Here is a 56,266-nt window from a genome sequence, read left to right as displayed (position 1 = left end):
CGGCGGGCATATTACTGGGGTTGGCTTAGTTATTTATTGACGGCGCAACCTCTGTGTATCGAATTGTTTCGGTCCCGTGTCCGTTACTGACGGATGCGGGACCGTTGCTATATAATCGCCTCCGCTCAAAATGATTGGAGATGTTATATATGAGTCAGGCAAGGCAAGACGGCATCACGCTCAAGCAGTGGCTCCCACTCGTCGGGCTCACCTGCTGTGCGTTCGTGTTCAACACGTCGGAGTTTATGCCCATTGGCCTTTTGACTGATATCGCCGCGTCGTTCTCGCTCACCGAGGCCCAGGCGGGCATCATGATCTCGGTCTATGCCTGGGGCGTCATGCTGCTGTCGCTGCCGCTCATGGTGTTCGCCTCGCGCTTTGAGTTCAAGCGGATGCTGCTGGGCGTGCTGGCCGTGTTCTCGCTCGGTCAGTTCCTGTCCGCCGTGGCGCCGACCTATCCCATCCTGGTCTGCGCGCGCCTGGTGGTCGCTTGCGCACATGCCGTGTTCTGGTCAGTCGCCTCGATTATGGCCTCGCGCCTGGTCGACACTCGCCACGGCGCGCTCGCCATCAGCATGATTGCTACGGGCTCGTCCATCGCGCAGATCTTTGGCCTGCCGCTCGGTCGCGCCATTGGCTTGGCCGTGGGCTGGCGCATGACGTTTGCCGTGGTCGGGGGCCTCTCAGCCATCGCGGTCGTCTACCAGGCAGCGGTGTTCCCGGCCATGCCGGCGGGTGAGCGCTTTACTGTCAAACAGCTGCCCGAGCTGCTCAAGAACCCGCTCCTCATCGCGCTCTACGCAGTCACGGTCTTCATGGCGACCGGCTATTACGCAAGCTACAGCTATATCGAGCCCTTCCTGGCGCAGGTCGCGCACGTCGATGCGGGCGCCATTACCATGACGCTGACGGCGTTTGGCTGCTCTGGTTTGCTCGGAAGCTGGCTGTTTGGCCGCCTGTTCGATGGGCATCGCTTCCCGTTCTTGGCTATCACGCTCTCCGGCGTGCCGGTGGCCCTGCTGCTCATGGGGCCGGCCGCATCGTCGCTCGTGACAGTGCTTGCCGTCTGCGCACTGTGGGGTTGCTGCGCCACGGCCTTTAACGTGGCGTTTCAGGCCGAGCTCATCAAGTGCACGTCGGCAGATTCGTCGGCCGTCGCCATGTCGATCTTCTCGGGCCTGTTTAACCTCGGTATTGGCACGGGCACCGCAATCGGCGGCGCCGTGGTTTCGGGTCCCGGTATCGCTTGGATCGGCTTCGCGGGCGGGGCGATTGCCGTCGTGGGCGTCATCCTCGCCATCACCGTGCTGTTCCCGGCCATACGCCGCGCAAGGCCCGTCGCCTAATCACGTCCCCTCATCAGTTGCGGTGGAATAGTTCCTGTTTAAGGCCTCTGAAGGCCCAGGCAGGAACTATTCCACCGCAACTTATTTTGGGGGAGAGGATACAAGCTGGACATACAATGGATGTCGTTATGTTGAGCTTACCGGGAGGTTGCTATGTGGGCATACGAGACGACGTTCTACCAGATTTATCCGCTGGGCTTTTGCGGAGCTCCGCGTGAGAATGCCGCACCCGTTGCCGAGGACGAACTCTCTCAAGCTGCCGGCACTGCACCCAGCCCCGATGCCCCCATCATGAAGATTGCCCAATGGGCCGACTACCTGCAGGAACTCGGCGTTGGCACTGTGCTCATCAACCCGCCGCTCGAGTCCGATAGCCACGGCTACGATACGCGCAGCCTGCGCCATATCGACCGCCGCCTGGGTGGGGATGTCGACTTTGCCGCCGTGTGCGACACACTGCATGCCCATGGCATCCGCGTGGTGCTCGATGCCGTCTTCAACCACGTCGGCCGCGGTTTTTGGGCCTTCCGCGATGTGCAGGAGCGTAAGTGGGACTCGCCCTACAAGGATTGGTTCCACATTAGCTTTGACGGCGACTCCTGCTACGGCGACGGCTTTTGGTACGAGGGTTGGGAAGGCCATTTTGAGCTTGTGAAACTCAACCTGCAAAACCCCGCCGTGGTCGATTACCTGCTTGAGTCCGTGCGTCGCTGGGCCGAGGTCTTTGGCATCGACGGCCTGCGCCTGGACGTCGCCTATATGCTCGATCGCGATTTTATGCGCCGCCTGCATACTTTTACCCGTGAGCTCAAGCCCGACTTTGTGCTGATCGGCGAGACGCTCCACGGCGACTACAACCAGATCGTCAACGACGAGATGCTCGACTCCTGCACCAACTACGAGTGTTACAAGGGCCTGTACTCCAGCTTTAACTCGGTCAACATGTTCGAGATTGCCCACTCGCTGCATCGCCAGTTTGGCGGTGACCCGTGGTGCATTTATCGTGGCAAGCATCTGCTGTCGTTTGTCGACAACCACGATGTGCCGCGCCTGGCGAGCATCCTTACCGACAAGTCCTGCCTGCGCCCCGCCTACGGCATGCTCTTTGGTATGCCGGGCATTCCGTGCCTCTACTACGGCAGCGAGTGGGGGATTGCCGGCGAAAAGGGCGGCCCCGATGGCGATTGGGCGCTGCGTCCTGCGCTCGATGAGCCTGCGCCCAACGAGCTGACGGCATTTGTCAAGCAGCTCGCGCACTTGCGCTCGACAGACGATGCGGCGGCGCGCGCCCTCAACTACGGTGCCTATCGCAACGTGGTGATCCAGAACAAGCAGCTGCTGTTCGAGCGCGCCTGCGACGACGCGACGGTGCTCGTGGCGGTGAACGCCGTGGGCGAGCCTTGCACCTTTGGCGCCGGCGAGCTCAACGGGTCCTTTGTCGACCTGCTTGCCGACGATGCGCCCACGGTCGAGCTGACGGGCACCCTTGAGCTTGCACCCTACGAGGTGCGCTATCTGTTGAGAGCCTAGACCATGGCCGTGTCTGACGAGGGCTATCAACATATTGAGCATGGGTTTGAACCCGTGTTTGACGAGCGCTCGCGCGTTTTGGTGCTGGGGTCGTTTCCCTCGGTGCTTTCGCGCGCCAATGCCTTTTATTACGGCAACCCTCAGAATCGCTTTTGGCGTGTGATGGCCACGTGCCTCGGTATGCCTGTGCCGCCCAACGAGGGCGATCCTTTGGCAAGCGGTGAGCCCGCGACGCTCGATGCCTCCATTGCCGCCAAGCGATCCATGCTGTTGAACGGTGGCGTGGCCCTGTGGGATGTGATTGAGAGCTGCGACATTAAGGGCTCGAGCGACGCAAGCATCCGCAACGTTGTGCCGGCACATATCGAGCGCATTACCGATGCCGCGCCGATCGAGGCCGTTGTCTGTAACGGCGGCACGGCAGGGCGACTCTACAAACGCTACTTGCAGGATCGGACGGGGCTGCCTGCCATCGTCCTGCCCTCGACAAGTCCCGCCAATGCGACATGGCGTCTGGAGCGGCTTGTTGAGCGGTGGAGCGGCGCCGCTGATTGGCAGGCTTTTTCGATTTAGCAGTTTGAGTGCTCGGCAAGATGCCTCATAACGGCGTGCCAGATCGGTGTGGGCAGTGCAGGCGTGGCGCGCACCATGCCGTCGGTGTCGACGCCACCCGTTGCGGCGCCGCCGAGCTTCTGCGCGTGTTCGACGGAACACCCCATACGAACGGCGCCCACGAGCTTGTCCATGGCCTCAGAAAACGGTCGGCGCAAGAGGCCCATACGTGGGGAATGGCGAAGCGCTGCGATGCCGCTGCCGGCGCAGATGGCAACGCCGCCACACCACAATTGGTCATGGCGCTCACATGCCTTGTGCAGGCGAACGGTGGTCCCACGCGCCTGCTCAGCGCCCCGTTGTGCGGCTCGAATCACGGCATAGACACGCGCTCCCGTACTGCCAAAGCGCTCAAGCGCCTGCTCGATAGCTGTCAACGTCTCATCGTCAGCCACGTCTTCAATGGCCAGCACGATGCCATCGGCAACGCTGCCGGCGTCATTTGCCTTCGAGCCGACTGGGCGGGGGAGTACAGTGCCGGAAAGCTGAGCATAGGCGGCGATGGCATCCTGCAGGTCCCAGAGCAAAAAATCAAGATCGGCGCTATTGGGAATGCTGATATACGCAATGGTCTGCAACGTTTTTGGTGCATCGCCGCGTGCGGTCGTCTCCATGCCGCCTCCTTTCCGGTTGGTTTCCGTTTAGGTTACACCGTCTGGCGGCGCCACGTCGCGCTATCCTAGTGCAACCCTTACGAAAGGAAAGCCATGCGACTGTCCATGAATACCTCGCTTGCCACACTCAAGCCCTCCGGTATCCGCCGGATCAACGCGCTCGCCGCCCAGCACCCGGGGTGCATCGCGCTTGCGCTTGGCGAGCCCGATTTTCCCACGCCCGATGTGATTAGTGCCGAGGTGACCGCCGCACTGGACCGCGGTGACACGCACTATCCGCCCAACAACGGTCGCCCCGCCCTGCGTGAGGCGTTATCTGCCTACATGGGGGACGCGGGCCTTACGTTTTCGGCTGACGAGGTCATCCTAACCGACGGCGCGACCGAGGCCCTGTCGGCAACATTCATGGCTATGCTCAACCCCGGCGACGAGGTCATCATCCCCACGCCGGCCTTTGGCCTGTACGAGAGCATCGTCGTGGCCAACCACGCCAAAGCGGTCTTTTTGGATACGGAGCCTGCGCAATTCCAGATTGATGAGGAGGCGCTTCGTGCCTGCGTGACGCCAGCGACCAAGGCCATCGTCATCTGCTCGCCCAACAATCCCACGGGTTGCATCCTCAACGCGGCGTCTCTCGACGCCGTGGCACACGTGGCAGAGCAGGCGGGCATCTACGTGGTCTGCGACGACGTATACAACCGCCTGGTCTATGTGGATGGCTACGAGCGCTTTGCCCAGTGCCACCCGGAGCTACGCGAGCAGACAGTAGTCATCGAGAGCTTCTCCAAACCCTGGGCCATGACCGGCTGGCGCTTGGGCTGGCTCGCAGCGGCAGCCCCCGTCATCGCCGAGATCGCAAAGGCCCACCAATACCTAGTATCGAGCGCCGTCTCCTTCGAGATGGACGCCGCAGCCCGAGCCCTCACCGTCGACCCAACCCCCATGCTCGAAGTCTACCGGGCCCGCCGCGAACGCGTACTCGCAGCCTTAGACGCCATGGGCCTCGACGTAGTAGAGCCCGCAGGAGCCTTCTACACTTTCCCGAGCATCAAAAAGTTCGGCCTAACCAGCGAGGGCTTCTGCATCAAAGCCATCAAAGAGGCCAACGTAGCCCTAGTCCCGGGCGACTGTTTCGGCACCGAAGGCCACATCCGCCTCAGCTACTGCGTCTCCGACCAAGATCTGGACGAAGGCCTAAATCGCCTGTCCACCTTCATTTCAACCTTATAGCCCAACGGGACGCAACGCATCAGCCCACCGACCCAAGCATTATGAGTGGTGGCGTCAGCCAACGAAAACCCGGGCTGCCCAAAGTCAACGCAGGCACGCGCCGCCGAAGGCCAGGCGCAAGGTTTCCGTAGATTCCGCACGAGCCGGAAAGCACTTAATGTGCTTTCCGAGCGAGCCCAGGACCTGACCGAGCGGAAACCTTGCGCCTGGCCTTCGGCGGAGCGTGCCGGATGGTGGAATTGTGTGCAGCCCGGTTTTCCGTTGACCGACGCCAGGGTCCCCGCCATAATACTTTCGGTTCACGCACGAATCCGCTGCCAGAGACAGCCGGCGCAAACGGGTCTTACCCGCGAGCTTAATGGGACTTCCCGCCAGCCGAGGTGGTCGAGTAGATATGTCTTCTCGCCCCCGTCGCTCATGCAGCGCGGGGGCTTTCTTTTTGGACATGCCCCCGTCACGTCCTTGTGGCGGACCGTGCCCGGAAAGAATTCGAGGAGGTGTAATTCATGCCCCAGCAGTACAAAATCGACAAGGTTGCAGAGATCGAGTCCCGTATCGCCGAGAACGCCGGTCTGTTCGTCGTCAACTACAACGGTCTGACGGTTAAGCAGGCTCAGGAGCTGCGTCATCAGCTTCGCGAGTGCGGCGCCGAGATGAAGGTCTACAAGAACAACCTGGTCAAGATCGCTCTCAAGAACCAGGAGCAGCCCGAGCTCGACGAGATCCTCGCCGGCCCCGTCGCTTATGTGTTCTACGAGTCCGAGCCGGTCGAGGCCGCTAAGGCCCTTAAGGACTTCTCCGCTAAGTCCAAGGGCGTCCTTGAGATCAAGGGCGGTATCTCCGACGGCAAGGCCGTTTCCGCTGATGATGTTAAGGCTATCGCCGAGCTGCCCACCAAGGATCAGCTTCTCGGCCAGATCGCCGGTCTCATCTCCGGTTTCGCTCGCGACATCGCTGTCTGCGTCAACGGCGTTTCCTCTGGTCTCGCTCGTTCGATCCAGCAGGTCTCCGAGCAGAAGGCAGCCTAGTTGCTGTTTTCACCCGCGGCGGCAACGCCGCACCCCTGGCGCATTCGCGCTGTGTTTTAACTGATCTCCGTGCACAGACACGGAAACCGAAAGGACTTAGAAATGGCTAAGCTTACCACCGATGAGATCATCGATGCTCTTAAGGAAATGACCCTTCTCGAGGCTTCCGAGCTCGTCAAGGCTATCGAGGACACCTTCGGCGTTTCCGCCGCTGCTCCTGCCGCTGTTGTCGCCGCTCCCGCTGCTGGCGCTGCTGAGGCCGAGGAGAAGACCGAGTTTGACGTCGTGCTCGAGGGCTTCGGCGACAACAAGATCCAGGTCATCAAGGCCGTCCGTGAGCTCACCAACCTTGGCCTGAAGGAGGCCAAGGAGGTCGTCGAGGGCGCTCCCAAGGCTGTTCTCGAGGGTGCCAAGAAGGAGGACGCCGAGGCTGCCAAGGAGAAGCTCGAGGCTGCTGGCGCTGCTGTCACCCTCAAGTAATCAGGCTTTCTCGCCAGATTTCTTTGCAGACGGGGTTCGCATTGCGAGCCCCGTCTTTTTTGTTTTTCGCTCCCTCGACATCGGTAGCTCAAACTGCCATGTTCTGTGATTTGCGTCGTATCGGGCACCCTGCCGTTGGGCAATAAAATTGCACCATTCGAGCAATAATTTGCGTTGACCTGCTGAAGAATTGTCTCTGCCTTGTAGCGACATATAGTTCCAGCGGTAAGATGCTTAGGTATCGCAATTTGGTCTGCGGCTGTGTGCCGCACGCATGGGGCGCTTTTGCGCCTGCGAAAGGATCTTTGAATAACATGAAGGCAATCATCCCCGCCGCCGGTCTTGGCACGCGTTTTCTGCCTGGCACCAAGTGCACGCCCAAAGAGATGCTGCCGGTGCTCGACAAGCCCGTCATTCAGTATGTCGTCGAGGAGGCGCTCGACCCCGAGGAGGTCGACGATGCCATCATCGTTACTTCTCCCGGCAAGCCCGAGCTGCTGAACTACTTCCAGCCCGATCGCTCGCTCGAGAACCTGCTGCGCGAGCGCGGCAAGAACGCCTATGCCGATGCCGTCGCCCACGCTGGCGGTATGCCGGTCGACTTCCGTTATCAGTACGAGCCCAAGGGCCTCGGCCATGCTATCCGCTCTGCTGCCGACGCCGTGGCAGGGGAGAACTTCCTGGTTCTTCTGGGCGACTACGTTGTGCCTAACCGCGACATCTGCGACAAGATGCTCGCCGTTTCCAAGGAGCACGGTGGCGCTTCGGTTATCGCCGTCGCTGCTTGCTCGCCCGAGGAAGTCAGCCGCTACGGCGTTATCGCCGGCGAGCGCGTCGGTTCGCTCGAGGGCGCCGAGGGCGTTGCCGATGCCGAGCCGGGCGCTGTCTGGCGCATCGGCGGTCTGGTCGAGAAGCCCGCTCCCGAGGCTGCTCCGTCCAACCTGTACATCGTCGGCCGCTATCTGCTGAGCCCGCTGGTCATGGACCTGCTGGCAGATCAGCAGGCCGGCAAGGGCGGCGAGATCCAGCTCACCGACGCAATGGCCCGTTCGCTCGATCGCGAGGCCATGTATGCCGTCGTCATCGACCCGCTGTCGGGCTACGACACCGGCACTCCCTCTGGCTGGATGGCCACCAACGCCCTCATGGCTGCAAGTGACCCCCGCTTTGCCAGTGCCTTCTGGGACGCCATCGACGAGCGCGGCGGATTGATGCGCAAGTAAGCCTTCGGGCATCGACATTTACGGGCGCGGACCTCGGTTCGCGCCCGTTTTTTATAAGAGCTGCGATTGCCGACTCTCTGTTCACAGAAAATATATGAACAGGTGTTCGATATACATGCATCTACCTGCGCATTTTCTGTCGAAAAACTTTGCTACTCCAAAAACTCAATCGCGTCAAGGCTTTTCTTGCCCAACGGTCGGTACCTGATAAACTATTAGGTTGCGATAACTGGCGAAGCTATGCCTCGCCAACCCACCGAGCATTTCCGTGAAGGAGGAAAAACCTGGTGACCTACGCATACACTGCCACTGAGCGCAAGCGCGTCAGCTTCGGGAAAATCCCGGAGGCCATGGAGCTCCCCAACCTTATCTCTGTTCAAAGGGAATCCTTTGAGCGTTTTAAGGACGAGGGCCTTCGTGAGGCGTTCAAGGAATCCAGCCCCATCCAGAGCCAGAACCATGTTCTCGAGGTTACCTTCGGCGAGCATCAGTTCGGCGACCCCGCGCACACCGTCGAGGAGTGCCGCGAGAAGGACATGACCTATCAGGCCCCGCTTCTGACCGACGTCCGTCTCACCAACAAGGAGACCGGCGAGATCAAGGAGCAGCTCGTCTTTATGGGCGACTTCCCCATGATGACCGATCAGGGCACCTTCATCATCAACGGTACCGAGCGTATCGTCGTCTCGCAGCTCGTCCGCTCCCCGGGCGTGTACTACAGCTCCGAGATGGATTCGGGCAAGCAAATCTACAAGGCCCAGATCATCCCGTCCCGCGGTGCCTGGCTTGAGTTTGAGGTCGACAAGCGCGACCAGCTCATGGTCTCCATCGACCGTAAGCGCAAGCAGAGCGCCACGATGTTCCTGCGCGCCCTTGGCATCGCCGTCACCAACGACGACATCATCGAGCTGCTCGGCAACTCCGATGTGATCAAGCGTACCCTGGAGCGCGACACCGCCCTCACTCGCGAGGACGCCCTCATCGAGATCTACCGTCGTCTGCGCCCGGGTGAGCCTCCCACCGTGGACGCTTCCCGCAGCCTGCTCGAGGGTCTGCTCTTTAACCCGCAGCGCTACGACCTGGCCCGCGTCGGTCGTTACAAGGTCAACAAGAAGCTCAACCTCACCACCGAGGAAGAGGTCACGGTGCTCACCGACGAGGATATCGTCGCGACGCTGCGCTACCTGCTGTCCCTCGCTGCCGGCGAGCAGGGCTTCAAGGTCGACGACATCGACCACTTTGGCAACCGCCGTATCCGCACCGTCGGCGAGCTCGTCGCCAACCAGTTCCGTATCGGCATGAGCCGTATGGAGCGCGTCGTCCGTGAGCGCATGAGCTCCCAGGACATTGACGAGATCACCCCGCAGTCGCTCATCAACATCCGCCCGATCGTGGCCTCCATCAAGGAGTTCTTCGGTTCCTCGCAGCTCTCGCAGTTCATGGACCAGGCGAACCCCCTGACCGGTCTGACCCACAAGCGCCGTCTGAGCGCACTCGGCCCTGGTGGTCTTGCCGGCCACAAGTCCGGCTCCAGCCGCCGCACCAACGTGCCGACGGCCGTCCGCGACGTTCACAACTCGCACTACAGCCGCATGTGCCCGATCGAGACCCCCGAAGGCCCCAACATCGGCCTGATCGGCTCGCTCGCCCTCTACGCCCGCGTCAACGAGTACGGCTTCATCGAGGCTCCGTTCCGTCGCGTCGAGAACGGCGTTGCCACCGACCAGATCGACTGGATGACCGCTGACGAGGAAGAGAAGCACGTCATCGCGCCGGCCAACACGCCGCTCGATCCCAAGACCAACGAGTTCATCACGACCGATGCCGAGGGCAAGCTTGTCCGCCCGCACACCGTGATCGCCCGTACCCGCGACTTCGACGGCTCCTTCGGCGCTCCCGCCGACGTGCCCGTCGAGGACGTTGACTATATGGACGTCTCGCCGCGTCAGATGCTCTCCGTCGCAGCCACGCTGATTCCGTTCCTCGAGCACGACGACGCAAAGCGTACGCTGATGGGCGCTAACATGCAGCGTCAGGCCGTGCCGCTGGTTCACCCCGCCGCTCCCTATGTCGGTACCGGCATGGAGCGCCGCGCCGCTCTGGACTCCGGCGAGGTCACCCTGGCCAAGAACGCCGGCGAGGTCATCTTTGCCGACGCCGCCAAGATCATCGTCAAGCATGCCGGCGGCATGGACGAGTATCACCTGGCCAAGTACCAGCGCTCCAACCAGTCCACCTGCATCAACCACCGTCCGCTCGTGCGCGTCGGTGACACCGTTGAGCAGGGCGAGCCCCTGGCTGACGGTCCTTCGACCGATCATGGCGAGCTCGCACTGGGTCAGAACCTCACCGTGGCATACATGCCGTGGGAAGGCTTTAACTACGAGGACGGTATCGTCGTGTCCGAGCGCCTGGTGGCCGAGGACCTGCTGACGACCATCAACATCACCCGTCACGAGATCGATGCCCGCGACACCAAGCTCGGCCCCGAGGAAATCACCCGCGAGATCCCGAACCTCTCCGAGGACATGCTTGCCAACCTCGACGAGGACGGCATCATCCGTATCGGCGCCGAGGTCGGCCCTGGCGACATTCTGGTCGGCAAGGTCACGCCTAAGGGCGAGAGCGCTCTGACCGCCGAGGAGCGCCTGCTGCGCGCCATCTTCGGTGCCAAGGCCCACGACGTCCGCGACACCTCCCTTAAGATGCCTCACGGCGCTTACGGCCGCGTCATCGACGTCGTCCGCTTTAGCCGCGAGAACGGCGACGACCTGGCCCCCGGCGTCAACGAGCAGGTGCGCGTCTACGTCGCCCAGCGTCGTAAGATCCAGCAGGGCGATAAGATCGCCGGCCGCCACGGCAACAAGGGTGTTATCTGTAACGTTCTGCCGGTCGAGGACATGCCCTACATGGCTGACGGTACCCCGATCGACGTTATCCTCAACCCGCTGGGCGTTCCTTCGCGTATGAACGTCGGCCAGCTGCTCGAGTGCCACCTTGGCTGGGCTGCTGCCTGCGGTTGGGATACCGAGCAGGCCGACTCCGACAAGTACGTCCCCGGTCCGTTCTTCACCGCCACGCCTGTCTTCGACGGCGCCAAGGAGGACGAGATCGCCGAGGTCATTCGTCGTGCCAACAAGAACATGCTCAACAAGGCCACCGCTGCCTTTGGCGATCACATGCGTCCCGAGTTCGTCACCCAGCTTGACGAGCGCGGCAAGACCCGTCTGTTCGACGGCCGCACCGGCGAGGAGTTCCGCGAGCCCATTACCGTGGGTACGTCCTACATCCTCAAGCTCGGCCACATGGTCGACGACAAGATTCACGCCCGTTCGACCGGCCCTTACAGCTTGGTTACCCAGCAGCCTCTGGGCGGCAAGGCCCAGTTCGGCGGCCAGCGCTTCGGCGAGATGGAAGTTTGGGCACTGTACGCGTACGGTGCGTCCAACGTCCTGCAGGAGATCCTGACCGTCAAGTCCGACGATACCGTGGGCCGCGTCAAGACCTACGAGTCCATCGTCAAGGGCGAGAACGTTCCTGTCCCGGGTATCCCCGAGTCTTTCAAGGTTCTCGTCAAGGAGATTCGCTCCCTCGCACTGGACATCGAGCCCATGCACGATGCCGACGAGGACGCCTCCGCCCCTGTGACCGCCGAGGAGACCTCTGCTCTCGACGACCTGGCTGCGCTCGCCGGCGTTGACGCCGACGTCGAGGCCCAGGATGCCGAGACCGCCGAGGCACCCGAGGCTGTCGCCGCCACGACCACTGATAAGGAGTAGTTGACTGTGGCAGATTTCGAAGCTACTGATTTTGACTCGGTAAAGATCTCCCTTGCCTCCGCCGACCAGATCCGTTCCTGGTCGCACGGTGAGGTCAAGAAGCCGGAGACCATCAATTACCGTACCCTCAAGCCCGAGAAGGACGGCCTGTTCTGCGAGAAGATCTTCGGTCCCGCCAAGGACTGGGAGTGCTCCTGCGGCAAGTACAAGGGCATCCGCTTTAAGGGCATCGTCTGCGAGCGCTGCGGCGTCGAGGTCACCTCGGCCAAGGTGCGTCGCGACCGCATGGGCCACATCGAGCTCGCCGCTCCCGTGTCCCACATCTGGTACTTCAAGAGCCCCACGAGCTTCCCGATGAGCCGTATGCTCGACATCAAGTCCAAGGACCTCGAGAAGGTTCTGTACTTTGCCAGCTACATCATCACCGAGGTTGACTACGAGGCTCGCGAGGCCGACGCCGACGACCTGCGCGAGGAACTCGCCGCCGATCTGGAAGAGATCGATGCCGAGTGCGCTCGCCAGATCGAGTCCCTCAAGGAGCAGGGCGACCCCGAGAACTTTGACGAGTTCTCCGACGAGGAGCCGCTGACCCCCGAGGAGATCGCCTCCGGCATCGTCGACATCGAGGAAGAGTGCAAGGACGAGAAGCAGCTCCGCACGGACGCCTTCAACGCCTTCATGAAGCTCACCGAGCGCGACCTCATCTCCGATGAGCCGCTGTTCCGCGAGATGACCCGTTACTACTCCATGTACTTCAAGGGTGGTATGGGTGCCGAGGCCGTCCGCGACCTGCTCGCTGCCATCGACCTCCCCTCCGAGGCCGAGAAGCTCAAGGCCATCATCGCCGACGAGGATTCCCAGAAGCAGAAGCGCGAGAAGGCCGTCAAGCGCCTTGAGGTCGTTGACGCCTTCCTGAAGGGCGGCAACAGCCCCGCGAACATGATCCTGGACGTCATCCCGGTCATTCCGCCCGATCTGCGCCCGATGGTCCAGCTCGACGGCGGCCGCTTCGCCGCGTCCGACCTCAACGACCTGTATCGTCGCGTGATCAACCGTAACAACCGACTCAAGCGCCTGCTCGACCTGGACGCCCCTGCGATCATCGTGAACAACGAGAAGCGCATGCTCCAGGAGTCCGTGGACGCCCTGTTCGACAACGGCCGTCGTGGTCGCCCGGTCTCTGGCCGTGGCGGTCGCCCGCTCAAGTCGCTCGCCGAGGCCCTCAAGGGCAAGCAGGGCCGTTTCCGTCAGAACCTGCTGGGTAAGCGTGTCGACTACTCCGGCCGTTCGGTTATCGTTACCGACCCCAAGCTGCTGCTGCACCAGTGCGGTCTGCCCAAGACCATGGCGCTGGAGCTTTTCAAGCCCTTCGTCATGAAGCGCCTGGTCGAGCTTGGCAAGGTCGAGAACATCAAGGGCGCCAAGCGCGCTATCGACCGCGGTGCCACCTTTGTGTGGGACATCCTCGAAGAGGTCATCGACGGCCGCGTCGTGCTGCTCAACCGTGCACCGACCCTGCACCGTCTGTCCATCCAGGCCTTTGAGCCGGTGCTGGTCGAGGGCAAGGCTATCCACCTGCATCCGCTGGTCTGCTCGCCCTTCAACGCCGACTTCGACGGCGACCAGATGTCTGTCCACGTGCCGCTGTCCAGCCAGGCTCAGGCCGAGGCTCGCGTGCTCATGCTCTCTGCGAACAACCTGCGCTCGCCGGCATCCGGCAAGCCGGTCAACATCCCCTCGCAGGACATGATCATCGGTGTGTACTACCTCACCCAGGTTCGCGAGGGTCTGCCGGGCGAGAACCACGTGTTCTCGAGCTTCGACGACGCGCTGCACGCCTATGACTGCCGCTCCGAGGTCGACATGCAGGCCAAGATCCAGGTCCGCGTGTCCGCTGCCGATGCCAACGTCATCAACGAGGACGGCACCCGTATCTTCCGCGTCAAGAACGGCAAGAACGAGTTTGTCGACTACGATGTCACCGGCAACAAGACCGCGCGCTTCGAGACGTCTATCGGCCGCATCATCTTCAACCGCCAGTGCCTGCCCGAAGACTATGAGTTCATGAACTACAAGATGGTCAAGGGCGACGTGGCTAAGCTGGTTGCCGACTGCTGCGATCGTTACCCCGAGGCCAAGGTCGGCCCGATCCTCGACGCCATCAAGTACTCCGGCTTCCACTACGCTACCCGCGCCGGCCTCACCATCTCGGTGTGGGACGCTCTCATCCCTGCCGAGAAGCAGGAGCTGCTCGATCGCGCCCAGGCCAACGTCGACCAGATCAACGAGTACTTCGAGGAGGGCTTCATCAACGAGACGGAGCGCCACATCGAAGTCGTTAACGAGTGGACCGATTGTACCGATAAGGTCGCAGCGCTCATGCTCGACATGTTCGACGAGGAGAACCCGCTCTACATGATGGCCGACTCCGGCGCCCGTGGTTCTAAGACCCAGCTGCGTCAGCTCGGCGGCATGCGTGGCCTGATGGCAGACATGTCCGGCGAGACGATCGACCTTCCCATTAAGGCGAACTTCCGCGAGGGCCTGCTGCCGCTCGAGTACTTCATTTCGACCTACGGCGCCCGTAAGGGCCTGGTCGATACCGCATCCCACACCTCGGACTCTGGTTATCTGACCCGTCGTCTGGTCGACGTGGCCCAGGACGTCATCGTCCGCGAGGAGGACTGCGGTACGCACGAGGGCGTTACCTACAACCTCATCATCCCCGGCACCACCGACCTCAACACCGACCTTGTCGGCCGTTGCTTCATCGAGGACGTCGTGGCTCCCGATGGCACCGTGCTCTTTGAGCAGGACGGCTACATCGAGAAGGTCGCTGACATCCAGAAGATGGTCGATGCCGGCCTCAAGAAGGTCAAGCTCCGCGCGCTGCTCACCTGCCGCTCCAAGTACGGCGTGTGCCAGAAGTGCTACGGCTGGGATCTTTCCACCCGTCGTCCGGTCGCCATCGGTACCGCGGTCGGCATTATTGCCGCCCAGTCCATCGGCGAGCCCGGTACGCAGCTTACGATGCGTACCATTCACTCCGGCGGCGTCGCTGGCGTCGACGATATTACGCAGGGTCTGCCTACGGTCAGCCGTATGTTCGATATCGTCGGCAACGTCAACGAGAAGATTCTGGGTCGCGAGGCCGAGCTGGCTCCGTACTCCGGCCACCTCTCGATTAAGCCCGAGAAGTCCGAGTACGTGCTGACGCTCACCGACTCCGAGGATCACACCCGTGTCCTCGACGAGCGTCGCGTCCCCGCTTCGGTGCGCTTTATGCCCGAGATCGAGGACGGCTGCGAGGTTCGCGCCGGCGACCAGATCACCAAGGGCTTCGTCAACTTCCGCAACCTGCGTAAGCTGACCGACATCGAGTCGACGATGCACACCTTCGTCGAGAGCGTCAAGGACGTCTACACCAGCCAGGGCGTCGACCTGAACGACAAGCACATCGAGGTGCTCGCACGTCAGATGCTGCGTCGCGTTCAGATCACCAACCCCGGCGATTCCAAGTACCTGCTTGGTCAGTACGTCGACCGCTACGAGTTCGCCGACGAGGTCGAGCGCGTTGCCCGTCTGGGCGGTCAGGCTCCTGTGGCCGAGCCCGTCATCCTGGGTACGCTCAAGGTCGCGTCCAACATCGACTCCTGGCTGTCGAGCGCTTCGTTCATCCGTACCGCCGGCGTCCTTACCGAGGCTGCCATCGAGGGCAAGGTCGACCACCTGCTCGACCTTAAGTCCAACGTCATCGTCGGTAAGAAGATCCCGGCCGGTACCGGCCTCAAGCCGTACGCCAACGCCAAGCTGACGTATCGCACGGCCGACGGCTACGTGGACATCGACGGCCCGGCTTCGCCCAACGCCAAGTCGCTGCCCGAGTGGGCTCCTGTGGAACTCAAGGACCTGGACGAGCAGCTCCCGCAGCAGCTCGACTGGGCCGGCTACGACGAGTTCGGTGGTGCTGACGGTTCGTTCACCCGCAACGGCCACACCATCTCCGCCGAGAAGGCTCGTCTGTACCTGTTCGACGACCTGGGCGTGTCACAGCGCTGGACCAACAAGTTCAGCGAGGTCGGCATCGAGACGGTTGGCGACCTGGTTGGCAAGTCCGAGGAGGATCTGCTGCGCATCGATGGCATCGGTGCCAAGGCGATCGAGGAGCTCCGTGACGGCCTCGAGGCCCACGATCTGCTCTACATCCTCGAGAACAACGACGACGTTGCCGACGAGGAAGACCTCTCGCAGCTGCTGCAGATGGTCTTTAGCCCCGACGGTCCGGACGATATCCTGCTGGGTACCTCCGCTCCGACGCATCACGCCGACGCCGACGAGGAGCTCCTGGGCGCCCCGATCGACGACAAGAAGGCTCCCGCCAACGGTGCCATCAACGAGGACATGGCTTCTCTCGATGAGCTGCTCAACCAGCTCGTGGACACCGACGACGCCGAAGAGGCCAAGGACAACGACGAGGAGTAATTTCCTAGTACGTTAACCGTCCTTCCAAAGACCCGCTTCCCAACAGGGGAGCGGGTCTTTTTTGTTGAAGAAAACCTGCCAAAAAGGGACAGGTTTATTTTGGTAGGTTATTCCTGCTTGAATTTGAAACATTTCGTTCGGTCAAAGCGTATCTATGGTGAGGGCCTCAGCAAGAATCATTAACGTCACCGGGAGGTGATTATGGAAGAACAAGCATTTAGACAGGCGGTCGAGGATCACCGTGATGTTGTGTTTCGAATCGCATTGACGTACCTGCGCGATCGTGCCGACGCCGACGATGTTGCCCAGGATGTCTTTCTTAAGCTGCTTAAAAGCGATGGACATTTTGAAAGTTGGGAACATCTTCGTCGATGGCTTATCCGGGTCACGATCAATGAATGTAAATCGCTCTTTCGAAAGCCATGGAGGCGTGTGGAGGATATTGAGAACCTGGCCGATTCGCTTTCGGCGGCGCAGGATGAGACCAAGGCGGTCCTGTCAGACGTTATGCGACTTCCGGAGCGATTCCGCGTTCCCATCGTGCTCTATTACTATCTGGGCTTTTCGACCTCAGAGATTGCCGAGTTGTTGCATGTACCAGCCGCGACCGTTCGAACGCGTTTGGCTCGCGGCAGGCCGAAGCTCAAGTTCATCCTAGAGGAGGGCGACCGTGAAATCCAATCAAATCAAGCAGGCCTTCGAGTCCATCCAAGCCGATAGCAATCTTGCAGATCGCGTCCTTAATACTGCTGCGGGTGAGCCGCTTCATCGAAAGGGCCACGCGAAGCCTCTCTATGTTGCCGTAATCGGGTGTCTTGTCGGAGTGTTGGCGACCGGAGGGGTCGCCTACGCAGTTATCAATTCCAGCTATTTTGCCTCAGCCTGGGGAAACCACGGCAATGGGGATTCCATTACCTGGACCAATGGCGGCTCATCGGGGGCTAAATACACCTACACCAGAGAGTTTGGTGACGGCATTGCGCCCCAAAGCCTGGAGGGCACAGTCCAGAAGGTTAATCTGTCCGTCGAGGGTAACGGCTATACGCTTGATATCCATGAGATGGCTATCGATAAAAACGGTTGCGGTGCCGTGACGTTTACGCTGTCCAATCCAGATGGCGTTAACTACTACAAGCCGGCAGCAGAGACGGGCGAACTTGTTCTCTATGGTGAAGAAGAACAAGGCATCGGCACGCCCAGCATGAACTTCGGCGAGGAATGGGCTGACACACGCTGCACCATTGATAAAGACACATCAAGCGACACGGTCATTAACGGCACGATGTACTTTGCATCTTGGAATCGCGATCGAGATTTACGACATGCGGTCAGCTGGAATATCTCGTGGACCGAGGGCGAAGGCGAGGACGCGAAGCCGTTCGAGGCATCGACGCCCGAGTTTAGCGTTGGAGCGTACGTCGATACAAAGGAACTCCGCTCCGATGACTTGCCTCTCGAGATCAGCCCGTTTTCCATCCAGACACACATCGATGATCTGGGCATTGACGCAGTCACGAAAAAGTTGACCGTTACCTACAAGGATGGATCGGAGCAGATTATCGAAGACGATGCTGCGGGCGCGTACAATTTCTATGTCTCGCTGACGCGCAATAGCGGAGAGAACATCTCGGTGCCGACAAAACTGATCAATGTCGATCAAGTGGTCTCGGTAACCCTTGAGGGCACGAGGTACACATCAACAGGAGAGACCGAAACAGAAGTACCCTTTACCATCGTTTATTCGTAAAGTCTGGGCCGCTTCCCAAGGGGGGGAAGCGGCCTTTTTAGCGTTATATGGACGAGTGGATTGGACGTTATTCGTCTGATTCTCGGAAGAACGTAGCAAATGGATACGAATCACCGTGAAGAGTGGCGTTTTCCCAGATAAAACCGACCAAAATAAACCTGTCCCTTTTTGGCAGGGAACGTTGCCCCGACGAGCACGTCGGATTCCCGGGCCGGGCGGCACAGGGGTTAAGTTTGTCGCGAGTTCCGCACGAGCCGGAGGCCACTTAATGTGGCCTCCGTGCGAGCCAGGACTGTAGAGCAGCAAACTTAACCCCTGTGCCGCCCGGCCCGGGAATCCGCCCACGCGCACAGAAGGGGATTCCTTTTGTGTAGGCTTTGCGGAAATGTGGGTATTTTAGGATACGCCCGGCGGCGTGGTCTGTTGACGACACAGCTAACGCCACGTATCCTATCGAACTGCGTGTTTCGTAGGGGGATGCTGACCCCTCGATTCAAGCCGTTGCACTTTACAGAAAGCTGGAATCATTCGAGAAGGAGTACGCTTTGCCTACTATTAACCAGCTGGTTCGCCAGGGCCGTCGTTCCGTGCCCAAGAAGTCCAAGAACGCTGCCCTGCAGCACAACTCCCAGAAGCGCGGCGTGTGCACCCGCGTCTTCACCACGAGCCCCAAGAAGCCGAACTCGGCTCTTCGTAAGGTTGCCCGTGTTCGCCTCGTCAACGGCATCGAAGTTACTGCTTACATCCCGGGTGAGGGCCACAACCTGCAGGAGCACTCCATCGTGCTCGTCCGCGGCGGTCGTGTCCGTGACCTCCCTGGTGTCCGTTATCACGTCATCCGTGGCGCCTACGACGCTGCTCCGGTCCAGAACCGTATGCAGGCCCGTTCCAAGTACGGTGCTAAGCGCCCCAAGGCTAAATAAGCCAGATAACGTTTTGATACTTTCGCCGTGTGCCGCCTAAGCGCCGCACGGTAGACACTTAAGGAGATTTCACATGCCGCGTCGTGCAGCAGCTAATCGTCGTGAGGTTCAGCCTGACGCCGTTTACAACAACCGCCTGGTGACTCAGCTCATCAACAAGGTCCTTCTTGACGGCAAGAAGGCCACCGCTGAGCGCATCGTTTACACCGCTTTCGAGATCGTTGCCGAGAAGTCCGAGGGTGGCGACGCTCTCGCTACCTTCAAGAAGGCTATGGACAACGTCAAGCCCACGCTCGAGGTTAAGCCCAAGCGTGTCGGTGGCGCTACCTATCAGGTCCCGATGGAGGTCAACTCCCGTCGTTCCACCGCTCTGGGTATCCGCTGGATCGTCAACTTCTCCCGCGCTCGTAAGGAGAAGACCATGGCCGAGCGTCTCGCCAACGAGATCCTCGACGCTTCCAACGGCCTGGGCGCTTCCGTCAAGAAGCGTGAGGACGTCTTCAAGATGGCCGAGGCCAACCGCGCGTTCTCTCACTATCGTTGGTAAGTTAAGGTAAGGAACTAACATGGCTAAGCCTAAGTACAAGCTTTCCGATACCCGTAACATCGGCATCATGGCCCACATCGATGCCGGTAAGACCACCACGACCGAGCGTATTCTTTACTACACCGGTAAGACCCACAAGATCGGTGAGGTCCATGAGGGCGCTGCCACCATGGACTGGATGGTTCAGGAGCAGGAGCGCGGCGTAACCATTACCTCCGCTGCTACCACGTGCTTCTGGAACAAGGACGGTAAGGACTACCGCATCCAGATCATCGACACCCCGGGCCACGTTGACTTCACCGCCGAGGTCGAGCGCTGCCTGCGCGTCCTCGATGGCGCTGTCGCCGTCTTCGACGCCGTTGCCGGCGTTCAGCCCCAGTCTGAGACCGTTTGGCGTCAGGCTTCTACCTTCAACGTCCCCCGCATCGCCTTCATCAACAAGTATGACCGCGTGGGCGCTGACTTCTTCAACGCTATCGAGACCATGAAGGATCGTCTCGACGCTAACGCCGTGGCCGCTCAGGTCCCGATGGGCGCCGAGGACAACTTCTGGGGCGTCATCGACCTGGTCACCATGACTGCATGGGACTTCAAGGCCGACGAGAAGGGCATGACCTACCCCGAGCCGATGGACGAGATCCCGGCTGAGTTTGCCGACATCGCTGCCACCAAGCGCGAGGAGCTCCTCGACGCTGCTGCCAGCTTTGACGACGAGCTCATGGAGAAGATTCTCATGGAGGAGGACTTCACCGTCGAGGAGCTCAAGGCTGCTCTGCGCAAGGGCGTTCTGGCCAACGAGCTCAACCTCGTCTTCGTGGGTTCCGCCTACAAGAACAAGGGCGTTCAGGAGCTGCTCGACGCTGTCGTCGACTACCTGCCCAGCCCGCTCGACGTCGAGGCCGTCACCGGTACCGATCCGGACACCGGCGAGGAGATTCAGCGTCATCCTTCCTTCGACGAGCCCTTCTCCGGCCTGGTCTTCAAGATCATGACCGACCCGTTCGTCGGTAAGCTCACCTATGTCCGCGTTTACTCCGGCCGCGCCGAGTCCGGCTCCTATGTGGTCAACGCTTCCAACGGTCAGCGCGAGCGCCTCGGCCGCATCCTCGAGATGAACGCCGCCGAGCGTATCGACCGTGACGACGCCGCCGCCGGCGACATCGTCGCTTGCGTCGGCTTCAAGAACTCCACCACCGGTGACACCCTGTGCGAAGAGGGCAAGGAAATCGTCCTCGAGAAGATCGAGTTCGCTAAGCCCGTTATCGACGTTGCCATCGAGCCCAAGACCAAGGCCGAGCAGGACAAGATGTCCCTGGCTCTGACCAAGCTCGCCGAGGAGGACCCGACCTTCCAGGTGTCCACCAACCACGAGACCGGCCAGACCATCATCGCCGGCATGGGCGAGCTGCACCTCGAGATCATCGTCGACCGTCTGCTCCGCGAGTTCAAGGTTGACGCTAACGTTGGTAAGCCCCAGGTTGCCTACCGCGAGACCGCTGGTCACGACGTCGAGAAGGCTGAGGGCAAGTTCGTCCGTCAGTCCGGCGGTCGCGGTCAGTATGGCCACGCCGTCATCAAGCTCGAGAAGATGGAGGAGGGCTTCGGCTACGAGTTCGTCAACGCTATCGTCGGCGGCGTCGTGCCCAAGGAGTACATCCCGTCCATCGACAAGGGCATCCAGGAGGCCCTGAACACCGGTGTTATCGCCGGCTTCCCGGTCCTCGACGTTAAGGTCACCCTGTTCGACGGTTCTTACCACGAGGTCGACTCCTCCGAGGCCGCCTTCAAGATCGCCGGTTCCATGGCTATCAAGGACGCCCTCAAGAAGTCCGATCCGCAGCTGCTCGAGCCGATCATGGCTGTCGAGGTCGAGACCCCTGAGCAGTACATGGGCGACGTTATGGGCAACCTCTCCGGTCGCCGTGGCAAGATCGAGGGCATGGAGGATCGCAAGAACAGCAAGCTCATCCGTGCCAAGGTGCCGCTGGGCGAGATGTTCGGTTACGCTACCGACCTTCGCTCCCAGACCCAGGGCCGTGCATCCTACACGATGCAGTTCGACTCTTATGAGCCCGCGCCCAAGTCCATCGTGGACGAGGTCATGAGCAAGAACGCCTAAGTTCGAGCTCCCTGTTACGTAATCCGCGAGAACATCTCTCGCACTCTTTGGAGGTTTAAGTTGGCTACCCAGAAGATCCGCATTCGCCTCAAGGGCTATGATCACGAGGTCGTCGATCAGTCCGCGAAGCTCATCGTCGAGACCGCTCAGAAGACGGGCGCTCGCGTTTCCGGTCCTGTCCCCCTGCCCACCGAGCGCAACCTGTACACGGTTATCCGCTCGCCGCACGTGAACAAGGACTCCCGTGAGCAGTTCGAGATGCGCACCCACAAGCGCCTCATCGACATCCTCGACCCCACCTCGGGCACCGTTGATTCGCTCATGCGTCTCGACCTCCCCGCTGGCGTCGACATCGACATCAAGCTCTAAGCGATATCGCTCATAGCTTATAGAGCCCCGCTGCCATCTTGGTAGCGGGGCTCTTTTGTTTTGAGTTTAGATTTTGGGATAGCGAATTCGTCTGCCGAGCTGATGGCTGCGGCGCCCTATTCGCTCAGGGGGCGCAAGGACGCTTCTTCGAAGTGGAAGACGCACAAGCCGCTCTCGGTCTCAATGCTTGCGCGGCCGCAATCGTCGACCGTTCTAAATATGCCGCGTGCCAGCTCGTCTCCAGCGGGGGAGCGGGCGATAACGTGCTCCCCAATCCAATTGAGGTGTGCGACATATTCGTCGTGGACGGGCGCGAGCGGTCCGGCGTTTTCTTCCATGGCGTTGAGGCGCTCTGCCCAGGTATCTACAGCGTCTATAACTGCGTGATAGACCTCATCGAGGAGCATGTCGAGGGCGGGAAAGCTCTCGTTGAGGTCCGCGAGGCCAATTGCCGCCAGGCCGCCATCGGGCACCTCTTGGGGCGTGTAGTTTACGTTGACACCAATGCCGCAGACGGCGAAAGGTTTGCCTTCGTTATCGCGTGCGGCCTCGACCAGAATGCCGCCGAGCTTGCGTCCTCGCGCGACCAGGTCGTTGGGCCACTTGAGGGCTATTTCGCTTGCAAGGCCTTGCTTTTCGAGTGCTTCGAGCACCGCTAGGCCGCTGACGGCGGCAAGACCAGAGTACTTTGCGGGATTAACGCATGGACGCAGGACAATCGAAAGCAATAGGTTGCCGGCGGTTGAATCCCACTTGTGGCCGCGCCGGCCGCGTCCTGCCGTTTGCGCGCGGGCGGCAAGTCCTGTGCCGTGCGGCGCTCCCTGTTTTCCTGCTTCGAGCAGGTCATCGTTGGTCGATCCGGTTACGTCGACTATCGTTAATTTGGCATCCAAAACGGCAGCTACCTCCTAAGTTAATAAGGCAATCGCGCAATGGTGTCGAGAGATAAACACAATGTGAAGCCTTTGTCGCATTTGGACAATTTAATGTTAACACATCAACAACGACAAAAATGCGTTATCCTCTCTTGGTCGATGTAAACACGTCAACAACTCAAAGGAGGTTAGTGATGGGTTTCACGATTCTTGGAACAGGCTCGGCGCTTCCTGAACGCAGTGTTTCCAATGACGAGCTGTCTGAGTTCCTCGATACCTCGGATGAGTGGATTTTTACCCGCACAGGTATCAAGAGCCGCCACGTCTGCACCACCGAGTCACTCGACGACCTTGCCGTAGCGGCGAGCGAGCGGGCACTCCAGGTGTCCGGAATCGACGCGAGCCAGCTGGATCTGATCGTCTGCTCGACGACGACGGGTGACCACCTTGTTCCCGCCGAGGCGTGTGCCGTTGCTGAGCGACTAGGCGCGACGTGCCCTGCCTTCGATGTCTCGGCGGCTTGTGCCGGCTTCGTATTTGCGCTCGATGTCGCCGAGGGCTATATCGCCCGCAGCCGTGCCGAGCGCGTGCTTGTTGTTGCTGCCGAGCAGATGACGCGCGCGCTCGAGTGGACCGACCGTGCCACGTGCGTGCTCTTTGGCGATGGGGCAGGCGCCGCAGTGATTGAAGCTGGGGGAGACAACCCCCTTGCCGTTGAGCTTTCGACGGCGCCCGACGTCGAGACGTTGCGCGTTCCCGGTCTGGTCGGTACCTCGCCGTTTAAGGCTTCCGCAGATAGCGCGAGCGTGCTATCCATGAATGGCCGCCGCGTGTTCAAGTTCGGCGTCAACGCCATCTGTGACACGGTCCATAAGCTTGCGATCGATGCGAGCATTTTGGTCGAAGACATCGATCATTTTGTATTCCATCAGGCTAACGAACGAATCCTGAGCCAGGCGGTCAAGCGTCTGGGCGTGCCGGACGAGCGTGTGGTTCGCACGTTGCGCGAGACCGGCAATATTTCGAGCGCATGCATTCCGCTTGCCCTCGACCGGCTGGCAAACGCCGGTGCACTTCACACGGGCGACACGATCGCCTTGGTTGGATTTGGCGCCGGTCTGGATATAGGTGGCTATCTGCTTCGTTGGAAGTAGTCGCACATAGGAAATAAAAACGCCCTAGGGCACAACCAAAGGAGAACTACCATGGCAGATCAGAAGACCTTCGAGCGCGTTTGCGACGTTATCCGCGAGACCGCTGGTCTTGACGACGTTGAGATGAAGCCCGAGTCCACGCTCGAGGAGATTGATCTCGACAGCCTGGGCACCGTCGAGATCCTCGTCGCCGTCGAGGACGAGTTTGGCATCCAGCTCGATACCGAGGAGAACCCCAAGACGGTCGGCGAGTTCGCCGATACGGTCGAGGCGGCATTGGAGAAGTAGAGATGCTCAAGACTCCTCTCTGCGATCTGCTCGGCATCGAAAAGCCCGTGTTCCAGGGCGGTATGGCCTGGATTGCCGATGCCTCGCTGGCGTCCGCAGTGTCCGAGGCGGGTGGCTTAGGCATCATTGCGGCCATGAACGCCGACGCCAACTGGCTGCGCGACCAGATTCACGAGCTGCGCGCCAGGACGGATAAGCCCTTTGGCGTCAACGTCATGCTCATGAGCCCGTTCGCCGACGAGGTTGCACAGGTCGTGATTGACGAGCGAGTGCCGGTCGTCGTGACGGGCGCCGGCAATCCCACCAAGTACATGAAGGCGTGGAACGAGGCGGGCATCAAGGTCATCCCGGTCGTTGCCTCGGTGGCGCTGGCGCGCCTCGTGGCACGTCGTGGAGCCACGGCGGTTGTTGCCGAGGGTACCGAATCGGGCGGCCATATTGGCGAGACCTCGACGATGGCACTGGTGCCGCAGGTCGTCGATGCGGTTGACATTCCCGTCGTGGCCGCCGGCGGTATTGCCGACGGCCGCGGCGTGGCGGCCGCCTTTATGCTGGGCGCCGAAGGCGTGCAAGTGGGTACGCGCTTTCTGGTCGCAGACGAGTGCACCGTCTCGGAGCAGTACAAAGAGATGGTCCTGAAGGCCAACGACACTTCAACGCGTGCGACCGGTCGCTCGACGGGACATCCAGTGCGCGCCCTCAAGAGCCCCTTCACCAACGCCTATGCCAAGAGCGAGGGTTCCGGCGCGAGTGCCGAGGAGCTCGGTGCTATGGGAACCGGTGCGCTGCGTAAGGCCGCCAAGGACGGCAACTACGAAGAGGGTTCGTTTTTGTGTGGACAGATTGCCGGCATGGTTAGCGAGCGCCAGAGCGCACGCGAAATCGTTGACGATCTGGTCGATGGCGCCGAGCGCGTCCTGAAGGGTGCGTCCGCATGGGTAGCGTAGCGTTTCTGTTTGCCGGCCAGGGTGCCCAACACCCCGCGATGGGCGTCGACCTGATCGAGACATCGCCGGCGGCCGCCGAGGTGTTCACCATTGCCGACGAGGTGCGCCCGGGGACGAGCGAGCAGTGCCGGAGCGCCTCCAAGGAGGAGCTCTCGCAGACCGAGAACACGCAGCCTTGCGTGTTCGTGCACGACTTGGCTGTCGCCGTCGCCCTGCGCGAGCGCGGCGTGGTGCCTGCCGCCTGTGCGGGATTCTCGCTGGGCGAGGTCGCTGCACTCAGCTTTGCGGGGGCATTCGATACGCGAGCGGGTTTTGAGCTCGTGTGTGAGCGCGCGGCATTGATGGCCACGGCGGCCGAGCGTCACCCTGGCGGCATGCGCGCCGTCATCAAACTTGATGCTGCGCAAGTCGAGAACCTGGCTGCGCAGGCCGGCGAGGACTGCTGGCCGGTCAACTACAACAGTCCCCAGCAGACGGTTGTGGCCGGAGCGCCCGATGCGCTGCAGACCCTCGACGTCCTAGTAAAAGAGGCTGGCGGCCGCGCCATGAAGGTCGCGGTGTCGGGTGCATTTCATAGCCCCTATATGGCCGAGGCGACCTGTGGCCTTGCCGCATATATTGAGGCCGGTCACGCGCCGTCCCCGTTGCTGATTCCTGTTATGGCAAATATGACAGCGGCGCCCTATCCGGCGGACCCCCAGACGGCATCGGATGTCTTGGCCAATCAGGTGAGCAATGCCGTGCGCTGGGTCGATACGCTGCATGCTCTGCAGGATCAAGGCATCGACACATTTATTGAGGTCGGCCCCGGCAAAACGCTGTCCGGCCTGATCAAGCGTACGTTGAGCGACGTTCGTGTGTATTCGTGCGAGACGGCCGAGCAGGTCGCAGCTATTGCCGACGAGCTCGCATAGTCCACAGGGCTGTAACCCGAAAGGAATGACATGGGCAACTTGAACAATGGCGCGCTCGAGCGCAACGACTCACGTCGCGTGGCACTGGTCACGGGCGGCTCGCGGGGTATCGGCCGCGCCTGCGCTATCGGTCTGGCGGAGGATGGCTACGATATCGCCGTCGTCTATGCCGGCAGCGTCGATGCGGCGCGCGAGACGTGCGACGCCTGCGAGGCGGCTGGCGCCACGGCGCGCTCATATCAATGTGACGTGGCCGACCCCGCTGCCGTCAACGCGTGCGTGGAAGCGGTCCTCAACGACTTTGGCTCCATTTGGGCGCTCGTCAACAACGCTGGCATCACCCGCGATGGCCTGCTCATGCGCATGGGCGATGACGCCTTCGATTGCGTGCTCGATGTCAATCTTAAAGGAACGTTTAACATGACGCGCGCGCTCACCAAGACCTTTATGCGCCAGCGCGGCGGTTGCGTCGTCAACATGAGCTCGGTCGTGGGCCTGATGGGCAATGCCGGGCAAGCCAACTATGCTGCCTCCAAGGCGGGCGTGATCGGTCTGACCAAGGCGGTGGCGCGCGAGCTTGCGCCCCGCGGCGTACGAGTGAACGCGGTCGCCCCCGGGTTTGTCGAGACCGATATGACGGCAAAGCTCTCTGAGAAGGTGCGTGCGGCCACCGAGGACCAGATTCCCCTTAAGCGTATGGCGCAACCCGAGGAAGTGGCCGGCGTGGTGCGCTTTTTAGCGAGCGATGCGGCTGCCTACATTACGGGCGAAGTCATACGCGTCGACGGCGGAATGGCGATGTAGAAATCAGGGCCGAAGAACGGCTTGGATGAGGAGACCATGATGGAACAGAGAGTTGCAATCACCGGTATCGGTGCCGTGTCGCCGCTCGGCAACACCGCGCTTGCCACCTGGGCGGCCATGTGCGCCGGCACGTGCGGCATCGGCCCGATCACGCACTTCGATACCGATGCGTTTGCCGTCAAGGTGGCAGCCGAGGTCAAGGGCTTTGACGGCAACGAGTACTTTGGCAAGCGTGATGCAAAGCATCTGGACCCCTGCGTTCAGTTTGCGATGGCGGCTTCGGACGAAGCCATGCGCGATGCGGGCTTTGATGTCGAAGGCGCCATCGATCGCGAGCGCCTGGGCGTCTACGTGGGCTCGGGCGTGGGCGGCATGACGACGCTCGTCGACAACGTCCATACGATTGCCGACCGTGGGCCCCGCCGCGCATCGCCCTATATGATCGCGATGATGATCCCCAACATGGCATCGGGCAATATCGCAATCCGCCACAAGGCAAAGGGCCCGACCCTGCCCGTGGTGACCGCGTGCGCAACCTCGGCCCATGCGGTGGGCGAGGCGTTCCGCGCCATCAAGCACGGCTATGCCGACGCGATCCTCGCGGGCGGCGCCGAGGCTGCAATTATCCCCGATGCCGTTGCGGGCTTTACGTCCTGCCGCGCATTGACCACCAACCCCGATCCCGCGACGGCCTGCCGTCCGTTCGATGCAGACCGCGACGGCTTTGTGATGGGCGAGGGCGCCTGCGTGCTCGTGCTCGAGAGCATGGAACATGCGCAGGCGCGCGGTGCGCACATTTATGCCGAGGTCGTGGGCTACGGCAACACCGATGATGCCTATCACATCACGAGTCCTGATCCCGAGGCTGCCGGCATTGCCCGCGCGATATCGCTGGCGGTGACCGAGGGCGACGTCAAGCCTTCCGAGGGTCTCTACATCAATGCCCACGGCACATCGACCAAGCTCAACGATTCGTCCGAGACGGCGGGCATTAAGCGTGCGCTCGGCGAGGACGCGGCGCGCGCCGCGCACGTCTCGTCGACTAAGTCGATGACCGGCCACATGATCGGTGCCACGGGCGCCATCGAGGTCATGGCCTGCGCCATGGCGCTCGAGCAGGGCGTGGTGCCGCCGACCATTAACTACCACACGCCCGATCCCGCCTGCGATCTTGACTACACGCCCAATCGCGCGGTTCGCGCCGACCTTACCTGGGCGCTTTCGACCAACCTGGGCTTTGGCGGACACAACGCCGCCATCGCGCTGCGTAGATATACGAGGAGCTAGAGCATGGATTCCAAAAGACTTGCCGAGATAGCCGATGTTATGGAGGACCGCGGCCTCACGCGCGTACGCGTTGAGGAGCCCGATGGCACCGCGGTCGAACTCGAGCGCGCGAGCGCCGTACAGCCGGTTGCCGTGCCCATGCCCATGCCGAGCGCTATGGCCGCTCCAGTTGCAGCTCCCACAGTCGCGCCTGCCGCACCGGAGCCCGCCGCGCAGACACCTGCCGCCGCACCGGAGCCCAAGGGCACCGAGGTGACCGCTCCCATGGTCGGCGTTTTCTATGCTGCCCCGGCGCCGGGCGACGAGCCGTTTGTGCACGTGGGCTCTAAGGTCAAGGCCGGCGAGACGCTCTGCATCATCGAGGCCATGAAGGTTCTCAACGAGGTGACGGCCGAGGCGGATGGCGAGGTGCTCGAGATCTGCGTGGCCGACGGCGACCTCGTGGAGTTTGGTAGCTGCCTCATGAGAATCGGATAGGTGATATCCATGAACAAAGAAGAGCTCAAGAAGCTGTTGCCGCATCGCGAGCCGATGCTTTTGCTTGACGAAGCCGAGCTGGTGGGCGACGAGGCCCACGGCAAGATCACGATTACGGGCGACGAGTACTTTTTGCAGGGGCATTTTCCGGGAAACCCGGTGGTCCCCGGCGTGATTCAGTGCGAGATGCTCGCCCAGAACTGCTGCGTGCTGCTGATGGGCGATGAGGAGGCGCGCGGCGCGACGCCGTTCTACACGAGTCTGGACAAGGTGCGCTTTAAGCGTCCGGTGCGCCCGGGCGACACGGTGGATCTGGTGTGCTCCATCACGCGTGCGCGCGGGCCGTTCCGCTTTGCGACAGGTACTGCGAGCGTTAACGGTGAGGTTTGCTGCCGCGCCGATATGTCTTTTGCACTCATGCACGAAAGTTAAGGAAGGCTTCATGTTCGACAAAGTGCTCATCGCCAACCGCGGCGAGGTCGCGATCCGTGTTATCCGCGCGTGCCGCGATATGGGCATCAAGACCGTCGCCGTTTATTCCACGGCCGATGCGGACGCGCTGCACGTACAGCTTGCCGATGAGGCATATTGCATCGGCGGCCCGCGTCTTGCCGAGAGCTACCTCAACGACGATGCCGTGCTCACCTGTGCCGTAAAGTCAGGAGCTAAGGCAATTCATCCCGGCTATGGCTTTTTCTCCGAGAAGGCGAGCTTCGTACGCGACTGCGACAAGTATGGCCTGGCGTTTGTCGGTCCCTCGGCCGAGGTGATCGACAGCATGGGCGACAAGGACGCCGCGCGTCGAACGGCTGCCGCGGCGGGCGTACCCATCGTGCCGGGCTGCGATTTGCTCAAAAGCCCCGAGGAGGCAACGGCCGAGGCCGAGCGCATTGGCTGCCCCGTGCTTATTAAGGCGCGTGCAGGTGGTGGCGGTCGCGGCATTCGCAAGGTCGAGCGCGTGGAAGACGCGGCAAAGGCCTTTATTGAAGCACGTGCCGAGGGTGAGGCCGTTTTTGGCGACGGCGAGTGCTACATGGAGAAGTTCGTCGCGCCGGCGCATCACGTTGAGGTACAGATTATGGCCGATAAGCAGGGCCATGTGTTTTCGCTCGGCGAGCGCGAGTGCTCGGTGCAGCGGCGCAACCAAAAGCTAATCGAGGAGAGCCCCGCGCCGTGCCTCGACGGACACGACGACATTCGTGCTCGCATGCACAAGGCAGCGCGTGACCTGGCTCGTGCCGTCGGCTACGAAGGAGCCGGTACCATCGAGTTCCTGTATTCGGACGACGGCAATTTCTACTTTATGGAAATGAACACGCGCTTGCAGGTGGAGCATCCGGTTACGGAGTTTGTGACCGATACCGACTTGGTCAAGTGGCAGCTGCGCGTGGCAGCCGGCCAGCCTCTGCCCTTTGAGCAGGAGGACATGCCGGTCCGCAACCACGCCATGGAGTGCCGCATCAATGCCGAAACGCCGGACTTTCTGCCGTCATGCGGAACGGTCACCGCGTTGCGTGTGCCGGGTGGTCCGCGCGTGCGCTGGGATTCCGCCATGTTTACCGGTGCGAAAGTTCCGCCGTACTACGACTCTATGCTCGGCAAGCTCATCGTGTGTGCGCCCACGCGTGACGGCGCTATTCGCAAGATGCGCTCGGCTTTGGGCGAGCTCGTGATTGAGGGCGTGAGCGAAAACAGCGAGCTTCAGCTCGACGTGCTGGCAAACGACGAGTTCTTGTCGGGCATGTATCACACCGATCTGATGGGGCATCTCTATGCTGATGAATAGAAAAGCGAAGACGGTCAATGTCCTTGAGGGGCCGATAACCGAGTCGTGCGCCGAGTTTCCCGCGCGCCACGTGTTTATCAAGTGCCCGGAGTGCCGCCGTGTGATCGATGAGGCACGCCTACACGACAACCTCGAGGTCTGTCCTCGTTGCGGCAAACACTTTCGCGTGAGCGGTCGCGCGCGCATGCGCATGACGGTCGACGAGGGCACGTTTGAGGAATGGGATGCCAATCTGGCGTCGGAGGACTTCCTCTCGTTTCCCGGCTATGCCGACAAGCTTAAGAGCGTGTGCGAGCGTTCGGGCGAGCGCGACGCCGTTGTGTGCGGCAGGGGCAAAATATGCGGTTGCGATACCGCGCTCTTCTTTATGGACGCCAACTTTATGATGGGCTCGATGGGTTCCGTGGTGGGCGAGAAGATCTGTCGCACATTTGAGCGAGCGACCGAGCTTGGATTGCCAGTTGTCGGCTTTACCGTTTCGGGCGGTGCACGCATGCAAGAGGGCGTGACATCGCTTATGCAGATGGCCAAGATTTCTGCGGCGGTTAGGCGCCATAGCGAGGTGGGCGGCCTGTATATCACGGTGCTCACTGATCCCACGACCGGAGGCGTAACCGCGAGCTTTGCCATGGAGGGCGATATTATCCTGGCCGAGCCCGATGCCCTGACGGCATTTGCCGGCCCGCGCGTGATCGAGCAGAACATGCACAAGCGCCTGCCCAAGGGATTCCAGCGCTCCGAGTTTTTGCTGGAGCACGGCTTTTGCGATGCCGTTGTTCCGCGTGGCGAGATTGCGCTCACGGTAGGCGAGCTGCTGGCACTGCACGAAGGGCACGCGCCCGGCCTGGGGGCACCGCATGAGATCGTGCATACGGGTCGTCGCGGCAAAAAGCTGGGACACTTGTTCAAGCGCTCGACCGCACCAAAAACGGCGCTCGAGATTGTCAAGCAGACCCGCTCGGCAGATCGCGCCACGGCAGGCGAGATGATCTCGCTGGGCCTGGATGGATTTGTGGAGCTGCACGGCGACCGCTACTTTGGCGACGACGCTGCTGTGGTGGCTGGCATTGGCTGGAAAGACGGACGCCCCGTAACGGTCATCGCCATCGAGCGCGGCACCACGACCAAAGAGCGCATGCGTCGCAACTTTGGTATGGCACATCCCGAGGGCTACCGCAAAGCGCGTCGCCTTATGCGCCAGGCCGAAAAGTTTGGTCGACCGGTTCTGTGTCTGGTCGATACTTCGGGCGCGTTTTGCGGCATCGGTGCCGAGGAGCGCGGCCAGGGCGAGGCGATTGCCCAGAATCTCATGGAGATGAGCGGCCTCAAAACGCCGATTGTCTCGGTGGTGACAGGCGAGGGCGGCTCTGGTGGCGCGCTGGCGCTGTCCGTGGCCGACCGCATCCTGATGCTCTCGAGCTCGGCCTATTCGGTCGTGAGCCCCGAGGCCTGTGCGTCGATCCTGTGGAAGGATACCGAGCGCGCGAATGAGGCCGCCGAGGCGCTTAAGCTCACGGCCCCCGATCTGTTGGCGCTCGGCATCATCGACGGCATTGTTGACGATAGGGGCCTGTCGCATGAGGAGATCGCCGGTGCCGTCATGTCCTCGGCATTTGATGCCTTCGATACGCTTGGGCAGCTCGACGACGCGACCCTCACAAACCTCCGCTACGAAAAGTACCGCGCAATCGGTCAGTACCGCACGATGTGACAAAGGGACAGCCCGCATGTCATATTGGGAAAGGCGTTCCATGCTACAAGTTTCTAACACCTCGTTTACAACGTCGGTTTCATCAAACGCCATGGCTGTGGTGGATTATCTGTCCAAAAGCATGATGTCGGCGCTGCCGTTTATTGTCTGCGCGGCGTTGTTCCGCACCGTCGCCGTCATTATGGGCGAAGGCATGCTGGGCCTGTGGTCTGCCGATTCCGATATCTATCGCCTGTTCTACAGTTGGCTCTATAACGCCGGCTACTACTTCTTGCCCGTTTATCTTGGTTGGGCGGCCGCTCGCCAGCTCGGTTGCTCGGAGCAGCTGGGCATGATGCTGGGCGGCGTATTGATTGCGCCCGATCTGCTTAAGCTCGTCGATGCCGCATCGACGACGGGGGCATCGATGACTTCCGTGTATGGCCTGCTTCCCGCGCCGGTCAACGATTACACGACGACTGTTATTCCGGTTCTCATCTCGGTACCCGTGCTTTGGCAAGTGGAGTGTTTCTTTCAGCGCGTTATCCCTAAGGCCGTGGCGTTTTCGTTTGTTCCGTTTGCGACCATGCTTGTCATGGTTCCGGTTTCGCTGTGTATTACGGCGCCGGCGGGCAGCTATTTGGGCATGCTGTTGGGCCAGCTTATGTTTATGCTTGGCAATTCCGGTGGCATCGTATCGTTGCTCACACTCATGGGGCTTGCCGCGGGCTGGGAGTTCCTTAAGATCGCGGGCGTCAGCAACGTTGTCCTATCGCTCGCCTATGCGCAGTTTATGAGTGTGGGAACGGATTCGTGCATCCTGATCGCCGCGACGATGGCAACGTTTGCCGTTTGGGGCATGCCCTTTGGCGCGTCGCTCCGCGTTGCGGATAAGGACGAGAAGACGCTCATGCTGGGCTATTCGATCTCGGGTGTTCTTGGCGGCGTAAGCGAGCCTGCGCTGTACGGTTGCGGCTTTAAATATGGCAGGTGCCTGACGTGCATGGCCATTGGCGGCGCCGTCGGAGGCCTTGTTGCGGCCGTGGGCCACGTTACGGCCTATACCATCGGCATGACGAATGTCCTCATGGTCATTGGCTTTGCCACGGGCGGCATTTCGAACCTACTGTGGTGCTGCGTTGCCGGTGGCACGGCATTTGCGGTGTCTGCGGCGCTGAGCTACTGCTTTGGCGTGGTGCCGGCGAAGGGACAGGCGACGGGGAACGGAGCCGATTCGCCCGAAACGGTGGCGAGCGCTGCTGAAGTAAGCGCATAAACCTGTGCGACAAAAGGACGATTCCTTTGTCACATTCCAAGGCCGTGGCCCGTGTGGGCTGCGGCCTTTTTGTATCTTGAGGACAAAGTGGCTACACTACAATCCGTTTGAGCAATAGATATATAGGTAGTACCGTGGGGGCGGATGCAGATGGTCGAGTGGATAGTTAAGCGCGCGCAGGGCGATCGTGCGCGTGTGGGCACGTTAGCGGGCATGGTGTGTATTGTCGCCAATGTTGCGCTTTGTGCTGCGAAGGGCGCAATTGGCGTGCTGTCGGGATCGGTTTCGATTGTGGCGGATGCCATGAACAACCTGTCCGATGCCAGCTCGAATATCGTGAGCGTGCTGGGCTTTAAGCTGGCGAGCAAGCCGGCCGACCCCGAGCATCCTTACGGCCACGGTCGCTACGAGTATCTCTCGGGATTGGTCGTGGCGGCACTCGTGCTGCTGATTGGCGTTGAGCTGGTGAAGTCCTCGGTTGAGCGCGTCATCCACCCCGAACCTGTCGAGTTCTCGCTTGCCCTGGTGGCAGTTCTAGTGCTTTCGATGGTCGTAAAGCTCTGGATGGCGGCCCTCAACCAAAAGCTCGGCGATCGCATTGAGTCCGAGACGCTGCATGCGACCGCGCTAGATTCCAAGAACGATGTCCTTGCCACGGGCGCCGTGCTGGCGTGCGCAATTGTTTCGCAGGTGACGGGCATCAACCTTGACGCTTGGGTCGGCCTTGCCGTTGGCGCCTATATTGGCTGGAGCGGCTTTGAGCTTATCCAAGATACGGTGAGCCCGCTTTTGGGCCAGACGCCCGATCCTAAGTTGGTCAAGCGCATTCGAGACAAGATCATGAGCTACCCCGGCGTTTTGGGCGTTCACGATTTGATGGTTCATGACTACGGCCCGGGCAGGAAGTTTGCAAGCGCTCACGCCGAGATGGCAGCCGAAGCCAGCCCGCTGGAAAGTCACGACACGCTCGACAATATCGAGCAGGCGTTTAGGAACGAAGACGGCATGATTGTCACGCTTCACTACGATCCCATCGTGACCGACGATCCAAAGGTGGCGAGCATGCGCCTGCGTATCAACGCAATGGCTCAGGAGATCGATAGCCGCCTTTCGATTCACGACCTTCGCTGCGTGCCGGGTCCCACGCACACCAACGTGATCTTTGACTGCGTGCGCCCCTCGGATCTGCAGATGAGTGCTGAAGACGTAAAGCACGCGCTGGCACAACGAGTCGAATCGGAATACCCCAAGTCGATTGCCAAGATTACGATTGACGAAGACTACGTAGGCCATACCCACGAGTAGGGCTGCGCCGGTAAAGCAAGTTATACAGAAGGGGAGAGCATGAAGCGTCTATATCTACTCCGCCACGGCCAGACGGAGTTCAACGTCAAAAAGCTGGTCCAGGGCCGCTGCGATTCACCGTTGACCGATCTGGGCCGCAAACAAGCGGGAATGGCAGCTGCGTGGCTCAAGGGCCACGGTGTCGTCCCCGATAAAGTGGTCTCTTCGCCCTTAGGCCGAGCCATGGACACAGCTCAGCTCGTTGCTACCGAACTCCTCGGCCCGGACGCTGCCGTCGAGCCCCGTGAAGGCATCATCGAGCGCTGCTACGGCTCCTTCGAAGAAGGTCCCCACGACGCGCTACCCACCGACGTCTGGGATCCGGGCGAGGACCTGGTCCCCTTTGGAGGAGAAGGAAGCCGCGCGCTGCAAGAACGCATGGTAGACACCCTCACCAATCTCATGGGCGCCGATGGTATCGAAACCCTCTTAGCAGTAAGCCACGGCAGTGCCAGCCGCCAATTCATCAAAGCTGCAGCCCCAGAGGGCTTCAAGCTCCCAACAAAACTCCCCAACTGCGCCATCATGATCTTCGATTTCGATGAGGCAAAGCCACAAGCAGAAGGCGAGCCAATGCGATGCAAGTTCACCCTCCAGCAAATAGTGGACCCCCAACAAAGTCATTAGCCTGAGCGAGCAAGGTTTAGCAGACATCAACGTGGCGTTCCCAGTGTGCGGCGGAGGGGGCGGGCCTGAGACATATTAAGGTTGTCGCGAGTTCCGCACGAACAGGAGAGCACTTAATGTGCTCTCCGTCGTGAGCAGGACTGTAGAGCAGCAACCTTAATATGTCTCAGGCCCGCCCCCTCCGCCGCACACTGGGAACGTGCCACGCACTTTACCTGCGTAAACAATGTGAGTGAAATATGAATCTCGATGGATACGCCCGCAGCCGTGTATACTAAACAGCTGTGTGAAACCAGGGGAGTATTCTGGCTGGACAAAATGCCTGCTTAATAGGGTTGTCAGGTAGTCCGGACGCAATACAAGGCTGGGGAGCACGTCGTGTAAGTAGTGGTCCTCTAGGGGCGTACGCTCGGTGGTGTACGCATTGTCCCAAGACCACGCGAGAGTTGGGATCATATCTTGATCAGCATGATTCTCGGCCGCAAGATTGGCATGACCCAGGTTTGGGACGAGGACGACAACGTCGTTCCCGTCACGGTCATCCAGGCTGGCCCCTGCGCTGTCTCGCAGGTTAAAACTCAGGCAACCGACGGCTATGACGCCGTCCAGATTGGTTTCGGCGACATCAAGGCCAAGAACGTGAACAAGCCCATGGCTGGTCACTTCGCCAAGGCTGGCGTCGAGCCTGTCCGCTTCCTTCGTGAGGTCCGCGTCGAGAACGGCGAGGAGCACAAGGTCGGCGAGGTCGTCACCGTCGCTGATTTCGCTGATGTCGAGAAGGTCGACGTCATCGGTACCTCCAAGGGTAAGGGCTTCCAGGGTCGCATCAAGCGCTGGGGTCAGCGCCGCGGTCCTATGACGCATGGTTCTCACTTCCAGCGTCACCCCGGTTCTATCGGTCAGTGCGCCTATCCTGCGCGCGTCCTCAAGGGCGTCAAGATGGCCGGTCACATGGGTAACGAGCGCGTTACCGTCAAGAACCTTTCCGTTGTCCGCATCGATGCCGAGCAGAACCTCATCTTGGTCAAGGGCGCTGTCCCGGGTGCCAAGAATGGTCTCGTCGCCATCCGTATGGCCTAAGGGCCCAGCCCATTTAGCCCAGCGTCATACCAAGGAGAACACTTAAATGGCAAAGTTTGAAGTAAAGAACAGCGAGGGCAAGAAGGTCGCCGAGGCCGAGCTCGCCGCTGAGGTGTACGGCATCGAGCCGAACATCCACGTTATGCACCACATCGTCAAGTGCCAGATGGCCTCTTGGCGTCAGGGCACCCAGTCCGCTAAGGGCCGCTCTGAGGTTTCCGGTGGCGGCAAGAAGCCTTGGCGTCAGAAGGGCACCGGCCGTGCCCGCCAGGGTTCCATCCGTGCTGCCCAGTGGCGTCACGGTGGCGTTGTCTTCGCCCCCAAGCCCCGTTCCTACGCTAAGCGTATGAACAACAAGGAGGTCAAGCTGGCTATGCGCTCCGCGCTGTCCGCCAAGCTGGCCGATGGCGAGCTCGTGCTCGTCGACGACTACGGCTTCGAGAAGCCTTCCACCAAGGCTGCCGTTGCCATGCTCAAGGCTCTCGGCCTTGAGGGCAAGCGTCTGACCATCATCGTTCGCGATGAGGACGTCAACGCCTACCTGTCGTTCCGCAACATTCCCAAGACGTTCATCATCACTGCCGACGAGGCCAACACCTACGATCTCGTCAACAACAACGCCGTGCTGATGCCCGCCGACATTGCCGCTCACTTCGGGGAGGTGCTTGCATAAATGACCGCCCACGAGATCATCATCCGTCCGATCGTGTCCGAGCGTTCCTTCTCCGGCATGGAGCTGAACAAGTACACGTTCGAGGTCGCCAAGGATGCTAACAAGTATCAGATCAAGGACGCTGTCGAGGAGATCTTCGGCGTCAAGGTCGTTCGCGTGAACACCCTGACGGTCAAGCCCAAGACCAAGCGCGTGCGCTATGTCGCCGGCAAGACCCGTTCTTGGAAGAAGGCCATCGTCACGCTGGCCGAGGGCGACACCATCGAGGTCTTTGGCAACCAGGCCTAAGACTCGCTGCTGTTGAGTGAGCTCATGCCTCCCAAATAGGGGAGGCGAGAGCTCAAGGTTTTGGGCGTATTAAATGGACACGCCCGGAACCGTGTATACGTCCGGTGTCATCGCACCCGAGGCAGAACCTCGAATCCCTGTCTGTGATGGCTAACGGATTCCTATTGAAAGGGATTGTAATGGCTGTAAAGCACCTTAAGCCGACCTCCGCTGGTAGGCGTTGGCAGACGATCTCCGACTTCTCCGAGATCACCTGCACCAAGCCCGAGAAGTCTCTTCTCGAGCCCCTGCCCAAGAAGGCCGGTCGTAACAACAACGGCCGCATCACCACCCGCCACCAGGGCGGCGGCGTGAAGCGTCGTTACCGCGTGATCGACTTCAAGCGCAACAAGGACGGCGTGCCCGCCAAGGTTGCCACGATCGAGTACGATCCGAACCGTTCCGCTCGCATCGCTCTGCTGCACTACGCTGACGGTGAGAAGCGCTACATCCTGGCCCCCAAGGGCCTCGAGGTCGGTCAGACCATCATGTCCGGTTCTGACGCCGACATCAAGCCGGGCAACGCTCTGCCTCTCGCCGACATCCCCGTCGGTACGCTCATCCACGCCGTCGAGTTCCAGCCGGGCAAGGGCGCTGCTATCGCCCGTTCCGCCGGTAACTCCTGCCAGCTGATGGGTAAGGAGGGCAAGTACGCTATCGTCCGTATGCCTTCCTCCGAGATGCGCCGCATCCTCGTTACCTGCCGCGCCACCGTCGGTGAGGTCGGCAACGCCGATCACTCCAACATCGTCATCGGCAAGGCCGGCCGTAAGCGTCACATGAACGTGCGCCCGACCGTCCGCGGTACCGTCATGAACCCTGTCGACCACCCGCACGGCGGTGGCGAGGGCAAGAACCACACCTCTGGTCGTCCCTCTGTTACCCCCTGGGGTAAGCCGACGAAGGGCCTTCGTACGCGCAAGAAGAAGAAGGTCTCGAACCAGCACATCATTCGTCGCCGTAAGAAGTAATTTCGGATACCGAGTTTTAGGAGAAAGCACTTATGAGCAGAAGTCTCAAAAAGGGCCCGTTCGTGGAGACTCGCCTTCTCTCGCGTATCACCGCGATGAACGAGGCTGGCAAGAAGGACGTCGTGAAGACCTGGTCCCGCGCGTCCACCATCTTCCCCGAGATGGTTGGTCACACCATCGCCGTCCACGACGGCCGCAAGCATGTGCCCGTGTATGTTACCGAGTCCATGGTTGGTCACAAGCTCGGCGAGTTCGCGCCGACTCGTACGTTCCGTGGCCACAAGGCCAAATAGGGGGTTAACCGTAAATGGCAACTAAGTCTATTGAAACTGAGGCCACCGAGGTTCGCGCCGTCGCTAAGTACGTGCGTGTTTCCCCCAGCAAGGCCCGCCTGGTGGTCGATCTGATCCGCCGCAAGCCTGTCGCTCAGGCCTTCGACATCCTCCACTTCTGCGACCGCGCCGTCGCCGTGGATGTCGAGAAGGTTCTCCGTTCCGCCGTTGCGAACGCCGAGAACAACAACGGTCTGCGTGCCGACAACCTGGTTGTCGCCGCTGCCTATGTTGACGAGGGTCCGACGCTTAAGCGCATCCGTCCCCGCGCCAAGGGTTCCGCTTCTCGCATTCTGAAGCGTACTTCCCACATCACCGTCGTCGTTGCTCCTCGAAAGGAGGCGTAAAGCTGTATGGGTCAGAAAGTCTACCCCACCGGCTTCCGTCTTGGCATCACCGAGAACTGGCGCTCCCGCTGGTTCGCAGAGAAGGATTACGCTAAGACCCTCGGTAACGATCTCGAGATCCGCAAGTACCTCGAGAAGCGTCTTTCCCGCGCAGCTGTCTCCCGCGTCGAGATCGAGCGCGCTGGTGACAAGGTGAAGGTCATCATCCTCACCGCTCGCCCCGGCGTTGTCATCGGTAAGAAGGGTGCCGAGATCGATACCCTTCGCACCGAGCTCGAGAAGGTTGCTGGCGTCTCCAAGGGCCAGCTCTCCGTCGACGTTGTCGAGATCAAGCGCCCCGAGCTCGACGCCAACCTCGTTGCTCAGTCTATCGCCGAGCAGCTCGAGGGCCGCGTTGCCTTCCGTCGCGCTATGCGCAAGGCTGTCCAGTCCGCCCGCAAGGCCGGCGCTAAGGGCATCCGTATCCAGTGCTCCGGTCGTCTCGGCGGTGCCGAGATGGGCCGCCGTGAGTGGTACCGCGAGGGTCGCGTGCCTCTGCACACCCTCCGTGCCAAGATCGACTACGGCACGGCTGTCGCCAGCACCACCATGGGTGCCTGCGGCGTGAAGGTCTGGATCTACCTGGGCGAGAAGCTCCCGGGCCAGCCTGTTCCCAACCCTGCACTCGAGGGCTCTTCCCGTCCTCGTCGTCGTAACTCCGAGAGGAGGGGTCAGTAGTGCTTGCCCCTAAGCGTATTCTTCACCGCAAGGTGCAGCGTGGCTCCATGAAGGGCCAGGCCAAGGGTAATACCGAGCTGCATTTCGGCGAGTTTGGTATCCAGGCTCTCGAGGCCCATTGGATCACCAACCGTCAGATCGAGGCCGCTCGTATTGCCATGACCCGCTACATGAAGCGTGGCGGTCGTGTCTACATCACGATCTTCCCCGATAAGCCCATCACCAAGAAGCCTGCCGAGACTCGCATGGGTTCTGGTAAGGGTAACCCCGAGGAGTGGGTGGCCGTCGTCAAGCCCGGCCGCATCATGTTCGAGGTCAAGGGCGTGCCCGAGGAGGTCGCTCGCGAGGCTCTGCGTCTTGCACAGCACAAGCTTCCCATCAAGACCAAGATTGTTGCTGCTAAGAACGCTGAGCAGCGCATCGAGAAGGAGATGGCTGAGGAGGCCGCTCTCGAGGCCAAGTGGGCTGCTGAGGACGCCGCCGCCGCCAAGGAGGAGAACTAATGAAGCCCGCAGAGATTCGTGAGCTCTCGGACGCTCAGCTCGTTGAGAAGCTGAAGGAAATGCGCGCCGAGCTCTTTAACCTTCGTTTCCAGATGGCCACCAGCCAGCTGGACAACACCGCTCGCGTCAACACCGTGAAGAAGGACATCGCTCGCGTCCTCACGGAGCAGCGCGCCCGCGAGATCGCAGCGGAGAAGTCCGCTGTCGCCGAGTAGGACCTAAGGAGAGAACATGACTGATTCGCGTAACTCGCGTAAGGTCCGTACGGGTGTCGTTACCTCCGTCTCCGGTGCCAAGACCATTGTTGTCACCATCACCGAGCGCAAGCGTCACCCCAAGTACGGCAAGATGATGACCAGCTCCAAGAAGCTGCACGCTCACGACGAGGAGTGCACGGCTGGCGTGGGCGATACCGTCCGCGTTATGGAGACCCGTCCTATGTCCAAGATGAAGCGTTGGCGCCTCATCGAGGTCGTCGAGCGCGCTAAATAAGCAGTCGCTCTTACGACTTGTACGTTTCTGAAGATGTGCGTATGCCTGGTTTGCATACCACAGGCCGTCTAAAGGCTGCGCACCTCTCTTCGGTTCTTAGTTCGGAGGAACATCTACCATGATTCAGATGCAAACCATGCTGAACGTCGCCGACAACTCCGGCGCTCGCAAGATTCGCTGCATCAAGGTGCTTGGCGGTTCCAAGCGTCGTTATGCAGGCATCGGCGATGTGTTCATCGGTGCTGTCCAGGAGGCTACCCCTGGCGCCAACGTCAAGAAGAAGGACGTTGTCCGTTGCGTCGTCGTTCGCACCGTTAAGGAGATCCGCCGCAAGGATGGCTCCTACATTCGCTTTGATGAGAACGCCTGCGTTGTCATCAACAACGATGGTTCGCCCGTCGGCACCCGTATCTTCGGGCCCGTCGCTCGCGAGCTTCGTGACAAGAAGTACATGAAGATCGTCTCGCTCGCTCCCGAGACCCTGTAGTTAGGGGAGATATATGTATATCAAGAAGGGCGATAAGGTCCAGGTTCTCTCTGGTAAGGATCGCGGCAAGCAGGGCGTTGTCCTGCGTGCTCTCCCCGCCGAGAACAAGGTCGTTGTCGAGGGCGTTTCGGTCGTCAAGAAGGCCGTCAAGCCCAACGCTGCCAACCAGCAGGGCGGCATCGTTTCGCAGGAGGCTCCCATCGATGCCTCCAACGTCAATCTCGTTTGCCCCGAGTGCGGTAAGGTTACCCGCGTCGGTCACGAGAAGGACGGCAAGAACAAGCTGCGCGTCTGCAAGAAGTGTGGCCACAAGTTCTAAGCTGCCCGCAACAGTTAAGTTGCTAGCAAAGGCCCGGATGCCCCACGGCACCCGGGCCTTTTTCTATCGCTACTCGATGGCTTCGGTTCTGCCGTCCCGTCATTCCGGTTGCATCCAGTTTTCGGTGCCGTCTCGAATCGAGTGCCGCCAGGTGACGCCCTGTCGCGTTTCGTCGGCTTCGGTGACAAAAGTCGGGACAACTCCAAAAACTATTTTCGAACTCAGGGCTTTGAGTTTTTGTTTTAGTCCCAAAGGGCGTGGCGGGATGCCTTTGAAGGCTCGATAGCGCCGAAACGCCCGTTTTGAAACTCAAATGCCTTTTCGCGTGTAAGACGCCAGCTGCAATAGGAAGTGAATCAACGCAGGTGGCTTTCAAACAGTTTGCAAAACTGCAGGTCGCAGGTCTTCATTGCCAGTAGGAGAAATGAGTAGTCTCAGGTGGCTTGCTCATGAGTTGACTAACGGGATTTGAGATTACGCTGACGTCCGGAAACGCTTCGAGCACGGCGTTAAGTTTTTGGGGTTTGGGCGCAGCCCCTGCACCCGCGAGCGCGGGCCTTAAGCCGCCGAGAGAGTGACGCGTCGAAAACGAAAGGGAAAGAGAGAAGGGGACGTTCCTATCATTCAGGTTGCGACCGAAGAAGACAAGGAGACCCCCTGAGCCTGAATGATGCCCCACAGACCGCGTCCGACCGAGCTCAAGCCGAGCTTTTCCTGACGTCCGCCTTCGCGGAGATGATGGCTGGATTGGCTATGGATTGGCAACACCAATTTGGACGATTCCGGGAGGGACGGTCCCGCCTCCCTGAACTCGACCGGCGACATGTAGCCCAGTGTCGAGTGGATCCTGAAGTTGTTGTACCAGTGCACGTAATCCGAGAGCTTGGCTCGGAGCTCGCGCGCCCCTCCTCGGTCCTGCGGAGTGGCCGACGATCTCCCCGTTGCAGAGGTCGACGAGCAGGCAGACGTAGTTCCACGATGCCCCGACGCGCACGCAGGCCAGGTCGCTGCATATTTGGGTGCGCGGCGCCCTGCCGCCGAAGCCGCGCGCGACGACGTTCGGCACGTCGGCCTCGTTGACCGCCCCGGGGTGCACCTTGAACCTCTTCCTGCCGTATGTGCCGGCCAGGCCATTCTCCCTCATGATGCGGCAGACGCGGCGCCGGCTGACGGTAACGCCCGACCTCCTGGGCGACGCCTTGATCTTGCGCGATCCGTTCCGGCCTTTGCTGGCGGCATGCGCCGCCGCGGCCGCCGTCGCCCCCGACATTAAGGTCCTCGAGGGCCGCGTCGTCTCCGGCGACCAGTTCGTCTCGCCCGCGGAACAGAAGGAGCGCATCCTCGCGACCTTCGGCGACCTGTGCTGCGAGATGGAGGGCTGCACCATCGCGCAGGCCGCCTATCTCAACGGCGTGCCCCTCGTCGTCGTGCGCGTCATCAGCGACAATCCCTGCGCCGAGGGCCAGGTCGTCGACTACAACACCTTCGAGAAGAAGGCCGCCTGCGACTGCGCCCGCATCGCCGCGCGCATGGTTAAGCTTTAGGCCCTGCGCGCCGGGGCCCTTCTTTATGTTGGGACCCCGGCGCGCAGGGCCCTTTCCAAAGCGAAGTGTCGAGCCGAAGTGTTGAGCGTCGGCCCTGAATGTTCAATGGCCGTTGTTTTCTGCCCCTCAAGTGGTGGACTTTTCCTCGGGGCTGTTGATTCCCCCACGCGCCCCTTTCCGTTCTCTGTGTTCCCCTTATACTCCTTGTACGAGGAGGTAAGAAGTCATGGACAAGACCGCACAGGACAGCTTGGCAAAGAAGCCCGTCGACATGAGGGACAGGATTCTCGAGCATCTCGAGGCCCTCACCTCTGCCGTCTCGCTCGACGACCTTGCCCGTCTGTCCACCTCCGACATCGCCGAGACGCTCATCATCTCCAGGAGCCTGGCGAGCCAGTACCTCAACGACCTTGTTCGCGCCGGCTTTGTGGTTAAGGTGGCGGGCAGGCCTGTCCGTTATTTTCATCGCCGCGCGTTCCAGAAGCGTTTTCAGGTAAAGCTCTCTGCAAGCGAGTACGCCTCGCTCGCCGACCTCATCCAGGCGACGGGAATCGCCGATCACCGCGACTTCGCGCGTGCCGTGGGCTTCGACCTGAGCCTCAGCTCCGTTGTCGAGCAGTGCAAGGCTGCGGTTCAGTACCCTCCGTTTGGCCTGCCCATCCTCTTGAGCGGCGGCGTGGGTGTCGGTAAGTCTTTCCTTTCTCGCCTTGTGTACGAGTACGGCAAGAACCAGGGCTTGCTGTCCCGCGACTCCTCCTATGTGCGCATCGACTGCGCCGGGGTCCCGGACGCCGCCTCGTTCAACGGGCTTCTTGACGAGTCGATCGCGAAATCGCGCGGGGGCGTGGTCTTTGTCAACGGCATCGAGGCACTCTCTCCCTCTGCGATGGAACACTGCCTTGCGACGGCCCTCGGGCTCGATGCCTCCCAGGATGCGCCGCGCGCTCGCCTCGTTCTTTCGACGACGCTTTCCGCCGATGACCCGAAGGTTTCCTCGGCCTACAGCAAAATGCCCATCTGTGCCCGCGTCCCCTCACTCAAGGAGCGGACCCCCGAGGAGCGCGAGGATCTCATCTTGAGCTTCCTGCGCAGCGAGGGGTGCCGAATCGGTTCTGATGTGAAGATCAGCCGCGGCGCATACCGTTGCCTCGTGAACGCGGACTTTTCCGATAACATCGCCGGCTTGCGCGCCTGCGTGACGAACTGCTGCGCCAAAGCGTTCCTCAATCGCGAGGGCGACTACGTCGTCGTTCGCCCGTATCTTCTTCCCAGCGGGCTCCTCTCCTCCGCGCAGATCGATCAACAGCCCGACGATGGCGTTCTGATCGACGCGTCCCTGGATGCCGCCGAGAGCACAGGGCCGGTCGAGCAGGCGCTCGATGCCCTGTGCTCTCTCGATGAGCGATTCTGCGCCGGGGAGCTCTCTGTCTCCGAGCTTGTCTCGCAAGCTGTCTCCGCTGTGCGCGGCGTTGAGGATCACTTGATCTTCGGCCATGGCGTCGCCTCATCGAGGTCGCGCGCCTTCGAGCGCGTCGTGGGCGCGGTCCTTGCCGACGCAGGCTCTTCTTATGGCATCGAGCTTTCGAGGAAGGTCACTTTTCTACTGGCCCAGGAGATTTGCCTGCAGTTGTGGCCGGGCATCGGCCTGGCTAAGCGAAAGTCTGCCTGTGCGGAGCAAATTTCCCATCTCCTCGGTGCCGTGACCTCCGAATTGCCGTTTGCCTCGAGCGTCTCCGATCAGGTCGCCGCAGACATGGAAGGGGCGCTCGGAATCTCGCTCGATCACTTCACGAAGACGCTTCTGACGTTGTGCGTCGCATCGGAGTCTCGCGACGCGAAGGCCCTTCGGACGCTCTGCGTCATCTTGTCACACGGCTACTCAACGGCGACGAGCATCGCCGACGCGGCGAACCGTATGCTCGGCGTGCATGTGTACGAGGCGGTCGACATGCCCTACGACCAGCAGCTGAAGGACATCGTCGGTCCGCTCCAGCGCCTCGTCGACCGCCATTCCTACTGCACCGGGGTCGTGTTTCTTGTTGACATGGGCTCTTTGGAGGAGGCCTATAAGGCCCTCGAGAACGTTACCGACTCCACCATCGGGGTGGTGAACAACGTCTCCACCGGGCTCGCGCTCGAGATCGGGTCCGGGCTGCTCGACGGCAAGTCCATCGCCGAGGTTCTTGGCGATGCGACCGCCGTGTGCGTGACGCACTGCAAGGTAATCGAGCGCGTCAACCGTGAGGACGCCATCGTCTTCTGCTCCGAGTCCGGGGTCGACGCGGCCGAGAGGATACGTCAGCTCGTCTCGCAGAGCCTCCCGCGCACCATAGGCGCGCGCCTGCTCACGAGGCCCTTCAAGCAGCTTGCCGCGAACGGGTCGAACGACGCCGTTTTCTCTGAGCACCGCGTCTGCGCCGTCATCGGCACGGGAGACCCCAGGATTGCCTCCGTTCCCTTCGTCGCCCTCGAAGACATTATGTCGACGGCGTCCGCCTCGAAGGTCGATGCCGTGTTCGGCAGGTGGCTCGACGTCTCCGAGCTCGCTTCTTTCCACGAGAAGCTGCTTTCGAATATGACGCTGCAGAACGTCATCCGCTCCATCACCATCCTCGACCCGGAGCGGCTGTTCCACGAGATCGAGAGCGCCGTGCACGAGCTTCAGCGCAGAACGGGCGAGAAGATCAGCAGCAACGCCATCATCGGGCTGTACGTTCACCTCTGTTGCCTCGTCGAGCGCCTCGTCACCCGCAACCCCATCGAGACCTACGTCGGCCAGGATCGCTTCGAGGAAGAGCACACCGACTTCATCGAGTCCTTCAGGCAGAGTTTCTCGAGCATCTCGACGCGCTATCGCGTGGAGGTTCCTGTAAGCGAGATCGCCTACGTCTTCGACTACATCAGCGTGAGCGCCGCCCCGGCGCGAGAGGAGCGTCTCGGCTCCTCGAGCCTCCTGTTCGACGAGTGACCCCCCGCGCCGTCACGAGCTGACCGCGCGTCTTCAATAATCCGATAATCCCTCGCCCGGCGCGAATCCGGATAGCGCCAAGGCAGTGCTGAATGAAAAACTTGATTTGATAGGAGCAAACATGAGTGTTGTTATGGCACGAATCGACAATCGCCTGCTTCACGGCATCATCGTGACGCAGTGGGCCCCGGTGTCGGGCGCAACCCGAGTCATGGTCATCGACGACAAGGTCGCCGGCGACGAGGTCCTGAAGTCCACCATGAGGATGGCGCGCCCCGCGGGCATGGCCGTCTCGATCATCTCCGAGGAGACCGCGCTCAAGAACTTCGCGGCGGGCAAGTACGACCGCGAGAAGGTCTTTGTCATCGCCAAGGAACCCGAGACGATGCTTCACCTGGTCGAGTCGGGCATCGAGCTCCCGTCGCTGATCGTCGGCGGCTCTCTTGTCAAGGAGGGCGGCGTCCAGCTCACCCAGCGCGCCTATGCCTCCGCCGAGAACGTCCAAAGCTACAAGGCGCTCATCGCCCACGGCGTCAAGGTGACGGCACAGTTCGTGCCCGCCGACAAGCCCGTCTCCGTCGCCGACCTCATCTAAGGAGGGATCATGGTCAACTTCACTATCCTGCAGGTCGTCCTTTTGACCCTGCTTGCCTTCATCAAGCACGTGGACTACTACGGCATCCCGATGATCTTCGTCAACTATGCCGTCTTCTGGGGCCTTATCACCGGCGTGGTCATGGGCGACTGGCAGACCGGCCTCGTCATCGGCGGCACCATCCAGCTCATGCAGCTCGGCGTCGCGGGCTTCGGCGGCTCGTCGATTCCCGATTACGGCACGATGGCCATCATCGCCACCGCCTACGGCGTGACCCTGGGCTCCGACACGGGCCTCGCCATCGGCCTGCCGGTCGGCATGCTCGGCATCCAGCTCGACGTCGTCGTCAAGATCCTCAACGGCTTTGTCGTCGAGAAGTCCCAGAAGCTCTGCAACGAGGGTAAGTTCAATCAGATGAACGCCATCCTGTGGGTCTGCCCCGCGCTCTTCGGCCTGTGCGCCGCCCTGCCCGTCTTTGTCTCCGTGACGCTCGGCCAGCCCGCCGTCAGCTGGCTCCTCGAGGTCATGCCCCAGTGGTTCCTCTCCGGCCTCACCCTCGCCGGCAAGATGCTTCCGGCCATCGGTATCGCCATGCTGCTCCGCTACATGCCAACCGCCAAGTACTTCCAGTACCTGCTCGCCGGTTTCTTCCTCTCGGCCTTCCTGAACGTGCCCATCATCGGTGCCGCCATCGTCGGCGTTGCCCTCGCGATCGCGTTCTATCAGCGTGCCGAGAAGGACGCCGAGCTCACCGCCCACGCTTCCGCAGACGCCTTCATCGGAGAGGATGAGTAACCATGGAAAACGAGAACATCACCGCCGCCGAGGGCAAGCCCTCCGGCTATAAGGTCACCAAGAAGGACCTGCGCAACGCGAACTGGCGCTGGCTCATGAGCGTGTGCACCTTCAACTACCAGACCCAGCAGGGCGCCTCGGTCGCCTACGCCCTCTCGCCGATCCTGAGGAAGATCTACACGAACGACGAGGACTATAAGCAAGCGCTCAACAACCACTTCCGCTACTACAACACCCAGCCTTGGCTCGCCGCCATCATCCTCGGCGCCTGCGTGGCCATGGAGGAGCGTGACGGCCTCGCGGCGGCGGACGCCGTCCAAGACCTGAAGATCGGCACCATGGGACCGCTCGCCGGCGTCGGCGACTCCCTGCTCATGACCATGATCCCGACCATCATGGGCTCCATCGCCGCCTACATGGCCATCGAGGGCAACCCCGTGGGAGCCGGCATCTGGTTCGCGCTCATCCTGGCCATCTTCTGGGTCCGCATGCACGCCCTCGAGTTCGGCTACAAGCAGGGTGTGAAGCTCGTCACCGACTTCAGCGAGAAGCTTCCCAACCTCACTGCCGCCGCCTCCGTGCTCGGCCTCACCGTGGTCGGCTGCCTCATCGCCTCGGTCATCGGCGTCACCTGCCCGATTAGCTTCAGCTTCGGCGACGTCTCGATGGAGATTCAGCCGCTGCTCGACAAGATCCTGCCTGCCATGATCCCCGCCGCCATCACGGGAAGCGCGTATTACCTTCTTACCAAGAAGAACGCGAGCATGACGGCCCTCATCCTCGTGGTGATCGTCCTCGCGATGGTCGCCTCCGCCGCCGGCATCCTCGCCTAGCTTCGACCCAAGAGATTGGTGAATCAATGAGAAAGATAGTTGTGGCGAGCCATTCCCTTCTCGCCCAGGGCTTCAAGGACACCCTCGAGTTCCTTACGGGTAAGAGCGACGCCGTCACCGCCGTTTGCGCCTATGTGAACGACAACGGCGAGGGGCTCGACGCGGCGGTCGAGGCGGCGCTTTCGGGCACTGACGAGGTCGTCGTCCTTACCGACGCGCTCGGCGGCAGCGTGAACCAGCGCTTCTCCCGCTTCGCCTCCGACCGGATCCACGTGATCGCGGGTGTCAACCTCCCGCTCGCCATGACGGTCGCGCTCGCGCGCCCCGACGAGAAACTCGACTTCGACGCCCTCGTCGACGAGGCGCGCCAGCAGATCGTCTACGTGAACGGTGCCAGTTCCGCCGAGTGCGAAGACGACGAATAGAGGAGGTCGACGATGAGAGAGTTCCTTAAAGACGTGTGGATGCACGGCGGTGAGGAAAGCCGCGCCATCACCCCCGAGAACATCACGGGCGAGAAGGGCCACGCCGCCATGTCGGCCAGCCACCTCGGCGTCGGCCGCAAGGGCTCGTGCTGCGTGCCCCTTGAGTCCGGCGAGACCATCACGCTCGCGGACATCGAGGGCCCCGGCATCATCCGCCACATCTGGATGACCGTCCCCGACAAGACCGCCGCCGGCAGCTTCGTCATGCGCGACCTCGTGCTGCGCTTCTACTGGGACGACGAGGAGACCCCCTCGGTCGAGTGCCCTGTCGGCGACTTCTTCTGCAACGGCTTCGGTGAGCGCGCCATCGTCAACTCGATGCCCATCTGCGTGAACCCGACGGGCGGCATGAACTGCTACTTCGAGATGCCTTTCAGGAAGCACGCCAAAGTCACGCTTACGAGCGAGCACCCCGGGTTCATTAAGTACATCTTCTACACGTTCAACTACGCGCTCACCGACGTGCCGGACGACGCCATGTACTTCCACGCCCGTTTTAACCGCGAGCGCAGCACCCGCAGGGGCGTCGACTACACCGTGCTCGGCGGCGTGCGCGGTAAGGGCTACTACGTCGGCACCTACATGGCCCTGTGCGCCCTGGAGCGCTATTGGTGGGGCGAGGGCGAGATGAAGTTCTTCCTCGACGGCGACGAGGAGTTCCCCACGGTCACCTCGACGGGAGCCGAGGACTACTTTGGCGGTGCCTGGGCCTTCCTCGACAGGCCGCCCCACGCGCTGCCCGAGGCGCAGTGCTTCAACACGCTGTTCGCCGGCTACCCGTACCGCTCGACGCGCGACGCCACGCGCGACCGCTTCAGCGCGGGCAAGCCGAACCCGAACCCGATGCTCGCGACCAACGACGACGCGCTGCCCAGGCACGGCCTCTACAGGTGGCACCTTCCCGACCCGATCTCGTTCAAGGAGGACCTGCGCGTGACGTTCCAGGACCTCGGCAACGACGACATCAAGCTCTACGAGCGCGAGGACGACATCTCCACCGTCGCCTACTGGTACCAAAGCGAGCCGCACGCCGTGCTCGCCCCGTTTGCCGCAAGGCAGGACCGCGTGCCCAGGTAGGGTCGCCTCGAAACAAGCCAACGTTATGGGCGTCCGCGGTTGACCATGACTGCGGGCGTCCCTTTGTAAGGAGGATCACATGAGCGAAAAGCAAATGAGGCTCGGCGCCCTCGAGGCCGGCGGGACCAAGATGGTCTGTGCCGTGGTGTCCGGCGACGGCGAGGTCCTCGACCGTATGGAGACCCCGACGCTTACGCCCGCCGAGACCGTCCCGCAGATGATCGAGTGGTTCGCCGCCCGCGATGTGGACGCGTTGGGCATCGGCGCCTTCGGCCCGACCTGCGTCGACCCCGCCGACGAGCGCTACGGCTCCATCCTCCAAACGCCCAAGCTCGCGTGGCGAGGCTATGGTCTTCGCGCCGCGTTTGCCGACGCCCTCGGGATTCCGGTGGCCTACGATACGGACGTGAACGTTGCCTGCCTCGGCGAAGCGGTCTTCGGCTGCTGCAAGGGGCTCAAGGACGCCGTCTACGTGACCATCGGCACCGGCGTGGGCGCGGGCGTCATGTGCGCGGGCAGGCTCCTTCACGGCATGCTGCACCCCGAGGCCGGCCACATGCTGGTAAGGACCCGTCCCACCGAGGAAGGACGCTGCGTCTGCCCGAGCCACGCGAGCTGCCTCGAGGTCCTCGCCTCCGGCCCCGCCATCGCCGCGCGCTGGGGAAAGCCCGCGGCCGAGCTCGCGGACAACGATGAGGTGTGGATGCTCGAGGGGGATTATCTGGGGCAGATGTGTGCGAACCTCGTGCTCATGTACTCGCCTCACCGCATCGTCCTCGGCGGCGGCGTGATGCACCAGGAGCAGCTCTACGGCATCGTCCGCAAGAAGACCCTCGAATATCTGGGTGGCTACATCCAGACCGCCGAGCTTAAGGACATGGAGAGCTACATCTGCGCCCCGGGCTGCGGCGGCGACCAAGGAATCCTCGGCGCGGCCGAGCTGGCAAGAAGGGCGCTCGCGTAACTTGCGCTCTCTCCGCCATACAACGCGTTAAGAAAAGACGAGCGCTTCTTGCCAATTGGGCGGCAAGAAGCGCTCGTCTTTTGCATTTGTTTTTGGGCAGAACGCCCCGCCTCCGCTAGAGTCCCTGGACCGCTACACCCACGAGGTTTGGACCGGTGTGGACAAGAAGCGCGGGGCTGATGTCGGAGCGGACGATCTCCACCGCGTTGGCCACGCGCTCGCGCAGGGCCTGCTCCATGCGGTCGTAAAGGTCGGCGTAGGCCGAGGTGTAGCTCACGGCAAAGCGCACCTTGGGGTGCTTCTCGGCGATGGCGGCGACGAGCTTGACCTCGGTGCGATGCGGTACTTGCATAGCCATTTCGTGTGCGCGAGGCTGTCGGCTTTCTGGGCCACAGCAATCACATTCCCCCTAGCATGATGACCTGAACAATCCTCATGCTAGGGGGAAGGTTTTTGTCGCGTAGCGGAAATTGGCCTCCACCCGCTGAGCGGGTGGCTTTCTATGCCGCGCGTGCCGTGCGGCACGGACTAAAGTCCATGAATAAAAACGAGGAAGGCCACGTCCGGCCTCCCTCGCAAAGGGTCTCTGATTACTCCCACTCATTGGGGACAGGCTTACATGAGTGATTGCACTCATTGGGGACAGACTTAAATGAGTGCTCTTGAAATGCCGGCGCCTGGGGACGTTCCTTTTCTGTCGGCAGTTTGGGACGGTCCTTAGAGCTGCAGCGCGCCATGAGTGACGTGGTGAAGCGGATCATCCTGTCTTTGAAGTTCTAAGTAGAATTCCCCGTCTCTGAGCAATGATTAGTGCGCATTTGTGCGTATTTGCGTGCGCAGGATTGCGTGACCATGCGTGTATATGCGCCGTCTGCGGTTGTATTTTGACCGTTTGCGGTTATATACGCAGAAGTACGCACATACACGCGTATTTGTGCGAATATATAGCTGTCAGAATTGAAAGACTTTTCACGACGCAGGAGGTATTCATGGCAGATTCCAAACAGGCTCCGCTCGACGCCGAGGCAGCCGCAAAGGCGGCGTTTGCCTCGGTCCAGGATCAGCCGTTCCCCGATGATATCTTTACGGCCCCCGAGCTCCGCTGGGCCGTGATCGGTTGCGGTGTTATCGCCAACCAAATGGCCCAGTCCCTCGCTCTGGCCGGCCGCAAGCTCGCGGGTGTCGCCAACCGTACGCCGTCCAAGGCCCAGGCTTTTGCCGAGCAGTATGGCGTCGAAAAGGTGTACGAGACGGCTGAGGACCTCTACGCCGATCCGGACATCGACGCCGTCTATATCACCACGCCGCACAACACGCATATCACCTATCTGCGTGCCGCGCTGGCTGCCGGCAAGCACGTGCTCTGCGAGAAGGCCATTACCCTCAACTCTGCCGAGCTCGACGAGGCCCGTGCCATCGCCGACGAGCACAACGTGGTCCTTATGGATGCCACCACGGTGCTTCACATGCCGCTGTATCAGGAGCTGCGCCGTCGCATGGATGCGGGCGACTTTGGCCGCATGAACCTCGCCCAGCTCAACTTTGGCAGCTACAAGGAGTACGGCGATCTGACCAATCGTTTCTACAACCGTAGCCTTGCCGGCGGCGCCATGCTCGACATTGGCGTGTATGCGCTCTCCGTCATGCGCCTGTTTATGGCCAGCCAACCCGCCGAGGTTGTGTCTCTGGGCAATACCTGCGAGACTGGCGTTGACGTCGCGGGTGGCATTGTCTGCCGTAACGCCGAGCAGCAGCTGGGCGTCGTGAGCCTTACGCTCCACTCCAAACAGCCCAAGCGCTCGGTCATCAGCTTCGACAAGTGCTATATCGAGGTCATCGAGTATCCGCGCGCCGATCATGCGACCATCGTGTGGACTGCGGACGGTCACCGTGAGGAGGTCCACGCTGGCACCGAGGCATACGCTCTGTGCTACGAGATGGCCGACCTGGAGAAGGCCGTTGCCGGCGATGATTCGAAGCGCGAGCTTCTGGACTATGCTTCTGATGTTATGGAGCTGATGACCAAGCTCCGCGCCGACTGGGGAGTCGTGTACCCCGAGGAGGAGTAAGCGATGCTTGCGGAAGATAGACTCAACGCAATCGTGTCGATGGTGCAGCAGACCGGCTCGGTTACCGTGCCGGAGCTTGCTGAGGCCCTGGGCGTGACGGCGTCTACCATTCGGCGCGACCTGCAGACGCTCGACCGCGCACACCGTATCGCCAAGGTGCACGGAGGCGCGACGAGTCTGGAGCGCGCGCACGTGACGCGCGACCTGACGATCGGCGAGCGCAGCGATCTCCATAACGACGACAAGGAGCGTATCTGCGTCCGTGCCGCGGCCCTGGTGGAGCCCGATAGCTTTGTGTATATCGATTCGGGCTCCACGACGCTCAGGCTTATTGAGCATCTTCCGCGCCTTGAGGGCGTCACCTATGTGACCGATTCTGTGCTCCATGCTCAGCATCTCGCTTTACGCGGCATGCGCACCGTTGTGCTGGGCGGCGAGCTCAAGCCCGAGACCGAGGCGCTCGTCGGTCCCGATGCCTTGGCAACCCTGGACCGGTATAACTTCAACTGCGGCTTTTGGGGTTCCAATGGCATCGCCGCCGAGCAAGGTCTCACCACACCGGATATCGAGGAAGCGCAGGTCAAGCGTATCTCTATGCGCCATACCGCCAAACGCTTCGTAATCTCGGACGCCAGCAAATTTGGCATGGTGGCGCCCGTCAAGTTTGCGGACTTCCGCGACGCAACGATTATCACTACGGGCGAGGTGCCCGCCAAGTACCAGTCGATGGACAACGTCATCACGGTCTAGCGACAGGGCAAGGTCAAAACCATTTAGGTTCCTCAATAGAAAAGCGGCAACACCCTCGATGGGCGATGCCGCTTTTGTTGTCTGCCGTTTTGTCTAAATCTGTAACAACTAGACCGTTAAAAGTGGGCTAGGTGTTACAGATTGAGATACTTCCGAACCTTGCCGTCCCTTTGTCTCGATCTGTAACATCTGGGACCGATTATGACGAGTTATTGTTACAGATTGAGATTTTCCCTTGAGGGGGATTCGAATGTCTCGATCTGTAACGGATAGACCGGAAAATGGGTTCTAACTGTTACAGATCGAGACGTTTTGGGACCGCGGCTGAGCCATTGCGGCAAAGCCACCACAAAGGTGCCTGCCCTTTTTGGCAGGTTTTAGGGCTCCCAGGGGCAGGGGGCTTCGATGTGGATGTGCTCACCGGTTACGGGATGCGTGAAGGACACGCTGTGGGCGTGGAGCATCAGGCCGCAGGGACGCGGCATGCCGTAGAGCTCGTCGCCTACCAGGGGATGACGCTCGCTCGCCAGGTGCACACGGATTTGGTGCTTGCGGCCGGTGAGCAGCTCGACATCGATATATGAGCGCGTGGGAAGGCCGCGGCGGCTCTTAAGGCGCTTGAGCACCTTCACGCGCGTCTGCGACGGCTTGCCGCTGGCGCCGACGCGCATCTTTCGGCTGTCGTGACGGTCGCGGGCGATGGGCTTATCGATGAGCTTTTCGTTCCAGTCAATCTTGCCCTCGGCGAGCGCCAGGTAGTGCTTTTCGAAAGCGTGGTCGATCACCATCTGGTCAAAGGCGGGCTGCGTCTGCTTGTTTAGTGAGAACAACACCACGCCGGTGGTGTCGCGGTCCAGGCGGTTGAGCGGCTGCATGTCGGTCGCGGCAAAGCCGTCGCCCATCGCCAGCAGCAGGTCGCTGGCATAGTCGGTGAGCGTGCGCTCGCCGGTGCCGTCGCCGTGGACGATCATGCCGGCGGGCTTGTCGATGGCCATGAGCCAGGCGTCGCAGTAGAGGACCTGAGGTTCTTCGTTCACGTGTAAGCCTTTCGGTTAGCTAATTCCCACAAACATGCAGCCCGAGGTCGCCCCCCGTAGGCGGGCGGCGGGCTTGCGGCCGGCCTGTGCGGCCTCGACGGCACGACGGACGCGGGCGACGGCACGGCCCACCTCATCCGTCTCGAGCAGCGTTCCGTCCACCATGAGACGACGCACGCCGGCATCGAGCAGCTGAGGAACCTGCGGCGTGAGGTCGATGGGGTAGGCATCGTACAGGCGAGAGCGGCCGTGGATGTCGGTGCGGACGGGCATGACCTTTCCGTCAATATTCTTGAGCGAGAGCTTGCGGGCACGCAGACGGCAGTTGGCACAATCGTGGATGCAGCCGTTGGCAACCTGCAGAATGCAATGCTCGCTTGTCATGACGCGCGGGCGACCAAAGACGGTGATGCCCAGAGCCGCGGGTGCGGCGGCGCCGAGCGAGACAATCTCGTCGAGCGTGATTTCGGGCGAGAGCCAAAACGCACCGGCTCCGCGCTCGGAAAGCGCCTCCATGCAGGGCGTGTTGTGCACCGGCAGGCAAGAGCGAATCTCGGCCGTGGCGCCGACCTGGGCGGCCAGGGCAAGCTCAGAGATATTGCCGACGGCGACGGTGGCTCCAGCATTGATCCAGGGGTCGACGCGCTCGTGGTCGACGGCGCGGCAGACCTCGTCGAGTACAGGCACGATACCCTGCTCAAATGCATCAGCGGGGGAGAGCCCGGCCGCATCGAGCGCGTCGGTGGTCATGTAGATGCGCGTTGCACCCTCCACGCGCGCTGCCTCGGCGGCTTCGAGCGAGGTGACGGTGGCGCAGATCTGCGGCTCGTAGCGGTAGTGCTCGGGCATGGGGCGCGTGCATTTGTCGAGCACCGGCAACTCGAGCGTTTTCGCGCGCTCCTCGTACGGTGCGAGAATGGCCTCCTCGAGCGCTTTACAGGCGGCGGCGCGCACCCTGTGCACGGCGGAGAAGCCCATACCGCAGCCGGCGTCGAGCGAAATGTCAAAGCTCGCTGCCTCAAAGGGCGAAGAGCCCATGCGGCCCACATGCTCAACCAGGTCTGCCGCCTCGACGGCGCGGGTCTTGGCGGCCTCGACGGTAAAGCCGGTGGCGGTGGCGGTAAGCGCGGGGTCGTCGCAGCAGGTGAGCGTAACGGTAAACGGCTCGCCCAGACGCGTCACGACGGACACATCTACGGCGCGGCGGCGCAGCACATCGCGCTTGAGCGCGGCGCCGGCAGCGTCAATGGCGCGCTGACTGCGAATCACGCGCACACGGCAACCCTCGGGCATGCTACGGGGCACGCGGCACTCGATGATATCGCCGGCTGCGGCATCATCGGCGGCAATGGTGGTCAGGAATTGGTCGAACTCATCGTCGTGGCGAAGCTCCAGCAGGTCGC

The 56,266-nt window shown here is 61.3% G+C and carries 57 protein-coding genes and 1 pseudogene (2 of these 58 only partly in view); 51 read left to right on the top strand and 7 right to left on the bottom strand.

Annotated features, from left to right (window positions below):
- The 4 genes from feoB to AAAX72_RS01775 all read left to right on the top strand — a co-directional run.
- Positions 1-29, top strand: the final stretch of a protein-coding gene (feoB, locus tag AAAX72_RS01790; RefSeq protein WP_349128774.1) for a ferrous iron transport protein B. The gene continues 2,383 nt to the left of window position 1, outside the view; only the last 29 of its 2,412 coding nucleotides appear in the window; its start codon lies off the left edge, out of view; the stop codon is at positions 27-29.
- A gap of 120 nt (positions 30-149) precedes the next feature.
- Positions 150-1,346, top strand: a complete 1,197-nt coding sequence (locus AAAX72_RS01785) for an MFS transporter (protein ID WP_349128773.1) — start codon at positions 150-152, stop codon at positions 1,344-1,346.
- Between the two features lie 153 nt (positions 1,347-1,499).
- Positions 1,500-2,876 (top strand): alpha-amylase family glycosyl hydrolase, encoded by a 1,377-nt coding sequence (locus AAAX72_RS01780; RefSeq protein ID WP_349128772.1) that lies wholly within the window; start codon positions 1,500-1,502, stop codon positions 2,874-2,876.
- Positions 2,877-2,879: 3 nt separating this feature from the next.
- Positions 2,880-3,449, top strand: a complete 570-nt coding sequence (locus tag AAAX72_RS01775; protein WP_349128771.1) for a uracil-DNA glycosylase family protein — start codon at positions 2,880-2,882, stop codon at positions 3,447-3,449.
- Here the strand turns inward: AAAX72_RS01775 and AAAX72_RS01770 are convergent.
- Positions 3,446-4,102 carry a hypothetical protein gene (locus AAAX72_RS01770; protein WP_349128770.1) on the bottom strand — a complete coding sequence of 219 codons (657 nt, stop codon included), beginning with the start codon at positions 4,100-4,102 and terminating at the stop codon, positions 3,446-3,448. The two genes, AAAX72_RS01775 and AAAX72_RS01770, sit on opposite strands and share 4 nt — an antisense overlap.
- Before the next feature lie 93 nt (positions 4,103-4,195).
- Here AAAX72_RS01770 and AAAX72_RS01765 point away from each other — a divergent pair, with 93 nt between their 5' ends.
- From AAAX72_RS01765 to rpsJ, 12 genes are all read left to right on the top strand, one after another.
- Positions 4,196-5,332: an aminotransferase class I/II-fold pyridoxal phosphate-dependent enzyme gene (locus AAAX72_RS01765; RefSeq protein ID WP_349128769.1), complete on the top strand. Its 1,137-nt coding sequence runs from the start codon at positions 4,196-4,198 to the stop codon at positions 5,330-5,332.
- Between the two features lie 506 nt (positions 5,333-5,838).
- A complete protein-coding gene (gene rplJ / locus AAAX72_RS01760; RefSeq protein WP_006235004.1) occupies positions 5,839-6,360 on the top strand; it encodes a 50S ribosomal protein L10 in 522 nt (173 codons plus the stop codon).
- 102 nt (positions 6,361-6,462) lie between these two features.
- A complete protein-coding gene (gene rplL / locus AAAX72_RS01755) occupies positions 6,463-6,840 on the top strand; it encodes a 50S ribosomal protein L7/L12 (protein WP_006235005.1) in 378 nt (125 codons plus the stop codon).
- A 314-nt stretch (positions 6,841-7,154) separates the two neighbouring features.
- Positions 7,155-8,063, top strand: coding sequence for a UTP--glucose-1-phosphate uridylyltransferase (locus tag AAAX72_RS01750; protein ID WP_117637621.1), 909 nt, complete (start codon positions 7,155-7,157; stop codon positions 8,061-8,063).
- A gap of 287 nt (positions 8,064-8,350) precedes the next feature.
- The gene (locus tag AAAX72_RS01745) at positions 8,351-11,842 is read left to right on the top strand and encodes a DNA-directed RNA polymerase subunit beta (RefSeq protein WP_271738607.1); all 3,492 of its coding nucleotides are present in this window, start codon (positions 8,351-8,353) and stop codon (positions 11,840-11,842) included.
- 6 nt (positions 11,843-11,848) lie between these two features.
- On the top strand, positions 11,849-16,324 hold the full coding sequence (locus AAAX72_RS01740) for a DNA-directed RNA polymerase subunit beta' (protein ID WP_349128767.1): 4,476 nt from the start codon (positions 11,849-11,851) through the stop codon (positions 16,322-16,324).
- 201 nt (positions 16,325-16,525) lie between these two features.
- Entirely contained in the window at positions 16,526-17,044 is a 519-nt protein-coding gene (locus AAAX72_RS01735) for an RNA polymerase sigma factor (protein WP_349128765.1), read from the top strand.
- A complete protein-coding gene (locus tag AAAX72_RS01730) occupies positions 16,995-18,071 on the top strand; it encodes a DUF4179 domain-containing protein (protein ID WP_349128764.1) in 1,077 nt (358 codons plus the stop codon). Before AAAX72_RS01735 ends, AAAX72_RS01730 begins: the two co-directional genes overlap by 50 nt.
- Positions 18,072-18,616: 545 nt before the next feature.
- Positions 18,617-18,994 (top strand): 30S ribosomal protein S12, encoded by a 378-nt coding sequence (gene rpsL, locus AAAX72_RS01725; RefSeq protein ID WP_006235012.1) that lies wholly within the window; start codon positions 18,617-18,619, stop codon positions 18,992-18,994.
- A 73-nt stretch (positions 18,995-19,067) separates the two neighbouring features.
- On the top strand, positions 19,068-19,541 hold the full coding sequence (gene rpsG / locus AAAX72_RS01720; RefSeq protein WP_006235013.1) for a 30S ribosomal protein S7: 474 nt from the start codon (positions 19,068-19,070) through the stop codon (positions 19,539-19,541).
- A 19-nt stretch (positions 19,542-19,560) separates the two neighbouring features.
- The gene (gene fusA / locus AAAX72_RS01715; protein WP_152067423.1) at positions 19,561-21,660 is read left to right on the top strand and encodes an elongation factor G; all 2,100 of its coding nucleotides are present in this window, start codon (positions 19,561-19,563) and stop codon (positions 21,658-21,660) included.
- Positions 21,661-21,720: 60 nt separating this feature from the next.
- The gene (gene rpsJ, locus AAAX72_RS01710) at positions 21,721-22,029 is read left to right on the top strand and encodes a 30S ribosomal protein S10 (RefSeq protein ID WP_022094184.1); all 309 of its coding nucleotides are present in this window, start codon (positions 21,721-21,723) and stop codon (positions 22,027-22,029) included.
- 116 nt (positions 22,030-22,145) lie between these two features.
- Here the strand turns inward: rpsJ and AAAX72_RS01705 are convergent, their stop codons facing one another.
- The gene (locus AAAX72_RS01705) at positions 22,146-22,922 is read right to left on the bottom strand and encodes a biotin--[acetyl-CoA-carboxylase] ligase (protein ID WP_349128762.1); all 777 of its coding nucleotides are present in this window, start codon (positions 22,920-22,922) and stop codon (positions 22,146-22,148) included.
- 176 nt (positions 22,923-23,098) lie between these two features.
- Here AAAX72_RS01705 and AAAX72_RS01700 point away from each other — a divergent pair, with 176 nt between their 5' ends.
- The 25 genes and pseudogenes from AAAX72_RS01700 to rplX all read left to right on the top strand — a co-directional run bounded on the left by AAAX72_RS01700 (position 23,099) and on the right by rplX (position 41,746).
- A complete protein-coding gene (locus tag AAAX72_RS01700; RefSeq protein ID WP_055309399.1) occupies positions 23,099-24,058 on the top strand; it encodes a beta-ketoacyl-ACP synthase III in 960 nt (319 codons plus the stop codon).
- Positions 24,059-24,109: 51 nt separating this feature from the next.
- Positions 24,110-24,346, top strand: coding sequence for an acyl carrier protein (locus AAAX72_RS01695; protein WP_349128761.1), 237 nt, complete (start codon positions 24,110-24,112; stop codon positions 24,344-24,346).
- 2 nt (positions 24,347-24,348) lie between these two features.
- Positions 24,349-25,293 carry an enoyl-[acyl-carrier-protein] reductase FabK gene (fabK, locus tag AAAX72_RS01690; protein ID WP_349128760.1) on the top strand — a complete coding sequence of 315 codons (945 nt, stop codon included), beginning with the start codon at positions 24,349-24,351 and terminating at the stop codon, positions 25,291-25,293.
- The gene (locus tag AAAX72_RS01685; RefSeq protein WP_349128758.1) at positions 25,281-26,207 is read left to right on the top strand and encodes an ACP S-malonyltransferase; all 927 of its coding nucleotides are present in this window, start codon (positions 25,281-25,283) and stop codon (positions 26,205-26,207) included. The genes fabK and AAAX72_RS01685 overlap by 13 nt, the downstream gene beginning before the upstream one ends.
- 30 nt (positions 26,208-26,237) lie before the next feature.
- Entirely contained in the window at positions 26,238-27,011 is a 774-nt protein-coding gene (gene fabG / locus AAAX72_RS01680; protein ID WP_349128757.1) for a 3-oxoacyl-[acyl-carrier-protein] reductase, read from the top strand.
- A gap of 39 nt (positions 27,012-27,050) precedes the next feature.
- Entirely contained in the window at positions 27,051-28,298 is a 1,248-nt protein-coding gene (fabF, locus tag AAAX72_RS01675) for a beta-ketoacyl-ACP synthase II (protein WP_349128755.1), read from the top strand.
- Between the two features lie 3 nt (positions 28,299-28,301).
- Positions 28,302-28,775: an acetyl-CoA carboxylase biotin carboxyl carrier protein gene (accB, locus tag AAAX72_RS01670; protein WP_349128753.1), complete on the top strand. Its 474-nt coding sequence runs from the start codon at positions 28,302-28,304 to the stop codon at positions 28,773-28,775.
- A gap of 9 nt (positions 28,776-28,784) precedes the next feature.
- Positions 28,785-29,207: a 3-hydroxyacyl-ACP dehydratase FabZ gene (gene fabZ, locus AAAX72_RS01665; protein WP_099432064.1), complete on the top strand. Its 423-nt coding sequence runs from the start codon at positions 28,785-28,787 to the stop codon at positions 29,205-29,207.
- Between the two features lie 10 nt (positions 29,208-29,217).
- A complete protein-coding gene (locus AAAX72_RS01660; protein ID WP_349128752.1) occupies positions 29,218-30,561 on the top strand; it encodes an acetyl-CoA carboxylase biotin carboxylase subunit in 1,344 nt (447 codons plus the stop codon).
- Positions 30,554-32,272, top strand: coding sequence for an acetyl-CoA carboxylase, carboxyltransferase subunit beta (gene accD, locus AAAX72_RS01655; protein WP_349128750.1), 1,719 nt, complete (start codon positions 30,554-30,556; stop codon positions 32,270-32,272). The genes AAAX72_RS01660 and accD overlap by 8 nt, the downstream gene beginning before the upstream one ends.
- Positions 32,273-32,312: 40 nt before the next feature.
- Positions 32,313-33,527: a hypothetical protein gene (locus AAAX72_RS01650; protein WP_349128748.1), complete on the top strand. Its 1,215-nt coding sequence runs from the start codon at positions 32,313-32,315 to the stop codon at positions 33,525-33,527.
- A 150-nt stretch (positions 33,528-33,677) separates the two neighbouring features.
- Entirely contained in the window at positions 33,678-34,832 is a 1,155-nt protein-coding gene (locus AAAX72_RS01645; protein WP_349128746.1) for a cation diffusion facilitator family transporter, read from the top strand.
- Between the two features lie 39 nt (positions 34,833-34,871).
- Positions 34,872-35,498: a histidine phosphatase family protein gene (locus AAAX72_RS01640; protein WP_349128745.1), complete on the top strand. Its 627-nt coding sequence runs from the start codon at positions 34,872-34,874 to the stop codon at positions 35,496-35,498.
- A gap of 459 nt (positions 35,499-35,957) precedes the next feature.
- A complete protein-coding gene (gene rplC / locus AAAX72_RS01635) occupies positions 35,958-36,578 on the top strand; it encodes a 50S ribosomal protein L3 (protein ID WP_035137484.1) in 621 nt (206 codons plus the stop codon).
- A gap of 46 nt (positions 36,579-36,624) precedes the next feature.
- Positions 36,625-37,251: a 50S ribosomal protein L4 gene (rplD, locus tag AAAX72_RS01630; protein ID WP_006235032.1), complete on the top strand. Its 627-nt coding sequence runs from the start codon at positions 36,625-36,627 to the stop codon at positions 37,249-37,251.
- A complete protein-coding gene (gene rplW / locus AAAX72_RS01625) occupies positions 37,252-37,539 on the top strand; it encodes a 50S ribosomal protein L23 (RefSeq protein ID WP_022094197.1) in 288 nt (95 codons plus the stop codon).
- 179 nt (positions 37,540-37,718) lie between these two features.
- Complete coding sequence (gene rplB, locus AAAX72_RS01620; protein ID WP_022094198.1) at positions 37,719-38,549, top strand: 50S ribosomal protein L2; 831 nt, start codon at positions 37,719-37,721, stop codon at positions 38,547-38,549.
- Positions 38,550-38,581: 32 nt separating this feature from the next.
- Positions 38,582-38,842, top strand: coding sequence for a 30S ribosomal protein S19 (rpsS, locus tag AAAX72_RS01615; RefSeq protein ID WP_006235035.1), 261 nt, complete (start codon positions 38,582-38,584; stop codon positions 38,840-38,842).
- 14 nt (positions 38,843-38,856) lie between these two features.
- Positions 38,857-39,228 carry a 50S ribosomal protein L22 gene (gene rplV / locus AAAX72_RS01610; protein ID WP_006235036.1) on the top strand — a complete coding sequence of 124 codons (372 nt, stop codon included), beginning with the start codon at positions 38,857-38,859 and terminating at the stop codon, positions 39,226-39,228.
- Positions 39,229-39,234: 6 nt separating this feature from the next.
- Positions 39,235-39,945 (top strand): 30S ribosomal protein S3, encoded by a 711-nt coding sequence (gene rpsC / locus AAAX72_RS01605; protein WP_006235037.1) that lies wholly within the window; start codon positions 39,235-39,237, stop codon positions 39,943-39,945.
- A pseudogene (rplP, locus tag AAAX72_RS01600) lies at positions 39,945-40,340 on the top strand (50S ribosomal protein L16); the annotation flags it as partial. The gene rpsC and the pseudogene rplP, both read left to right, overlap by 1 nt.
- A gap of 107 nt (positions 40,341-40,447) precedes the next feature.
- Complete coding sequence (gene rpmC / locus AAAX72_RS01595) at positions 40,448-40,663, top strand: 50S ribosomal protein L29 (protein WP_006235039.1); 216 nt, start codon at positions 40,448-40,450, stop codon at positions 40,661-40,663.
- A 16-nt stretch (positions 40,664-40,679) separates the two neighbouring features.
- Positions 40,680-40,940 carry a 30S ribosomal protein S17 gene (gene rpsQ / locus AAAX72_RS01590; RefSeq protein WP_006235040.1) on the top strand — a complete coding sequence of 87 codons (261 nt, stop codon included), beginning with the start codon at positions 40,680-40,682 and terminating at the stop codon, positions 40,938-40,940.
- A 118-nt stretch (positions 40,941-41,058) separates the two neighbouring features.
- Positions 41,059-41,427, top strand: a complete 369-nt coding sequence (gene rplN / locus AAAX72_RS01585; protein ID WP_006235041.1) for a 50S ribosomal protein L14 — start codon at positions 41,059-41,061, stop codon at positions 41,425-41,427.
- Positions 41,428-41,440: 13 nt separating this feature from the next.
- Positions 41,441-41,746 (top strand): 50S ribosomal protein L24, encoded by a 306-nt coding sequence (gene rplX / locus AAAX72_RS01580; protein WP_006235043.1) that lies wholly within the window; start codon positions 41,441-41,443, stop codon positions 41,744-41,746.
- Between the two features lie 624 nt (positions 41,747-42,370).
- Here the strand turns inward: rplX and AAAX72_RS01575 are convergent.
- Positions 42,371-42,616: an IS3 family transposase gene (locus AAAX72_RS01575; RefSeq protein ID WP_226812402.1), complete on the bottom strand. Its 246-nt coding sequence runs from the start codon at positions 42,614-42,616 to the stop codon at positions 42,371-42,373.
- On the bottom strand, positions 42,498-43,016 hold the full coding sequence (locus AAAX72_RS01570; RefSeq protein ID WP_226812403.1) for an IS3 family transposase: 519 nt from the start codon (positions 43,014-43,016) through the stop codon (positions 42,498-42,500). The genes AAAX72_RS01575 and AAAX72_RS01570 overlap by 119 nt, the downstream gene beginning before the upstream one ends.
- On the opposite strand from AAAX72_RS01570, the gene AAAX72_RS01565 reads away from it, so the two are divergent.
- From AAAX72_RS01565 to AAAX72_RS01530, 8 genes are all read left to right on the top strand, one after another.
- The gene (locus AAAX72_RS01565) at positions 42,946-43,290 is read left to right on the top strand and encodes a 5'-methylthioadenosine/S-adenosylhomocysteine nucleosidase (protein WP_349128744.1); all 345 of its coding nucleotides are present in this window, start codon (positions 42,946-42,948) and stop codon (positions 43,288-43,290) included. The two genes, AAAX72_RS01570 and AAAX72_RS01565, sit on opposite strands and share 71 nt — an antisense overlap.
- A 226-nt stretch (positions 43,291-43,516) precedes the next feature.
- Positions 43,517-46,258, top strand: a complete 2,742-nt coding sequence (locus AAAX72_RS01560; protein ID WP_349128742.1) for a PRD domain-containing protein — start codon at positions 43,517-43,519, stop codon at positions 46,256-46,258.
- 121 nt (positions 46,259-46,379) lie between these two features.
- Positions 46,380-46,853 carry a PTS sugar transporter subunit IIB gene (locus AAAX72_RS01555; RefSeq protein WP_152067440.1) on the top strand — a complete coding sequence of 158 codons (474 nt, stop codon included), beginning with the start codon at positions 46,380-46,382 and terminating at the stop codon, positions 46,851-46,853.
- A gap of 9 nt (positions 46,854-46,862) precedes the next feature.
- Positions 46,863-47,648, top strand: coding sequence for a PTS sugar transporter subunit IIC (locus AAAX72_RS01550; RefSeq protein WP_349128740.1), 786 nt, complete (start codon positions 46,863-46,865; stop codon positions 47,646-47,648).
- Positions 47,649-47,650: 2 nt separating this feature from the next.
- Complete coding sequence (locus tag AAAX72_RS01545) at positions 47,651-48,481, top strand: PTS system mannose/fructose/sorbose family transporter subunit IID (protein ID WP_260698762.1); 831 nt, start codon at positions 47,651-47,653, stop codon at positions 48,479-48,481.
- Positions 48,482-48,507: 26 nt separating this feature from the next.
- The gene (locus tag AAAX72_RS01540) at positions 48,508-48,906 is read left to right on the top strand and encodes a PTS fructose transporter subunit IIA (protein ID WP_152067443.1); all 399 of its coding nucleotides are present in this window, start codon (positions 48,508-48,510) and stop codon (positions 48,904-48,906) included.
- Positions 48,907-48,918: 12 nt separating this feature from the next.
- Positions 48,919-50,043 carry a glycoside hydrolase family 172 protein gene (locus AAAX72_RS01535; protein ID WP_349128738.1) on the top strand — a complete coding sequence of 375 codons (1,125 nt, stop codon included), beginning with the start codon at positions 48,919-48,921 and terminating at the stop codon, positions 50,041-50,043.
- Between the two features lie 79 nt (positions 50,044-50,122).
- Complete coding sequence (locus AAAX72_RS01530; protein ID WP_349128736.1) at positions 50,123-51,007, top strand: ROK family protein; 885 nt, start codon at positions 50,123-50,125, stop codon at positions 51,005-51,007.
- A 115-nt stretch (positions 51,008-51,122) separates the two neighbouring features.
- Here the strand turns inward: AAAX72_RS01530 and AAAX72_RS01525 are convergent, their stop codons facing one another.
- Positions 51,123-51,359, bottom strand: a complete 237-nt coding sequence (locus AAAX72_RS01525) for a DegV family protein (protein WP_193221404.1) — start codon at positions 51,357-51,359, stop codon at positions 51,123-51,125.
- 637 nt (positions 51,360-51,996) lie between these two features.
- On the opposite strand from AAAX72_RS01525, the gene AAAX72_RS01520 reads away from it, so the two are divergent.
- Both AAAX72_RS01520 and AAAX72_RS01515 read left to right on the top strand, forming a co-directional pair.
- On the top strand, positions 51,997-53,076 hold the full coding sequence (locus AAAX72_RS01520; protein ID WP_349128734.1) for a Gfo/Idh/MocA family oxidoreductase: 1,080 nt from the start codon (positions 51,997-51,999) through the stop codon (positions 53,074-53,076).
- Positions 53,077-53,079: 3 nt separating this feature from the next.
- Positions 53,080-53,826 (top strand): DeoR/GlpR family DNA-binding transcription regulator, encoded by a 747-nt coding sequence (locus AAAX72_RS01515; protein WP_349128732.1) that lies wholly within the window; start codon positions 53,080-53,082, stop codon positions 53,824-53,826.
- 377 nt (positions 53,827-54,203) lie between these two features.
- Here AAAX72_RS01515 and AAAX72_RS01510 read toward each other — a convergent pair whose 3' ends face one another.
- The gene (locus AAAX72_RS01510; RefSeq protein WP_349128730.1) at positions 54,204-54,863 is read right to left on the bottom strand and encodes an RluA family pseudouridine synthase; all 660 of its coding nucleotides are present in this window, start codon (positions 54,861-54,863) and stop codon (positions 54,204-54,206) included.
- A 15-nt stretch (positions 54,864-54,878) separates the two neighbouring features.
- On the bottom strand, positions 54,879-56,266 hold the 3' portion of the coding sequence (locus tag AAAX72_RS01505; RefSeq protein ID WP_349128728.1) for a U32 family peptidase. The gene runs 1,105 nt beyond the window's last position; 1,388 of the gene's 2,493 nt are visible here — the last part of the coding sequence; the start codon falls outside the window, past its right edge; its stop codon occupies positions 54,879-54,881.

This window comes from Collinsella sp. CLA-ER-H8 (assembly GCF_040092335.1).
GTDB lineage: Bacteria > Actinomycetota > Coriobacteriia > Coriobacteriales > Coriobacteriaceae > Collinsella.
The sequence above is the reverse complement of the archived record's forward strand: the minus strand, read 5'-3'. Positions and strand labels throughout refer to the sequence as shown.

What these genes read in the sequence shown, in the direction of transcription:
- AAAX72_RS01785 (WP_349128773.1), top strand. Translation starts at nt 150, where the DNA reads ATGAGTCAGGCAAGGCAAGACGGCATCACGCTCAAGCAGTGGCTCCCA.
- AAAX72_RS01780 (WP_349128772.1), top strand. Translation starts at nt 1,500, where the DNA reads ATGTGGGCATACGAGACGACGTTCTACCAGATTTATCCGCTGGGCTTT.
- AAAX72_RS01775 (WP_349128771.1), top strand. Translation starts at nt 2,880, where the DNA reads ATGGCCGTGTCTGACGAGGGCTATCAACATATTGAGCATGGGTTTGAA.
- AAAX72_RS01770 (WP_349128770.1), bottom strand. Translation starts at nt 4,102, where the DNA reads ATGGAGACGACCGCACGCGGCGATGCACCAAAAACGTTGCAGACCATT.
- AAAX72_RS01765 (WP_349128769.1), top strand. Translation starts at nt 4,196, where the DNA reads ATGCGACTGTCCATGAATACCTCGCTTGCCACACTCAAGCCCTCCGGT.
- rplJ (WP_006235004.1), top strand. Translation starts at nt 5,839, where the DNA reads ATGCCCCAGCAGTACAAAATCGACAAGGTTGCAGAGATCGAGTCCCGT.
- rplL (WP_006235005.1), top strand. Translation starts at nt 6,463, where the DNA reads ATGGCTAAGCTTACCACCGATGAGATCATCGATGCTCTTAAGGAAATG.
- AAAX72_RS01750 (WP_117637621.1), top strand. Translation starts at nt 7,155, where the DNA reads ATGAAGGCAATCATCCCCGCCGCCGGTCTTGGCACGCGTTTTCTGCCT.
- AAAX72_RS01735 (WP_349128765.1), top strand. Translation starts at nt 16,526, where the DNA reads ATGGAAGAACAAGCATTTAGACAGGCGGTCGAGGATCACCGTGATGTT.
- rpsG (WP_006235013.1), top strand. Translation starts at nt 19,068, where the DNA reads ATGCCGCGTCGTGCAGCAGCTAATCGTCGTGAGGTTCAGCCTGACGCC.
- fusA (WP_152067423.1), top strand. Translation starts at nt 19,561, where the DNA reads ATGGCTAAGCCTAAGTACAAGCTTTCCGATACCCGTAACATCGGCATC.
- AAAX72_RS01700 (WP_055309399.1), top strand. Translation starts at nt 23,099, where the DNA reads ATGGGTTTCACGATTCTTGGAACAGGCTCGGCGCTTCCTGAACGCAGT.
- AAAX72_RS01695 (WP_349128761.1), top strand. Translation starts at nt 24,110, where the DNA reads ATGGCAGATCAGAAGACCTTCGAGCGCGTTTGCGACGTTATCCGCGAG.
- fabK (WP_349128760.1), top strand. Translation starts at nt 24,349, where the DNA reads ATGCTCAAGACTCCTCTCTGCGATCTGCTCGGCATCGAAAAGCCCGTG.
- AAAX72_RS01685 (WP_349128758.1), top strand. Translation starts at nt 25,281, where the DNA reads ATGGGTAGCGTAGCGTTTCTGTTTGCCGGCCAGGGTGCCCAACACCCC.
- fabG (WP_349128757.1), top strand. Translation starts at nt 26,238, where the DNA reads ATGGGCAACTTGAACAATGGCGCGCTCGAGCGCAACGACTCACGTCGC.
- fabF (WP_349128755.1), top strand. Translation starts at nt 27,051, where the DNA reads ATGGAACAGAGAGTTGCAATCACCGGTATCGGTGCCGTGTCGCCGCTC.
- accB (WP_349128753.1), top strand. Translation starts at nt 28,302, where the DNA reads ATGGATTCCAAAAGACTTGCCGAGATAGCCGATGTTATGGAGGACCGC.
- fabZ (WP_099432064.1), top strand. Translation starts at nt 28,785, where the DNA reads ATGAACAAAGAAGAGCTCAAGAAGCTGTTGCCGCATCGCGAGCCGATG.
- AAAX72_RS01660 (WP_349128752.1), top strand. Translation starts at nt 29,218, where the DNA reads ATGTTCGACAAAGTGCTCATCGCCAACCGCGGCGAGGTCGCGATCCGT.
- accD (WP_349128750.1), top strand. Translation starts at nt 30,554, where the DNA reads ATGAATAGAAAAGCGAAGACGGTCAATGTCCTTGAGGGGCCGATAACC.
- AAAX72_RS01650 (WP_349128748.1), top strand. Translation starts at nt 32,313, where the DNA reads ATGCTACAAGTTTCTAACACCTCGTTTACAACGTCGGTTTCATCAAAC.
- AAAX72_RS01645 (WP_349128746.1), top strand. Translation starts at nt 33,678, where the DNA reads ATGGTCGAGTGGATAGTTAAGCGCGCGCAGGGCGATCGTGCGCGTGTG.
- AAAX72_RS01640 (WP_349128745.1), top strand. Translation starts at nt 34,872, where the DNA reads ATGAAGCGTCTATATCTACTCCGCCACGGCCAGACGGAGTTCAACGTC.
- rplD (WP_006235032.1), top strand. Translation starts at nt 36,625, where the DNA reads ATGGCAAAGTTTGAAGTAAAGAACAGCGAGGGCAAGAAGGTCGCCGAG.
- rplW (WP_022094197.1), top strand. Translation starts at nt 37,252, where the DNA reads ATGACCGCCCACGAGATCATCATCCGTCCGATCGTGTCCGAGCGTTCC.
- rplB (WP_022094198.1), top strand. Translation starts at nt 37,719, where the DNA reads ATGGCTGTAAAGCACCTTAAGCCGACCTCCGCTGGTAGGCGTTGGCAG.
- rpsS (WP_006235035.1), top strand. Translation starts at nt 38,582, where the DNA reads ATGAGCAGAAGTCTCAAAAAGGGCCCGTTCGTGGAGACTCGCCTTCTC.
- rplV (WP_006235036.1), top strand. Translation starts at nt 38,857, where the DNA reads ATGGCAACTAAGTCTATTGAAACTGAGGCCACCGAGGTTCGCGCCGTC.
- rpsC (WP_006235037.1), top strand. Translation starts at nt 39,235, where the DNA reads ATGGGTCAGAAAGTCTACCCCACCGGCTTCCGTCTTGGCATCACCGAG.
- rpmC (WP_006235039.1), top strand. Translation starts at nt 40,448, where the DNA reads ATGAAGCCCGCAGAGATTCGTGAGCTCTCGGACGCTCAGCTCGTTGAG.
- rpsQ (WP_006235040.1), top strand. Translation starts at nt 40,680, where the DNA reads ATGACTGATTCGCGTAACTCGCGTAAGGTCCGTACGGGTGTCGTTACC.
- rplN (WP_006235041.1), top strand. Translation starts at nt 41,059, where the DNA reads ATGATTCAGATGCAAACCATGCTGAACGTCGCCGACAACTCCGGCGCT.
- rplX (WP_006235043.1), top strand. Translation starts at nt 41,441, where the DNA reads ATGTATATCAAGAAGGGCGATAAGGTCCAGGTTCTCTCTGGTAAGGAT.
- AAAX72_RS01570 (WP_226812403.1), bottom strand. Translation starts at nt 43,016, where the DNA reads ATGTCGGGGGCGACGGCGGCCGCGGCGGCGCATGCCGCCAGCAAAGGC.
- AAAX72_RS01560 (WP_349128742.1), top strand. Translation starts at nt 43,517, where the DNA reads ATGGACAAGACCGCACAGGACAGCTTGGCAAAGAAGCCCGTCGACATG.
- AAAX72_RS01555 (WP_152067440.1), top strand. Translation starts at nt 46,380, where the DNA reads ATGAGTGTTGTTATGGCACGAATCGACAATCGCCTGCTTCACGGCATC.
- AAAX72_RS01550 (WP_349128740.1), top strand. Translation starts at nt 46,863, where the DNA reads ATGGTCAACTTCACTATCCTGCAGGTCGTCCTTTTGACCCTGCTTGCC.
- AAAX72_RS01545 (WP_260698762.1), top strand. Translation starts at nt 47,651, where the DNA reads ATGGAAAACGAGAACATCACCGCCGCCGAGGGCAAGCCCTCCGGCTAT.
- AAAX72_RS01540 (WP_152067443.1), top strand. Translation starts at nt 48,508, where the DNA reads ATGAGAAAGATAGTTGTGGCGAGCCATTCCCTTCTCGCCCAGGGCTTC.
- AAAX72_RS01535 (WP_349128738.1), top strand. Translation starts at nt 48,919, where the DNA reads ATGAGAGAGTTCCTTAAAGACGTGTGGATGCACGGCGGTGAGGAAAGC.
- AAAX72_RS01530 (WP_349128736.1), top strand. Translation starts at nt 50,123, where the DNA reads ATGAGCGAAAAGCAAATGAGGCTCGGCGCCCTCGAGGCCGGCGGGACC.
- AAAX72_RS01525 (WP_193221404.1), bottom strand. Translation starts at nt 51,359, where the DNA reads ATGCAAGTACCGCATCGCACCGAGGTCAAGCTCGTCGCCGCCATCGCC.
- AAAX72_RS01520 (WP_349128734.1), top strand. Translation starts at nt 51,997, where the DNA reads ATGGCAGATTCCAAACAGGCTCCGCTCGACGCCGAGGCAGCCGCAAAG.
- AAAX72_RS01515 (WP_349128732.1), top strand. Translation starts at nt 53,080, where the DNA reads ATGCTTGCGGAAGATAGACTCAACGCAATCGTGTCGATGGTGCAGCAG.